Below are 57,671 nucleotides of genomic sequence, written 5' to 3'. Positions count from 1 at the left end.
CCGGTAATATCGGTGTCATAAAAACGGGTACGGGTGGCGATCGCCTCGGTGAAAATGGTATCCCGCAGGTCGGCAAAATCCAGGGTAACCCGGTCCACCAGGGAACCACTCAAGTTAGCTCCCCGTAGATTGGCATGGAGAAAAACTGCATCGGTCAAAATGGAAAAAGTGAGATCACTACCCTCAAAATTGCTTTCCCGCAAATCCGCCGCCGCAAATACGGCCTTATTTAAGTCCTGGTGAGAGAAATCTGAGCGGACTAGCTCTCCATAGGTATAGTTAACCGTATTGGCTTGGGCCAGCACTGACGGAGCCCAGAGCAACACCAAGGCGATCGCCAGGACGAGAATTTGGAGCCATCGCCGCCAGCCAGACAGAAGCAAAGAAAACATAGGGACAAATTTTGCAGAATCTTTCCCCAGCCTAGCAAAACAATCCGGTGAGGCAAAGACAATTTGGGGTGTCCAAAGTTAAGTGCAATGGATCGATCTAAACTTTGCAAGCATAGTTTTAGCCATAGCCATGTTCATGCAAAAATGCTAGGTCGATATCTTTCGTCTGACCCATTGCTTGGCCTCGGGACAAAAAGCGGGCTGCATATTTACCCAAAATATCCCCCTCCAAATTTACCCAATCCCCCGGTTGCAGTAACTGTAAATTGGTTTCGCTGTAGGTGTGGCGAATCACGGCCACGTTAAACCAATCTTCGCCACAGTCCGCCACCGTTAAACTGATGCCATTGACGGCAATACTGCCCTTGGGCACAAGGTAGGGAGCTAAATATTGTTGCCATTGCCCCTGTAAACTACCCACCGCTCCGAAGCTGAGCAGCCAAGCATTATCGGTTTGCTCATTGCTCAATAATTGCCCCACTCCGTCTACATGGCCAGAGACAAAATGCCCCCCCACTTTTCCCCCTACCCGGAGAGAAGTTTCAATGTTGACCGCTGTGCGTTTTTCCTTGGCTCGGCCTAAGGTGGTGCGTTGCAAGGTTTCTGGAGAGACGTCGGCCAAAAATCCCTGGTGGGCGATCGCCTCTACGGTGAGGCAAACCCCATCCACTGCAATGCTATCCCCCAGTTCCATATCCCCCAAAACCCTATGGGCATCGACGGGGGCAAGGGTAATTTCCAGGCGATCAGCCCGTTGGGCAGAAAGATAACCGAGGGATTGGATAATGCCAGTGAACACGATGGAAACAATGTAGGGGAACAACCACCATTGTCCCAGTTTGGAATAGATATTGTTTTGCCCTCCGACCCCAGGAAATGGTCAATGCGCCTACAATGGTTACTGTTCTTGCCCGTTGAAGAGATAATATGGCTGATAATCCGGAAAAAGACGCATTCCTCTATCCCAAGAGTAAATATTATGGGGATTTCAAGCCGGAAAAGTTGGTTTTTAATGCAAATTTGCAGGAATTCGCCCAAAAAGTCAGCGTTATCTGCAATCTGGAGACCGCAGGTAAAATTGAAACCATGGAAGCCTATGAAAGAATCAAACGACTTTGGAAAAGTCTAAAGGAAAGCAAGAAAGAGTTGGGTATTGGGGAAAATCCTTTCAAGCCTGACGAGCCGCCCAACAGTTAAGCTTTACCTTAAATCTTTTAGAACATGTTTGAAAAGCCCCCCCTGGCCCCCCAAATTTGGGGGGAAACTGAGCGAAAGTCCCCCAGTATTGGGGGATTTAGGGGGCGGAATAAAACTTTCCAAACAGGCTCTTAGATCGATCTTTGATAACCCAGCTTCATCTCTGTGTTTGATTTACCGTGTTTAATTTTTTGACCACTTCCCCTGCCTCGCCTAAGATTTCCCTCAATATTTGGGTTTTGGTCAGTTTGCTGATCGCCGCTTGGATTGCGGTGCCCGTACTTTTTGTTTTTCTGGGAATTTTTTCCTGGCAGGGAGAAATTTTTAGCCATCTTTGGGAAACCGTTTTGGCTGAATATATCCGCAATTCCCTGGCTCTGATGGTGGGGGTAGGGGCCGGGGTTTTTGTTTTAGGGGTGGGCACGGCCTGGTTAGTGACCATGTGTCGTTTTCCCGGTGGCCGCTGGTTGGAATGGGCTTTGCTATTACCATTGTCTGCCCCCGCCTATCTGTTGGCCTACGGGTATAGCAATCTCTTGGATTATTACGGCCCTGTACAGACCCTACTGCGGGCCATTTTCGGTTGGGAGTCGGCCCTTGATTATTGGTTCCCCAATATCCGTTCCCTCTGGGGGGCGATCGCCATTTTGGCCTTGGTGTCCTATCCCTATGTTTATCTTTTGGCCCGCCTCGCCTTTTTGGAGCAGGGAATTTGTACCCTAGAAGCCAGCCGTTCCTTAGGCTGTAATCCCTGGCAAAGTTTTAGTCGGGTTGCCTTACCCCTAGCTCGGCCGGCGATCGCCGCTGGTTTAGCTTTGGTGATGATGGAAACTTTGAATGATTTTGGCACAGTGCAATATTTTGGCGTTAATACCTTTACCACGGGCATTTATTCCACTTGGTTTGGCTTTGGGGAAAGGCAAGGGGCCACCCAACTGGCTGCCTTTTTAATGATTTTTGTCTTCCTGTTGGTGGTTTTGGAGCGTTGGTCCCGCCGCCAGGCTAAGTTTTATCAATCCAGCAGTCCCCAACAAAATTTACCCCGTTACCAACTCCGGGGCCTAAGGGCGATCGGAGCCTTAGCTTTCTGTCTTTTTCCCTTCCTCCTCGGTTTTTTGGTGCCCGCCAGTTATCTCCTCTACCTCACCGTTTCCTATGCCCAGGAAGTCAAGAACAATAACTTTTTCCAGTTAGCTTCCCACAGCTTAATTCTCTCCTTTCTCACCGCGGCGATCGCCTTAGTAATTGGTTTGATTCTCGTCTATGGCCAACGGTTGAGCCGTCAACCCCTGACCTCCTTTGCCGTTAAAGTTACCTCCATGGGCTACGCCATCCCTGGTTCCGTCATTGCGGTGGGGGTGCTGATTCCGGCGGGCAACTTTGACAATTGGCTAGCGGGCTGGTGGGAAAGGATTTGGGGCGTCAACATTGGTCTCCTCTTGAGTGGCACCATTGCGGTTTTAGTCTATGCCTACCTTGTGCGCTTTCTGGCGGTGGCCATAGGTTCCCTGGAAGGTAGTTTGGGCAAAATCAAACCAACTTTGGATGATGCGGCCCGCAGCTTGGGTAAAACCCCCACTCAAATTCTCTGGCAAGTGCACACCCCCCTCATGACTGGCGGTCTGCTCACCGCTGTGATGTTAGTGTTCGTGGATGTCATGAAGGAATTGCCCGCTACGTTGGTAATTCGTCCCTTTAACTTTGACACCCTTGCCATCCGAGTTTACCAATATGCTTCCGATGAAAGGCTGATTGAAGCCGCCGCTCCTGCCCTAACCATTATTCTGGCGGGGATGTTGCCAGTAATTTTCCTCAGTGTACAAATTGCCCGTTCCCGCCCCAGTGAGGGACAAAGTTGACGGATAATTTGTTCAAATTCCGTTTGATTCCAACTTTTTAACCATGAAATTGTTATTTGTTTGCTTGGGAAATATTTGCCGATCGCCAGCGGCGGAAAATATTATGAACGCCCAGATTGACCAAGCGGGCTTAGGAAGACAAATTATCTGTGACTCTGCGGGTACTTCCAGCTACCATGTGGGGGACTCTCCCGATCGCCGTATGACAGAAAGTTTGAAAAAACGGGGTTATCGAGTACAGGGAAGGGCAAGGCAGTTTTTTCCCGAAGATTTCGAGAAATTCGACCGGATCTTAGCCATGGATCGGGATAATTATCGCAATATTCTCGCCCAAGATCGCCAGGGCAAATATAAAGATAAGGTAAAAATGATCTGTGATTATGCAGAAAACTTTGCTGACCGGGAAGTTCCCGACCCCTATTATGGCGGACAAGCCGGTTTTGAGCATGTGATTGACTTACTGGAAGATGCCTGTGGCCATTTGCTCACTAGCCTGGGTAAAGAACTGGTCAATTAGCCCCCATCCCATGGATCATTCAAGTACAGGGTTTCCCTTGGCTGGTCTGTAGAAATTGGAGTCCCATTAACAATGTCCGTGGGGGTATGGCGAACTCGTTCTGGTATTGCTCCCCTGGGGGGTAAAATTAGCAAGCTTTTCCGAATTTTTCCTTAATGGCATGAGTTCTCCCTCTCCCATACACCGTGAGGTCATTGGCATTGACATTGGTGGTTCCTCCATTAAGTTTGGCCGTTTCCTGGGCAATGGAGATTGCACCGAGTCCTTGGTTTTACCCACGCCCCAACCGGCTTTGCCCAAGGCGGTTTATGCCCAATTAGCCCATGGCATTGACCTGTTGAAAAATTCAGCTTGTGTGGCGATCGGCGTCGGTATGCCGGGGCCAGCGGATGCGGCGGGGCGGGTGGCCCAGTTAGCAATTAATTTGCCCCAGTGGCACGACATTCCCTTGGCGGATTGGTTGGAAGACCATGGGCAGTTGCCGACTGTGTTGGAGAATGATGCCAATTGTGCTGGTTTGGGGGAAGCTTGGCTGGGAGCGGGTAGGGATTACCGTAATTTTATTTTGCTTACCCTGGGTACGGGGGTGGGGGGAGCGGTGTTTTTAAATGGCAAATTGTTTACGGGACCTCAAGGAGCCGGGGGAGAATTAGGACTAATTTCCATCGAAACGGAGGGCTATCCTTGCAACAGTGGTAATCGGGGCTCTTTGGAACAACATGCTTCGGCCCAAACCCTACGGCGGGAGATGAATCTAACAGGCCTAGAATTGGCCCAATTGGCCGCCCAGGGGGATGCGGAGGCGATCGCCTATTGGGAAAAGTTTGGCCAGCGGTTGGGCATGGGACTTGCTAACCTGGTCTATGTGTTGACCCCAGAGGCGGTAATTATTGGCGGCGGTCTAAGCGCCAGTTCCAGTTACTTTTTTCCTTCCATGACATCGGAAATCGAGGAAAGGGTGTTGCTGCCTTCCCGACGGGGCTTAAAAATTCTAGTGGCCCAACTGGGGAACCGAGCGGGCATGATTGGTGCGGCCCGCCTAGCTTGGCAAAAGTTGGTTTACCGGACTGACGGCCCTTGAACCTTACAGGGAATTAACGACCACGACTTTTCCCTTTCTGCTTACGGATCGCTAGCCAAGTGAAGCTCCTCAAGCCAAAGACATAGGCTGTTAAGCCCACCCCAATGCCTGCTACTAAAGATCCTACAAATAGGGCGATCGCCGCATCGCCACCATACTTGAGCAATTCCGTTGACTGCCAGTCCAATTCGTTAAAGGGAATACCTTCCTGTTGCAACAACAAAAGCCCTAGACGGTAGTTAAACCAGTAGATAGGCACATAGGTAAAAGGATTACTGATCCAAGTGGCCCCCGCTGCCACGATTTTGTTGCCCCGCAGAGGAATGGCCAACACCAAGGCGATCGCCGTTTGCAAACCAAAAAACGGAAACATGCCGGCAAAGGAACCGACGGCCAAACCCCGGGCCAAGGCATGGGGCGTACTCTGTAATCGTAATAACTTGACGTATAAATAGCGGATTTGTCGTTGCCACAGGCGCCAGTGGCCGGCTTTGCGGGGGGGAGTCAAGTTAACCAAGATGCTTGAGGGGGGGATAAGGAGTGGGGAAGATTATCAGTTATTTTAACCAAGATGTTGCGAAATTCCCCATCCTCCCACAGGGGCGGGGCAGAGATTCAATCTTAAATTTTCCGGCTAATCGACGCCGTAACGCCATTGACTAAGCTTTTCCCGCACCGATGGGTCTAATTTATGCACCCAACCCCGTTGCTTTTCCCCTAACGGTTTGCCCTTTGGCGATCGCCGTTGACTCTTTTTGCCGTAATGCTTGGCCTGTTGGCGAATTTGGGCCCGACTTTGATCCACTTCCTGGGCCAAAAGATGGGCCGACATCCATTCTGCACCGTAACCCACCACCGTTAATTGCTGGGCCCGGTCAGAAGTAGCAACAATCACCCGACCGGGATACTCATAGGTGTGACGACAATAATGGGCACAACGCTTTTCAATGAACGTGTCGGCGGTTTGGAGCCAGGCGGTGTAGTGGATGGAAAGGTGGGGGCTGGGATGCTCTTGGCTCGCGGGGCTTTGTTGGTACTGAGCGTCAAACACCACTTGGGTTTGATATCCCTGATGACTGCTGTAGCTGATCAGTTCATCAATCAGGGTTTGCCGGGCCATTTCCAGCCCAAAGCTTTCACGGGTTTGTTTGAGATGATTCCACTGGCCGATGATGTTGTAGCCATCTACCAGTAGGAGTGCGTTGTAATTGAGGGGCTTCATGGTGCAAGGAGAAGGTCATATATTAAAAGAAAAACAAAGTAATCAAAACATCAGCACCAGACTAGCCCCGCAGAGAATCCCCTGGCGATCGCCGTGGCACCGTGGTTAGAAAAGCTTGAAGAATCTAGATTTTAACAAAAATTTAAACTTTGTCCCATGCTCCACTCCCCGTATCAACAACTCTCTATTTAGGATTCAGTTACTTGACCCGGCAGTACACAGCAGTTGACATCATTCAGACAAACCTTGCCCCATTGCAGGGCCCAGCGCACCAACTCCACCCGATTTTCCGTGTTGGTCTTCGTCAGAATATTACTGACATGGTTATCCACTGTTCTTTTGCTAATCTCCAAACGCTCTGACACCTCCTGGTTGGTCAGGCCGATCGCCACCAGGTCTAAAATTTCCAATTCACGATCCGATAGGGACGCAGGGGGTTGATAGTTCCCGGCCAGCATGGGTGATTATCCTCAGGTATATTTACTCAGTCGGTAGACTATATTCTATGGTAATCCCCCCGTCAAGCCTAGCTTTAGGCAAATAAAAAAGAAGACCCCAGGGGCCTTCCCAGCTCAGAAGCTGTCAAAGTTCGATCAAAAGTTGGAATAATGGCGGGGCTAGTTACCGGATCTAAACGACCTAGTAAGCTAAGCCCATACTGCGGGTGGTTTCGGCACCCAAATAAACTCGGATACTTAAAAAGTCTGTGGGACAGGCGGTCTCACAACGTTTGCAACCAACACAATCCTCGGTTCTAGGGGAAGAGGCGATCTGAGCGGCTTTACAACCATCCCAGGGCACCATTTCTAGAACATCGAGGGGGCAAGCCCGGACGCATTGGGTACAACCAATACAGGTATCGTAAATTTTTACACTATGGGACATTGACTATCGGCTCCTTAACCGAGGGTTCTCCGTAAAGTCGAAAAAAATAATATTGTCAGGATTATGGGCTAGTTTACCCCAGACCTGAATTTCCTTCCGGAAAAAACGCCATAACTTTAAATTCTGTTACATCTCTGCCGCAAATCGGACCAAATAACCAAGCAAAAGCTCTCCAGTGGGGGTCAAACCTTAGGCAAAGCAAATCTTAACCATAGAAAAAACCCTGGGTACAAACAAAAATTTGCAGGGCGGCGATCGCCAGGGGTGGGCAAGTTGCTTACAAAAAGTTAGAAAAAATTAATCTTTTCTGCGGGCCCGGCCGGAAAAATCCCTGCTAGATTATTGTCTGTAAAGACTATCTGGGTAGTATGAGCACTTTTCCCTGGCTGACCACGATCATCCTTTTGCCGATTGTGGCGGCTTTATTCATTCCCATTATCCCCGACAAGGACGGTAAAACCGTTAGATGGTATTCCCTGACGGTGGGGCTGGTAGACTTTGCCCTCATCGTTTATGCCTTCTACAGTGGTTTTGACCTGAGCCAGCCGGGATTGCAATTGGTGGAAAGCTACACCTGGCTACCCCAGATTGATCTCAAATGGTCGGTGGGGGCCGATGGCCTGTCCATGCCCTTGATTATTCTCACCGGTTTTATTACCACCTTGGCCACCATGGCCGCTTGGCCCGTCACCCTGAAGCCCAAACTCTTTTATTTCCTCATGCTGTTGATGTATGGGGGACAAATTGCGGTGTTTGCAGTGCAGGATATTTTGCTCTTTTTCCTGGTGTGGGAATTGGAGTTGGTGCCGGTGTATCTAATTCTCTCCATTTGGGGGGGCAAAAAACGTCTCTACGCAGCCACCAAGTTTATTCTCTACACGGCGGGGGGGTCTTTATTCATCCTGTTGGCAGGACTGACCCTGGCTTTTTACGGCGATGTCAATACCTTTGATATGTCGGCGATCGCCGCTAAGGACATTCCCGTTAACCTGCAGTTATTGTTATACGCTGGCTTTTTGATTGCCTACGGCGTTAAGTTACCTATTTTTCCCCTCCATACCTGGTTGCCCGATGCCCATGGGGAGGCCACCGCTCCGGCCCACATGTTGCTGGCGGGAATTCTGCTGAAGATGGGGGGTTATGCCCTCCTGCGGATGAATGTGGGGATGTTACCCGATGCCCATGCCGTATTCGCGCCGGTGTTGGTGATTCTGGGGGTGGTGAACATTATTTATGCCGCTTTCACTTCCTTTGCCCAACGGAACCTAAAACGAAAAATTGCCTACTCCTCCATTTCCCACATGGGCTTTGTCCTGATTGGCTTAGCGTCCTTTACAGACCTGGGCATGAGTGGGGCCATGTTGCAGATGATTTCCCATGGTTTGATTGGGGCCAGTTTATTCTTCATGGTGGGGGCCACCTATGACCGGACCCATACCCTGATGTTGGATGAGATGGGGGGCATTGGGCAAAAAATGAAAAAGGGTTTTGCCATGTGGACAGCCTGTTCCCTTGCTTCCCTGGCCCTGCCCGGCATGAGTGGTTTTGTGGCGGAATTGATGGTGTTTGTGGGTTTTGCCACCAGCGATGCCTATAACTTAGTTTTTCGCACCATTGTGGTGGTTCTCATGGGAGTCGGGGTAATTTTGACTCCCATTTATCTCCTCTCCATGCTCCGGGAAATGCTTTACGGCCCCGAGAACGAGGAGTTGGTCAACCATACCAATCTGGTGGATGTGGAACCGAGGGAAGTGTTTATTATTGGTTGTCTGCTGGTGCCCATCATTGGCATTGGCTTTTACCCCAAACTAATTACCCAAATTTACGACCCCACCATTAATCAACTGGTGCAGACGGCCCGGCGATCGGTGCCGAGCTTGGTGCAGGAGGCCAGTATTTCCCCCTTGGAAGTCACCGCTTTACGGGCCCCCACCATCGGTTTTTAAATCATATTGCAGAAGGCAAACATTTAAATCATAATCTCGGGGAGATGTCCTTAATTCTCCCCCAAGTTTTTCTCACTCCCTGCTCAAAAAATTAGGCTGTTGGACTTTTTCCCCTGGTAGCTATGGGGAATTTTTTGTTGTTTTCAAATACGTTTCCAGGGTCCATGTGGAAAATCGCCATTGTTCCTAATGCTCCGCCACTTTTTTTAGCAAGTTTGTGTTACGCTTGGCTAGAATAATCGGTTAACGTTTCAAGACCTTTTCTAGTACTTCTAATACCCCCCAGGACAAACATAAATCCATGAAAAATATCCCTGCAATGATTGGTGGCAGCTTAATTGTTGGCTCCTTTGCGCTGTTCGGTGGGGCTATGCCCACTATGGCCCAAGAAGTCGAATGTGAAGCCTATGAAGAAGATGGTATGGGGGTTGCGGTTTGCGTCGATGACGAAGGTAATACCGCTGTCAGTGTTACGGATGAAGAAGGCAATCAAGTCACCATTGTGGAAGATGAGGAAGGCAACGAATATACGGAAATTATTGAGGTTGAACAGTAGAATTAGCCTCCGCCTCTTTTTTTTAGCTCACCATTGGCCAAAGGGGCGGGAAAATTGCTGTAGGGATATTAAATGAAAACGGCAGTTATTTTTAGCGGATTCCCTGGTGGTGCCGGTGTTATAACCCCAATCCGCCAGGAATAAACTGCTTTGTTCTAAGGCAGGTTGGTCAGCAACGGTTTGTAGGGTGGTTAACATATCCTCCACAAACCAGAGTTGGTCGCTGGCATAATTGTGTTTGATCAGTAGTTGTTGCAGAGTCATATATTTGGGCTGTTTAATTTCCTTGCCGATAATTTGACCAAGGGGAAAATTCACCTTTTGGTTTTGGAGTAACTGTTGCACAAAGCGGCCTTCCTTGGTGGTGACGATATAAAGCCATCGGGGGTAGGGGGATTGAAGCCAATGGTTTAATTGCTCAATTACCCCCGGATAAAAACGATGCAGTTCCAACCAGTAGGTCAAATCGTGGTTAATGTAATTGTCCCGCACCTGGTCTAGGGCTGGAGCTAGTTGGGATTTGCCAATTTGTTCTTGGTTTTGTAATGTCTGGGCAACGGTGGGCCATGCTTTCTCAATAGTTCCGGGGTCTACGCCCGTAGCCAAAGCTTGCAGTAATAGGGGCATTTCCCACCCTGTTTCGATCACCGGTCTGAGACGATAAAAGTTATCTCTTTGGCGATCGAGCTTTTCTGGCGGTAGATTTGGCCAGATTTGTCGACAAACCTGACGACTAGTTTGAAAATATTCCTGCAAACCGTCACAGATGACACCGTCAAAATCTAGGACTAGCAAATGGGGAAATTTTTCCATAGATTTATAGGGGGAGTATCTAACGGATTCACTACTGCATTATTGACGATGTTTTGCCAGTCTTAGGATTAATGCCAACATTTTCTCGGTGCTCTCCTCAGCCCTCCTAGCCTAGCCTCAGGAATGCCTACGGAATTGCTAAATAGGGCCATTCAATCAAGTTCTCCTACACAAAAGTTAACAAAGCCCCTGTAGCGTTCCGAAACGTTCTACCCTAGATGCTGATTCACTTTTTTATGATGAACCTTTAAATAAGCCTTGGCCGGGCGGCTTTTTCCCTCGTTTTAAGGCGATCGCAATTTTGTTAATGGGAGATAATGAAATCCAATGAGTGTTAAGGCAAGTGGTGGCAGCTCACTAGCGCGACCCCAACTCTACCAAACCGTTCCCGTCTCCGCTATCAGTCAAGCAGAGCAACAGGATCGCTTCCTAGAAGGGTCAGAACTAAACGAGTTAACAGCGTATTTTCAATCCGGTTCCCTGCGCCTAGAGATTGCAGAGACCCTAACCCAAAATGCCGACTTGATCGTCTCTAGGGCCGCCAATCGAATTTTCACCGGCGGTTCCCCCCTCTCCTACCTGGAAAAGCCCGTTGAGCGGCAGCCTGCATTGGTGGGTGCTTCCAGTGACAGTCGCAACGGCAGTGTTACCTACGCCGAAAGCAACGGCGGCGGAGGTCTCTTTGGGGGACTCCGTTCCGTTTTTAGCAGTACTGGCCCCATTCCCCCTGGTTTCCGTCCCATTAACATCGCCCGGTACGGTCCCAGCAATATGCAAAAATCCCTCCGGGATATGTCCTGGTTTTTGCGCTACACAACCTATGCCATTGTTGCCGGGGACCCCAACATTATTGTGGTCAATACCCGGGGATTGAAGGAAGTTATTGAGAATGCCTGTTCCATTGATGCCACCATTGTGGCTATCCAGGAAATGCGGGCTGCTTCCGCCGACTATTTCCGAGCCAATGCCCAAGCAAAAGAGATTGTCCTGCAATACTTTGACATTCTCCTGAGTGAGTTTAAAGCCCCCACCCCGGCCAACAAAGTACGCCAAGGGCCCTCCAATGACATCCAGGGTCTGGAACTGCCCCAGAGCTATTTCAACGCCTCGGCTAAGCGGCAAAAATACGCCATGAAGCCTGGTTTGTCCGCGTTGGAAAAAAACGCGGTCATCAAAGCCGCCTACCGCCAAATTTTCGAGCGGGATATTACCAAAGCCTACAGCCAATCTATTTCCTATCTGGAGTCCCAGGTACGCAATGGCGACATTTCCATGAAGGAATTTGTCCGTCGTCTGGCCAAATCTCCTCTCTATCGCAAGCAATTCTTTGAACCCTTCATCAATAGCCGGGCTTTAGAATTGGCTTTCCGTCACATCCTTGGCCGTGGTCCCAGTTCTAGGGAAGAGGTGCAAAAATATTTTGCCGTTGTTTCCAGTGGTGGTTTAGCGGCGCTGGTGGATGCCCTAGTGGATTCCCAGGAATACGCTGATTACTTTGGCGAGGAAACGGTGCCCTACCTGCGGGGCTTGGGGGTTGAGGCCCAGGAATGCCGTAACTGGGGAATGCAACAGGATCTGTTTAGTTACAGTGCTCCCTTCCGCAAAGTTCCCCAATTCATTACCACCTTTGCCCAGTACGATCGCCCGTTACCGGATCAACACGTGTATGGTTCCGGCAATGATCCCCTGGAAATTCAATTTGGGGCCATCTTCCCGAAAGAAACCCGCAATCCCAGCAAGCGTCCTGCGCCCTTCAATAAGGACACCAAGCGGATTCTGATTCACCGGGGTCCGGCGGTCAATAACCAAGTGGGCAACCCCAGTGCAGTAGGGGAATTTCCCGGCAGTCTCGGTGCGAAAGTATTCCGTCTCAACGGCGGCTTACCCGGCGCCAAAGTGGGCAAAAATACCGGCACCAGCGTCAAATTTGGGGAAAGCTCTACCCAAGCTTTGATTCGGGCGGCCTATCGTCAAGTGTTCGGTCGGGACCTCTATGAAGGGCAACGGCTCTCCGTGGCGGAAATCCAACTGGAAAATGGCGACATTAGCGTGCGGGAATTTATTAAACGCCTGGCTAAATCGGAATTGTTCCTCAAGCTTTATTGGGCTCCCCACTACGTCTGTAAGGCGATCGAATACATGCACCGCCGTCTCCTGGGCCGTCCCACCTATGGCCGCCAGGAAATGAATCAATACTTCGACATTGCTTCCAAACAGGGCTTCTACGCTGTGGTGGAGGCCATGATCGACAGTAAAGAATATAGTGATGCCTTTGGGGAAGACACCGTTCCCTATGAGCGTTACCTCACCCCCGCTGGTTTACAAATGCGTTCTGCCCGGGTTGGTTCCATTCGGGAAGACATCGGTCAACGGGTAGACAAGGAAGTGACCCCCCGTTTTGTGGAATTGGGCCAAGTTTCCACTGTGCGTACCGAGCCGGAAATCGCCTACCGCAGCAACCAAGGGGTTACCCGACAACGGCAACAAACCAAAATCTTTAAGTTGGTGTCCACCTACGATAAGGTTGCGGTTAAAAATGCCGTCCGGGCCGCCTACCGCCAGGTGTTTGAGCGGGATCTGGAACCCTACATTATCAATTCTGAGTTCACTGCCCTGGAAAGTAAGCTCAGCAACAATGAAATTAACGTTAAGGAATTCATCGAAGGTTTGGGTACTTCGGAGCTCTATATGAAGGAGTTCTATGCACCTTACCCCAACACCAAAGTGATTGAAATGGGCACCAAGCACTTCCTGGGCCGGGCTCCCCTCAATCAAAAGGAAATCCAGCAGTATAACCAAATTTTGGCCAACCAGGGTCTACGGGCCTTCATTGGTGCCATGGTGAATAGCATGGAATATCTACAAACTTTTGGTGAAGATACGGTGCCCTATCGCCGTTTCCCCACCCTGCCCGCGGCCAACTTCCCCAACACGGAACGGCTGTATAACAAGCTCACCAAGCAGGATAAGGAATTGGTGGTCCCGAGCTTTACCCCAGTGGTTAAGGTGGGAGGTTAAGGACAGATTGCTTCACCTTAGCCATCTCTGATTAGTTGATTGATTGTTCTAACCTAGCTGGTACTCTGCACTGGCTAGGTTTTTTGTTGAGGAGGATTGGGCGGCCCAGTTTTCACCATGGAGCAAAAGGCACTGAATTGACCAAGGGGACAAAATAGCCAAAGGCTGACAAAGACTTACCAAAAGTGAATTTTATGGACAGTTCTATTAGTTATGCTGTGAGGGATGGTAATGATTATTGGTCGCTTTTGACCCTCCCCTTGCTATGGCCTATCCGTTGTATGTCGCATTTATTTGGCATCAACACCAGCCTTCTTCCCAGTCCTACGGCATGGTGGGTGCGGGTCATGGCCGTTATCAGTGGCCCTGGGCGCGATTGTATGGTACGAGGGACTACGGCGGGTTAATCAAACTCTGGGGAAGATATCCAACCCTACACCAAACAGTGAGTTTAACGCCCTGTTTACTAGCTCAATTGGAGGACTATGCCCAGGGTAGGGCGATTGATCGCCATTTAGCCCTCACCCTAAGCCCGGTGGAAAAGTTAAGCCCAGAGCAAAAGGTGGAAATTCTGACCACTTTTTTTGAGGCTGATCCCCGCACACAAATTTTTCCCCAGGATCGGTATCAGCAGTTATATGAACAACGCCAGAGGCAAGGGCTGAATTGGTGCATATCCCATTGGCAACCCCAGGATTTTAGTGACCTGTTGGCCTGGCATAACTTAATTTGGTTTGATGCTCTGACCATTGCTGAGGATCGGGAAGTACGGGATTGGTATTTTCGCCAAAAATCCTTCACCCTAGGCGATCGCCAAAGAATTGTTAGTAAACAACGGCAAATTATTCAGGGTATTATTCCCCTCCACCGCCAATTACAGAATTCTGGGCAACTAGAAATTATCACTAGTCCCTACGGTCACCCGATTTTGCCCCTGTTGGCGGATACCAATATTGCCCGCACTGTCCAGGCTGCTTTGGCCCTGCCGGATCCCCGCTTTTGTTGGTCGGAGGATGGGGTCAAACAATTACAACGGGGTAAGCAATACTATCGGCGCATCTTTGGGCGGGAATCCCGGGGTTTATGGCCACCGGGGTTAGCGGTTAGCCCTGCCATGGTGCAAACGGTGGCCCAACTGCGTTTTGAGTGGTTATGTGCTGATGAGTCTGCCCTGGCCCAAAGTTTGAGCACCAGTGCGGAACGGGCAGGTTGGCTAAATTCCGTCTATCGAGTGCCCACGGAGGACGGAAAGTTGGCCATGGTATTTCGGGATCAACAATTATCAGACCTGATTAGTTTCCACTATGGCCGTTACTCTCCTTCCCAAGCGGCCCAGGATTTAATTGAGCGACTTTTGGCCCGCAGACAACCCCAGGAAACTTCCCAACCCAGACTGGTGACCATTGCTCTAGAGGGGGATGTTACCTGGAATAGCTATGACCAGAATGGCTTTACCTTCTTGCATCAGTTCTATCAGCAGTGTGAACATTTGAGCCGCCAAGGGCTACTGCAGTTGGTAACTGTGTCTGAATTTATTGATCGGTTTCCTCCCACCAGAGTATTGGCCGGACACAATGGCATTCCTAGTCCGTTGGTAGGTTCCTGGAATGGGGGCGATTTCAGTAAATGGATCGGTCAACCTAGCCAGAACCAAGCCTGGGATTACTTAATTGATGCGAGGCAAACCCTAGCAAGTCATCCTGAAGCCACAGAGGAAAATAATCCCGAAGCTTGGCAAGCCCTCTATGGGGCCGAAAGTTCCGATTGGTTTGAGGCTTTTGGCCAAGGTTATTCCCCAAAAATCCTCAATTCTGAAGCCCTATTTCGCCAACATCTGATCCGGCTTTACCATGCCCTCAATGAAACTTTGCCTGGTTATCTACAGCATCCCTTAATTGATCAAAATGGCGATCGCCCGTTGGGAGGCCATCTCTATCCCCACTGGGATAATTTAACCAATTTAATTCCTTGGCAGGTGGCTAATAGCTTGCCGGTGCAAGGGGGAACGGAGTTCGTGCAACAAATCTACTATGGCCACGATCGCCAACGGTTGATCCTCCGGTTAGACTTCCAGCGACTGTTGCCGGAGTTAGATCCCGATGAGCTCCATCTGGCCTGGTATTATCCCTATGTGCCCCATGGCCATGCTCCCCTGGCGATCGCCTCCCTGCCGGATCAAGCACCGTTAAATTACTATTTCCACCACCATTGCCGCATTAATCTCCACCATCTCCAATGTCACCATGAAATTGCGGTGGGTCCCAATCGCTGGCACCTCAACCCCCAACGGCCCCAGCTAGTACATCAAGACGAAATTTTGGTGGTGGTGATTCCCATGACAGCCTTACCCGAAACTAGGCCCGATCGCCTCCATTTGTTGCTTTTACTAGCTGAACAAGGGGAATTTATGGCTAATTTGTCGGGGGAAAATCTGTTGGAATGGACCCTATCCTAGGCCCTTTACCTAAACCACTGTGTTTCTTTTCCGTGCTTCTTTGTAGGAAGGGCCCACCCTGCGCAGTCCAGTCTTGACCAGTTGTTGTTCTAACAAGGCAAAAAATCTACGGCGATCGCCGCCCCGCACCACCGCCTGATTGTGGGCTTCCGCTAGGGCCACGGGATAGCCAAAACCCTTTTCTATCTGACTGAGCACAATGGCCAGAGATTGATGGAGCAACTCTGAATCTTCCACTAGCCAGGCGGGAAATTCCACCCGGGCCACCTCCGATCCCCCATGGACGTAACAAAAACAAACCCGCTGTGCCGGAGCATAGGCTTCCAAAATGCGGGCATTACTGCTCCAAATGGGGCCCCGTTGCCCTGGGGAGAGAATCCCTTGCCACAAACTGCTATCCCTCAGGGGATCAAAAATCTGACAGGGGGTTTTCCGTTCCTCCGCCTGACATCCTTCACAATGGCTGACACAATTGGGGCTTTCGTGGGGGCAAGCCTGGAGCCGTAAAAGGTTAATCGACTCCACACTTCTGGGGGCACTAATGTAACTCACTAGGGGAATGCGAGCTTGGCGCAACGTTTCCCAGGCGGCCAAAATGGGGTCAAGGATTTGATTTCTGGCTTCCTGGGGTAAACTTTCCAAAAACCAGTAAATTAGGGAGCCGTCCACCATGGCCAGGTTGGGATCGCTGTGGGGCCCTGGGGGACTGACCCAACGACAAGCTAGGGCCGCTAACCGTTCTGCTTCCAACACTGTGCGGCGGTGCCCCAACCATTCCTCGGTGCGAATGCCCCAACGACGGGAGGCATATAAATCCTCAGGGCGAAAATACACTTCCGGCACACTGTCCAGTAGGGGATGCAAATTTTGCCCGTAGTGGAGCATTACCCGGCCAATATTGAGTAGATAACAGTAGGCAATTTCATGGTGGGAAGGGGCAATTTGGGAGCCATCCGTGGCAAAAACACTGTGGTTTACCGGTGCCTCCCCAATCACTACCCTCGTATCCAACGGCTCCAACGGCCTGGCCACCGCAAAAAAGAGGCGATCGCCCCATTCCGTTAATGTGTTGAGTAAATGGGTCTGGTGCTGTTGGGCTTGGAAAAATAACTCCTGAGCCCTTTCCAGACGTTGATGGCCGGCGGTGGCTTCTTGGCGAAAATGTTGCCCTAGGGCCGGCATTTGACCAGCTAACTTGGTGAGGTCAAGCATGAAGGAGAGGCAAAATTAAGGGCTAGTAGAAGAAAATCGCCCCGGTGGGTTGCAGATTGATGGAACGATGGCCATAAAACCGGTTTTCTATATTGACATCTCCCTTCGTCACCGTAATCACCGCCACATTATCGTCCCCTACCATTTGGGTGCGGGCATCCACCGGCACAGTAAACTTAAGCACAAAGGATTGCTCCGGAGTGCTGGGGGTGGCATTGTCTGGATAGACCATGATGTAGGCATTATTGCCAAAATTTTCTAGCATGGCCGATTCTCCAGGGGCGACCACCGTGGGGGGAAACGATTCCAGGTTAGTGATGTCGTAGTCCAGGGCTAAATCCGTTTCGTTCACGAGCTTGACCTTAACTGGCCTTTTGGGATCGAATCTGCCAATGGGTTGCCAAAATCCTGGCTGATAGGTGGTGGCAGGGGGATCCTGCGCTTCAACTCTGGCAGTGTAAGCAATTGAAGTCAAACCAACAAAAGCCATTGCCAGTAAAGTCAGAGAGGTGGTTAGGGGACGACTGTTAAACATAGGGCAATTCCTCGAGCAAGTTTGGTGAAGTTTTTTGATCAAATCACCAAAATCATTGCAAGCACAACCATTGGGGTCACTTTTAGCCCCGGTCTAGAAAACTGGCAACAATCTTCACTGGGCCGGTTTTTGCCTAGGGAAAGAAGACAAACACGGCCTGTGCTAGTATCTAAGGCATGAATTTTCGTGAAGTTAATTATAACAGTCAGTATTTTGCGGCTGGCTAGGTGTTTAGGAGTGGCAACAGCATCATGACGAGCCATCAGCTCAACGGGCAACGGAGTTACCTTCAGCCGATCCGCATCGGGGTGATTGGGGTGGGCAATATGGGACAGCACCATACCAGAGTCCTTAGTCTGATGAAGGATGTGGAGTTTGTGGGCATTGCCGATGTCAATGTGGAGCGAGGTCTGGACACCGCCAGTAAGTATCGGGTGCATTTTTTTGAAGATTATCAGGAGATGTTGCCCCATGTGGATGCGGTTTGTGTAGCGGTTCCCACCAGGCTCCATCACGATGTGGGCATGAATTGTTTACAGAATAATGTTCATACTCTGATCGAAAAGCCCATTGCTGCTAGCATTGCCGAAGCAGAGTCCTTGGTCAATGCCGCCGCCGATGCCAATTGCATTCTCCAGGTGGGGCACATCGAACGCTTCAATCCAGCATTTTTGGAACTAACCAAAATTCTTAAAACAGAGGAGCTATTGGCGATCGAAGCCCATCGCATGAGTCCCTATTCCCAGCGGGCCAATGATGTGTCTGTGGTGTTGGATTTGATGATCCACGACATTGACCTATTGCTGGAACTGGTGGGTTCTGAAGTGGTCAAACTATCCGCTAGTGGCAGTCGGGCTTCCGGATCGGGCTATTTGGATTATGTCACCGCAACCCTAGGTTTTTCTTCGGGCATTGTGGCCACCCTCACCGCCAGCAAGGTTACCCACCGCAAAATTCGTTCGATCGCCGCCCATTGCAAAAATTCCCTTACCGAAGCGGATTTCCTCAATAACGAAATTCTTATCCATCGCCAAACCACCGCCGATTGGAGTGCAGACTATGGTCAGGTGTTGTACCGCCAGGATGGATTAATCGAAAAGGTTTACACCAGCAACATCGAACCCCTCCACGCCGAATTGGAGCATTTTATCCATTGTGTGCGGGGAGGAGATCAGCCTTCCGTGGGGGGAGAACAGGCCCTCAAAGCGTTAAAGCTCGCCAGTTTAATCGAAGAAATGGCCTTGGACAGCACCGGCTGGAATGCTTTGGAAGCGGCTTCAGAGTATCAAAACGTGACTTTGGCCCTGGGGGCTAGCATTTAATAAGTATTTTAATGAGTACTTAAATTAGATCCCTCTAGGAAGTTGGGGCTAATTTGATAGCAACAGTGATTCCAGTCAAAACTAGAATTTTTGCGAAACTATTCACGACGCCCTGATCCATGACCATCCAATACATCCCCCTGGCCGATCGCCTTGATCCCAATGTCCAGAATGTCTCCCTTAGCACTAGTATTTTTCTGAACGGCGATATTGGATCAGCCAGGGTCGAACCTGTGGGTGTTGGCTTTTGTACCCTACTCTGACCTATGGCAACGGCTATCGCAGTAGTTTTGCAGCAATCTCATCGGCGATCGCCTCCCCATCGTAAGCCTCATCGTTGGAAAGCACCACAATCGAGAGGCTAGGCGTTTTGTAGTGACGGTAGTAGGTACTGGTACCCAGCCAACTGCCACTGTGATGAACGTAGGATGAGGCAACTTGCCAGCCCATACCATAGCCTTCTCCGTCATCGTCGATCAGCCCGCCGTCGTCATAGTTTCCGGAGCTAAAGGCAATGTCAAGAGTTGCGGTTGAAACGAGGGTACCCTGACGTAGTGCGTTATCGTAGTGGGCCAGGTCGTTGAGGGTGCTGAACACGTTACCATCGCCTGCAATGACTGAGGGAAATGAGGAAGATTCAATCTGGCCGTCCTCTGTCACTGCGTATCCGGTGGCTTGATTGGGGATAAACTGGCCCAATTTTCGGTACACCAGCGTGTCGTCCATGCCTATTGGTCCAAAAATTTCCGTAGCCATAAAGTCCGCAAACGGTTGCCCTGAAACCCGCTCAACGACGAGAGCTAGTAGGGTATAGCCACTGTTGTTGTATTCAAATCTGGTGCCGGGGTCAGCAATCGTAGCTTGATCATTCAGCCAAACGAGATGGGCTTCTAAGTCCAGGTTGGCAAATTCACGATCACTGCCGTCCCAGGCGTCACCGGTGTAGTCGGCTAAGCCTGAGGTGTGATATAGCAGATGGCTTAAGGTAATGGGGTTGTTACGATTGGCATCTTGAAAATCGGGGAGGTACTGAGAAACGGGGTCGTCTAGCTCCAATGCCCCTTGCTCCATGAGTTTGAGGACGGCGATCGCAGTCATTTGTTTGGATACGGAGGCCAGGTCAAATACGGTATTTGGGGTGATGGGAGTTTGGCTGGCGATGTCACTAAGACCATAGCCCTGAGCATGGATTATTTCCCCTTCGGATAGTACTAAGATGGCGACTCCTGGCCCATTTTCGATCAGGGTTGGTTCGATCAAATCCTTAATTTCGGTGGCGATTTGGGCGTTGTCGGAGAATTTGAATACCGTTTCAGTGACGGTCGTAGTTTCTTCGGCATAGGGGAAGCGTTCGGCCACGCCGTTGCCAGTCATTAGCAAGGGCGAAAATAGTAGAGCAAGCCAGACGCAATGAGAATTGATTGTGCCCATAAGGGAAAGTAATTGGACGATAGAATTATTATGCATTTAGATCGCAATACCTAAACAATTGATTGCAGTAGCATTGGTTTCGGGCCCTCACAACGGAATGGAGAAATCTGTGACTGGGAAATTGATGGCAATGGGTTTCAGTTTTTGATATTGTGCTGAGGCTGAATTCGGAATTTAAGCGATAATTGACACCCATGCAATTGGTTAAATTTGCATTCTCATATTTGGCGAGGACATTTTGTAGATTAGGCATAAGCATCAAACAGTGTGACCCTAATGGGGAAAAGTGGACAATTTGATTCCACTCTGCTTCTCCAATTTGAACGTCAGCAGGGGGGAGATATTAGTCTGGATTGATGAAGGAGCAATTTTTCGGAGATTCACCTCCGTTGCGATTGGACCTAATCCAGGGACATTATCGAGGCAAGCCAGTATTCAGGTAAGATAGGTCGGTGTTTTCTGCGGTTGACCTACAGGGTTTGACCCTGTTCCACTGGCTGACGCCCATAGTTTTCCCTACTGCTGTGAATCACTTTGTTTGGAGGAGGGACGGCCCGCAACGTCAGCCCACCGCCATTGTTTTGCACTCCAATTGCCATGGGCATCGAACTCCGTAGTTACGTTTACCTGGATAGTCTCCAGTCTCAACATGCCGCCTACATTGGGACGGTGGCCTCCGGCTTTTTGCCCCTACCGGGGGATTGCTCCCTCTGGGTGGAAGTTTCCCCAGGCATTGAAATTAACCGCATTACCGATATTGCCCTCAAGGCGGCGGTGGTGCGGCCAGGGGTGTTATTTGTGGAACGGCTCTACGGTTTGCTGGAAATCCATGCCAGTAATCAAGGGGAAGTGCGGGCGGCAGGGCAGGCGATTTTGCAATATATTGGCGCCAAAGCCAGTGACTGCATCAAGCCCAAGGTAGTGTCTAGTCAAATTATTCGTAACATTGATGCCTACCAAACCCAGTTAATTAACCGTAATCGGCGGGGCCATATGTTATTGGCTGGGCAAACCCTCTTTGTGTTGGAAGTGCAACCGGCGGCCTATGCTTCCCTGGCGGCCAACGAAGCGGAAAAGTATGCTTCCATCAACATTTTGCAGGTTAGCTCCATTGGCAGTTTTGGTCGGCTTTACCTAGGAGGGGAAGAAAGGGATATTAAAGCGGGGGCCCGGGCAGCCATTGGGGCGATCGAGAATGCCCCCGGCAAAGTACCCACCTTAGAAGGTAAAAATGAATAATAGGGCTAGGGCAAAATATATTTCCTGATATGTTGATTTCATGTCCCTCCCCGATCGCCAGGGAAAGGTGCCGATGGGAGCCTGGAGCATTTTCCTAGTGAGATGGAAGCGTAACCACGTACAATGGGCTTCTGGGGTTGGCGATCGCCAAAGATATTGGCCGTCGGTGCCGTTGCCTATTTTATCGCCCGTTAATTCTTTTACCGAAGCATTAAGTTTATTGTTCCCATGACTGAGTCTCTACCCATTGTTTATCTTTCCGTTTTGTTGATTATTTTGGGGGGATTGGGCGTATTTGTCTTCAGTCAGGTGTTAAAAGCCCGCCGCCTAGAAAACACCTTTGGTAAACTGCAAAAAAAACTACAAAACAGTAAAGGCAGTGCCCAGGAATATTATCAATTGGGCAGCATTTATTTAGATAAAAAATTATATTCCCAATCCATAAACTTATTTCAAAAAGCCCTCAAAATGGGGGAGGAAGTGGAGCCAGAAAACCAAGCACTGATTTACAATGCCATGGGCTACGCCTGTTTTGCCCAGGAGCAATTTGATCTGGCCATTCGTCATTACAAAGATGCTTTGAAACTATTCCCAGATTACGTCATTGCTTTGAATAATTTAGCCAATGTTTATGAAAAAAAACAAATGGTTAACAAAGCCCTAGAAACCTACGAACAAACCTTGGCAATAGAACCCAATAATAAAGTAGCTCAACGGCGGGCCAATTCCTTGAAAAAACGCCTTGTCGAGACTTAAAATAGATTGGATGCAAGCAAGAAAAGTTAGGTCAAAGTCCCACATTTAACATAGTTTTATGAGCAGAACGGTTGGGGAAGTGATGACCCCGAATCCCATCACAGTCAGACCCGATACCCCCCTACAGGATGCCATTCGTCTGTTGGCGGAGAACCGCATCAGCGGCATGCCGGTGCTGGACGACCAAGAGAAATTGGTGGGGGTCATTTCCGACACCGATTTGATGTGGCAGGAGTCTGGGGTGGATACACCTCCCTATGTGATGTTGCTAGACAGTATTATTTACCTGCAAAATCCCGCCCGCCACGAACGGGAATTGCACAAGGCCCTGGGACAAACGGTGGGGGAAGTGATGAACGATGTCCCCATTAGCATTTTACCCACCCAAACTCTGCGGGAAGCGGCCCATTTAATGAATGAGAAAAAAATTCGCCGTCTGCCGGTGTTGAATGTGGAGAGTCGGCAACTGATTGGTATTTTGACCCAAGGGGACATTATCCGCGCCATGGCCAGGGGAGAAGCCTAGGTCGCTGGGTTTTCCTTTTCCCCAAAGACGAAAGTAAGGCAAAAATTCCACCCCTGGGGTTGGCGGTCTAATTGGATGCTACGGATAAACTCCCGGAAGTAGAAGCGGCGCTCCGTTTCCGACAGGTCTCGCCAAAATTGAGGCAGGGAAACGGCGGGGATAATCCGTTGCAATTCGTCCGGGGGCAATTGGGCCAACTGTTGTTGTAATTGGGCCAGGTCTTGTTTCAGTTGGTACCGACGCAGTTGATGGGTGTGACTGTCTAGTATGCCCTGCTCTTCCCAGGTGGGTAGTTGCTCCAGCAAACTTTGCTTTTCCACGATCGCCTCTTGTAAATTTTGGTAATGTGCTCCAAGGGAAGAGGGGGATAGTTTACCCACGGCTAAGGGCAGTTCCCGACAAATTTGCTCAATAACTTGCTCTAAAAATTGCCCATAGGCGATCGCCTGGCATTTAGGTTTTTCAGGACAATGGCGGGGTCGGAGATAGAGATAGGCTTTGCTTTGGTGGCGGGAAGTCACATGGGCTACCACCCAGGGAGTCTGGCAACGGTCACAATTAACTAAGCCGGCCAGGGAACGGGGGGCACTAGCGGTGCGGCGGGGTAAAGGGGCATTACGGCGCAAGAGACGGTCAATCTGGGCCGCTTCGGTGCGGCTTAACAAAGGAGCGTGGGTGTCGGCAATGACAGTCTGATTTTGGTAGAGCAGATCGCCTCGGTACACGGGATGGGTTAACCAACGTCGTCCAGTGGCCACCGCAATTTTTTTGCCATAGGTCTGTTCCAAATAGCGGACAGAACTCCGTAGGCAACCGGAGAGGAGAAATTTTTCAAAAAATGCCTTCACCACTGGGGCGGTGGCTCGATCCACCACATAGTGGCCAGCACTACGGCGATAACCATAGGGGGCTTTACCGGGAGGAGGAGCCAGGGCTAGACGATTACGGGCGTGGCCCCGCCGGAGATGATCCCTACGTTGTTCCTTGTCCAGAGTGGCCCACAGTTCCGACCATTGTTGTCTGGCGATCGCCATGTCGGCCTTGCCATTGTTTTGGTAATCCTGCTCCAGGGCAATGACAGTGATACCGAAACTTTCCAATTTTGCCAAAGTTTGGCTGACCCCAAGGGCGGACTGGCCCAATTCCTTGAGATTTTTGACCAGACAATAATCGGTGCTCTGACTTTGGCAATCCTCCATCAATTCACCCAGGGCCCGCCGTTCCCCCAGATCCACATAAACCCGGTCCACCTCCACTCCCCAAATCTGAGGATCTATAGGGGCATCCAACAGGCGATCGGAGTAAACGTAGGCAACAATACGCATGGCAACGGCTTATAAAAACCGGTCTAGGGCCTGTTTCAGTTCCGCCAACTCCTGCTCAATATTGCCCTCTGCCGCCGCCCTGGTGATGCACTCATTCATGTGGTCATCCAAAATTAATCTAGCCACCCGGTCCAACGCTCCCCGGATCGCCGCCACCTGAATTAAAACCTCCGGGCAAGGACGATTTTCCTGCACCATGGTTTTTACTCCCCGGATGTGGCCTTCAATGCGGGAGAGGCGATTAACCAATTTTTGTAAGGATTCCTGGCTGTGGACGTGGGGGTGGGCGTGGCTATGGCGGGCAGAAGGATGGGGGACGGGTTGGGAAGTCATACGTTCAATATTTGTCGATAAAACCATTGCCGGATTAGACAATTTTTCTTGATGTTAGCGGGGTGGGGAATTTTGCGCCGCTGATGGCTTAGCTTTGGGAGGATACCGTTAGCCCAATAGCTTATCGTAATCTTCGTGTGTACCAATCCAAAACCAAACATAGCCGTCATCGGTTTCTACCGACAATGCTCGATAATGCAAGGTGACTCGAACAGACCATAGTTCTCCCACTTTTTTGAAATGAAGTGAGGGATGGCGAGGATTTTGACTTAGTAATTGATAAGCCTTATCTGCCCGTCTCTGAATTTCTTCTGGCAGATGCCGATAACAAAACCAGAAATCAGAGTTCGTGTGATGGTTCAAAGCACTTTTGTCCGACCAGCACTATGGTCTGCCAATGCCCTTTCCGCTAAAGCTTTTAGCTTACCAGACTTAGAGTCTTGCTCAATTTGACAATCCCAGGCCTGCCAATCATATTCATGGAACCATTCCCGAAATTTGGCGAAATCCGAGGGATTTAGCTGTTTAACTTGCGTTTCAATTTGTTCTAAGTTACTCATTAACTTTATCAATACCCTAGCTAGGTTTGGTGTTAAAAAATTATTCTGCTTAGATGTCAACTTTAGCAAAAAAATCCAAGGCGATCGCCTCTGCTACTTTAATACCGTCAATGCCAGCGGATAAAATCCCCCCAGCGTAACCGGCCCCTTCCCCGGCGGGATAAAGACCAAGCGTATTGATGCTTTGGAAGTCATCCCCCCGTTTAATGCGAATGGGAGAAGAAGTGCGGGTTTCCACCGCAGTTAACACAGCATCTTCCATGGCAAAGCCCCGGATTTTTTTATCAAAGGCTGGAATGGCTTCTCGCAAAGCGGCGATCGCATAATCGGGCAGACTTTCCCCCAGGTTGACCAGTTTTACCCCCGGTTTATAGGAAGGTAGAACGGAACCAAATTTGATAGAAGGTTGATTGGCCAGAAAATCCCCCACCAATTGCCCCGGAGCTTGGTAATTTGCTCCCCCTAACTGGAAAGCCTGTTCTTCCCAATGTCGTTGTAAAGCAATGCCCGCTAACGGGTGTTCTGGATAATCTTCCTCCGGATTAATGCCCACCACAATGGCGCTATTGGCGTTAGCTTCATCCCGGGCGTATTCGCTCATGCCATTGGTGACTAATCTGCCCGGTTCGGAGGCGGCGGCCACGACTTTTCCCCCTGGGCACATACAAAAGCTGTAAACCGATCGCCCATTTTGGCAATGGTGAACTAATTTATAATCGGCGGAACCAAGGCGGGTATGGCCAGCTTGGGGGCCGTAGCGACATTGGTCAATGAGGGCTTGGGGATGCTCAATGCGAAAACCGAGGGAAAAGGGCTTGGCTTCAATATAAACTCCCCGTTCAAATAACATTTGAAAAGTGTCTCTGGCGCTGTGCCCCACCGCTAGCACCACATGGTTAGTGGCAATATATTGACCATTTTCCAGGGTTATCCCCTGCACCTGATTCTGTCGGATATTGATGTCGGTAACATGGCTTTGAAAATGAATTTCTCCCCCCAATTCCTCTATGGTGGAACGTAAATTTTGGACAATTTTCACGAGGCGATAGGTGCCAATGTGGGGTCGGTTGATGTAAAGAATTTCGGGATCGGCTCCAGCATTAACAAATTCCTCCAACACCTTGCGGCCGTAATGGTTTGGATCCCGTACTTGGCTATAGAGTTTGCCGTCGGAAAAAGTCCCTGCTCCCCCTTCTCCAAACTGGACGTTGGATTCAGCATTGAGTTTTCCCTTCACCCAAAAGCGGAAGGTGTCCACACTACGGTCCCGCACTGATTTACCCCGCTCCAAAATAATCGGCTTCAGACCCATCTGGGCCAGTAGTAAACCCGCAAACATGCCACAGGGCCCTGTCCCAATCACAACGGGCCGTTTCCCTTCGACTACTTGAGCTGGTTTAGCCTGGGCAACAAACTCATAAGTCATGGCTGGGGTGGGCGCAATCTGGCGATCGCCAGCAAATTTGGCCAGTAACTTTTCCGCTTGGGGCGTTGCTACGTCAACGATATAGACCAGCAGAATATGGCCTCGTTTGCGGGCATCATAACTACGTTTGAAAATGGTGTAACTGGTTAATTGTTCTTTACTAATGCCCAACTTTTTGAGAATGGCCTGTGCCAGGGCTGTGTCGTCATGGTCTAGGGGGAGTTTGATTTCGCTAATGCGTAACATTTATCTTGTATCTTGGGTTTCAATTCTGACAATTTTTAAGGTAATTTCCCATGGCGATCGGCAAGCTAGTCAGTTGCAAAACCGCTAACTAACGGGGTTTGTGAGCAGAACGATAAAAGGGTTTTTTCACTACTTTTATCCCATAGGTTTTACCCCGAATTTCTACCTCCAATTCCTGACCTACTTTTGCAAGTTCCGGGGGAACATAACCCAAGGCGATCGCCTTTTCCAGGGTAGGGGAAAGGGTGCCACTGGTAACAATGCCAATATTTTTGCCCTTGTGCATGAGGGGATAGTCATGGCGGGCAATTTGTTTTCCCAACATTTCCAAGCCCACTAGGCGTTTTTCAATTCCGTTGGTTTTTTGTTGCTCCAACACAGAACGACCAATAAAATCACCTTTGCTATCGAGGTGAACTAACCAACCTAAACCCGCTTCCAGGGGCGTAGTGTGGTCATTCATGTCCTGGCCGTACAAATCCATGGCCGCTTCTAAGCGCAGGGTGTCCCTAGCCCCTAAACCGCAGGGAGCAACATCTTTTCGCAGAAAAGTTTGCCAGAGTTGTTGTCCCACTTCAGGGGAAACCATAATTTCAAAGCCGTCTTCCCCGGTGTACCCCGTCCGGGCAATAAAAGCCTTTGCCCCCAGCAATTCCGTTTCCAAATGACCAAAGGCGGGTAAACCGTCTAAATCCCCATCAACTAAGGGTTGCAAAACGCTGACTGATTCTGGGCCCTGGAGGGCAATTAAGACCTGTTCCCTAGATAAATCTTGCAAATCAATTACTTGAGATAAATGTCCCAGTAACCATTGCTTATCCTTCTCCGTAGTGGCGGCATTGACAATCAGAGTGACCTGCTCCTCTCCATTGGCAGTTTTTCCCTGGTCATAAACAATAATGTCGTCAATAATGCCCCCTTGTTCATTCAACAGCACTGTATATTGGGCTTTGCCAGGGGTGAGGCGAGCTAGATCTGAGGGTACTAAACTTTGCAACGCCGTCAAAACGTCCGCCCCAGTCAGGACGAATTTACCCATGTGGGAAATGTCAAACATCCCCACCTTTTCCCGCACCGCCTGATGTTCCTGTTTTAACCCCGTAAACTGTACTGGCATTTCCCAGCCAGCAAAGGCCGTTAGTTTAGAGGTTTGTTGACCAATAAGGTCGTAAAGGGGAGTGCGTAGGGCGGGAGCAGAATTGGCCACAGTGGTTTGGATTCCAGAAAAAGTCCTGCCTAAATCATAGTTTTTTCCCACGGAAATCACAAAAAATCCCCCCAGTAAGGGAGGATCTTGGCATGTGATTACCCCAAAATTGGGGGCTAGGGAGTTTTCAACACAGGTTTTCAAACAACAAAGCTGAAAAACCAGAATTATTTTTCGGGCTCAGAGAATTCCGCATCGATGACATCATCGCCACCACCACTGCTAGTGCCTGCTTCAGGGCCAGCACCGGGGGCACCTACCCCAGCCTCTGCTCCAGCCTGTTGGTACATATTGGAACCAATGCTGTAGAGGACCTGTTGTAGTTCCGGCATCACCGTTTGGATTTTGGCGTCATCTTCCTGGGCCACGGCCTCTTTCAGATCTTTGATCAAACCTTCAGCCTTGGTTTTGTCGGCAGCGGGCACTTTATCACCCAACTCAGTGATTTGTTTTTCCGCTTGGTACACCAGGGAGTCCGCTTGGTTTTTGCGGTCAATTTTCTCCCGACGTTCCTTGTCGGTGGCGGCATTGGACTCAGCTTCCTTCACCATCCGGTCTACTTCCGTATCGGGCAGGGTGGAAGCCCCGGTGATGCTGATGGATTGTTCCTTACCCGTACCCCGGTCTTTGGCAGTGACGTTCAGAATACCGTTGGCGTCGATGTCAAAGGTAACTTCAATTTGGGGCACACCCCGGGGAGCGGGGGGAATACCGTCTAACCGGAAGGTCCCCAAACTCTTATTGTCGTTGGCCATTTCCCGTTCTCCTTGGAGCACATGAATTTCCACGTTGCTTTGACCGTCCACGGCGGTGGAGAAGGTTTCGGATTTCTTGGTGGGGATGGTGGTGTTGCGGGGAATGATTTTGGTCATGACGCCCCCTAGGGTTTCTACGCCCAAGGAGAGGGGAGAAACGTCCAGGAGCAGAATATCTTTGACTTCACCGGAGAGTACACCTCCCTGAATAGCAGCACCAACGGCTACCACTTCATCGGGGTTAACCCCTTGATTGGGCTCTTTACCGAGGATTTTTTTCACCACTTCCTTCACAGCGGGGATCCGGGTAGAACCACCCACCAGCACAATTTCATCCAGGGCGGATTTATCGATTTTGGCATCCCGAATGGCGTTTTCCACGGGTACACCACAGCGGTCAATCAGATCGGAACAAATTTCTTCAAACTTGGCCCGGGATAGGGTGGTGTCTAAATGCTTTGGTCCATCCTGGGTAGCAGTGATGAAGGGCAGGTTAATTTCCGTTTGGCTCACGCCAGACAGTTCAATTTTGGCTTTTTCCGCTGCTTCGGTTAATCGTTGCAGGGCTTGCTTATCCTTGCGAAGATCGATGCCTTCGGCTTTCTGGAATTCACCGGCCAGGAAATCCACAATTTTTTTGTCGAAGTCGTCCCCTCCCAAGTGAGTATCTCCAGAGGTAGCTAATACTTCAAATACCCCTTCCCCTACCTCGAGGATAGAGACGTCAAAGGTACCGCCCCCTAGGTCAAACACCAGAATCGTTTCGTTGTCTTTTTTGTCTAGACCGTAGGCCAGGGAAGCGGCGGTGGGTTCGTTGATAATTCTGAGTACTTCGATACCGGCAATTTTACCCGCATCTTTGGTGGCTTGCCGTTGGGAATCGTTGAAATAGGCAGGAACGGTGATGACAGCCTGGGTAACGGTTTCCCCTAGGTATTTGCTGGCATCGTCCACCAATTTCCGCAACACCTGGGCAGAAATTTCTTCCGGGGCAAACTGTTTTCCCTGGGCGGGGCAGTCTAGCTTGACGTTGCCGTTACCGTCTTTAACTACGCTGTAGGCAACTTCGGTGGCTTCATTGGTAATTTCATCAAATTTACGACCAATGAAACGTTTAACTGAATAAAATGTATTGCCTGGGTTCATCACTGCTTGACGCTTGGCAATTTGCCCCACTAGGCGATCGCCATTTTTGGCATAACCAACCACCGAGGGGGTAGTGCGAAAACCTTCTGCATTGGCGATAACAGTGGGTTTCCCCCCTTCCATTACGGCCACGCAGGAATTGGTAGTACCGAGGTCAATCCCAACAACTTTTCCCATAATTTTAATTAACTCCCGTTAACAAGTAAGAATATCAGACACAAAGACCGACCAAGGAGCCATGGCTCTAGCCACTGCCCAGGACCGATGCGTTCACACTCTTATAGTGACGGTAGGGGCTTGGTTCTCGGAAGTGCAGGTTTCCGTACCTATGGGGGGATTAAGCCGTATGCCATCGTCGATGGGGCATCAATGGCCAGCACTAACGGGGGCTATTTACCACTTGGATTTGGGCAATTTTCCATACCCCTTGGTGACGTACTAGTTGGTAGCGTACAGTCAGGTCGTCTTTGGTGGCGGCTCCTTTCTGCTTTTGGTTAGCTAAAGTAAAGGGCTGGCTAATTTCTTCTACCCGGGCGGTAACTGTGGCTCGGTTGGGGTCTTGGGGACTAACTTGATAGTCGAGAATTTGTAACTTATGTTCGTACTGGTGATAGATTTTTTGGGATTGATCCCGTTGGGCCCGGCCCCGTTGTTGGGCAAGGAGATTGGGGGCCAACACATTTTGCAACGCCCCGACATCATAGTTCTGGCCAAAGGCTAACTTTTTACTATCAAGCCAGTTTTGCACCACCATCTGACCCACCTGTTGATTGAAGTTGGGTTGACTAAGAATTAAATTCCGGCTGGTGGCTTCATCGGGGATCAATTCTGAGGGCTGATCCAGGGACACATCCAAGGGATCTTCCAATAAACTGCCCAGGGGATCGCCAGTACGATTAATAATTAAGGCAGTGGCGCCCCCCACAATACCTGCGAGGCACAGCAAAAAAATGCCAAAGCGCACCGGTTTAATGGTCACCCGTTTTTTTCGCCGCCGGGGAGGTTTATGGTCGCTGATGGGTTCTAGGGGGGGGGTGCCAGAGAAACCATTGCTGGCACCATCTCCACCAATGCCATTAGTGCCTGAAGAATCAGTGTCGTAGGCGATCGCCGGGGAGAGGGTAGTGACGGCCAAACCACTAACATTGTCGGCGCTGGGGAAAACATCGTCTCGGGAACGTCTTGGACTGCGTCCCCGTCGAGGGGGAACGGTGGGGGTCAAAGGGCGATCGGGAAGGGCGGCGGAACTATGTACCATGGGAGTTTCCGATTCCGTTGCGGTGCTAAGGAGGGCAGGGGAAGCAAAAGAATTGTCAGTGGTGAGGGAATCCGGCTCTAGTTGTTCTAGATACTGCTGAACGGAGGGATTGTTGAAATAGGCATTGGGGGAAAGGGTCTCCGGAGAAAGGTCCCTAAAGTAAGGGACAATCTCTTCCTCTAGCCACTGCTCAGTGAAAGTATAAAAAGCAGTCAGAGGATCTTCCCCTGCCGCCAACTTAGATTCGAGGCCAGCTACTATTTTGGGATCTCCCTGGTCGATCGCCGCCAGAACAATTTCCGTTTGACCCAATAATAATTCACAAATTGCCTTTTCTAGGGCCAAATCTTGACAATTTTCCAACTGTGTAACTAAAGACTTGGCTTCGACAATGGCCATGGGCTCCTGTTCCTTCACCCCCTCGGCCATCAGACTATGGACTGCCAAGTAGCTAGCCACTAAAGACGGCCGTTGACTTTCAGGTAAAAATAGGGCGTTTTGCTCGGCCACCGTGAGATGACAGCGCAGTTGGTGGATAAATTTTAAAAAGTCATCATTTCCCAACCCAGAATAATCTTCCCCCTTACCTTCAATGCCGCCCCGGTCCTGCACCATGGCCTGTAACAGAGCTAGACCCTGCTGACGTTGCTCCTCCCCTTGCCCTTCTTTGGCTAAAAGTTCGAGGATACGGTAGGGCCGCAGACGGTATAGTTCCTGGCGGATTTCTGCTTCCAAAGCAGGGAAATCATTATCTTGTTGCAACCGAGCTATGGCTTTAAGGCTGGCGGTAGCGGCAAATTCATACTGCTGTTGTTGCCACCGTTCCCGGCTCAGTTCCCAGTGGGCCAAAATGACCGAGAGTAAATAGTCCTGGGGCATGCCCCCCGCCGGAGGGTTTGGGTCATGGAGGACTGGCTCACCATACTTGAGCACCAGTTCGTATTCCCCCAAATCCAACAAGATTAACAATGCTCCAATCTTTTGCTCTGGGCTACATTCCAACTCCGGAGTAGTTAGGGGCAACGCCTCCCCCAGAGCTTCGTCCATGGCCCCCCACCACTCTTGGTCGTAGGCCTGGCGTTTTTCCTGATCCCGCAGGGTTTCATAGGCGATCGCCAGTAGTTGATTGCGGGTAGCAACTGCGGCGTCACTAAATTCCCGCCGGGGTAATTGCAGAAGGCGATCTTGGTAGGCCTGCTCAATGGTTTCCCCACCACTCTGGGGAGGAATGCCTAAAATACGATAAAAGTCGAGGGGGATAAACACCGGAAAAAGCCTTGGCAGGACAGGTTCAGTTTAAAAGCTTATAGGGAACTAGCACGGAATAGCGCTAACGGTTTCTAGGCAGTCAGAAGACATGTTAAAGGCTAATACCATACTATACGACAGCTTTTTTGTGACCAATAATTCGAAAAAAAGCGAAAAACCTGCTCTGTTAGCCCCGATTTCGCCTGCAAAACTACTCTACGTCCCCACTGCCCCCAGGAGCCTGCCAGGTGGCCACTGACCTCAAGCTAGGGGGAATAATCTCATCATAGGGAAATTCCAGTAGGGTTTCCGACGTCATCAGATAGCCAGAATTGAGAAAAAATAGTAACAGTCTCCCCAGGGCTACCCACACCGCCTCGTCGAATTCCCAATCCTTACCCCGCCCACTATGGCAGGCGATCGCCTGGAGGGCCCAAAAGTAATTATTACGAACAATGGAACCGCCCTTTTTATAAGCTGGTAAATCCTCAGCGGCAATGATCAGTAAATCCGCCGCCGCCAACCAACATTTCATTGACACCTCAACTAAGCCAACAGAGTCACCACAGGGGATTAAAAAAATTAAAGGAAAGCCTGGGAGATAAGTTCACAGGTTCTTGACAGCAACCTGGGGAGACTAGAGATCCACCACCGCTTCCACCTGCATTTGACCATCAATGGTGGCCTGGCAAAGCACCTGACTCTGCACAACACTGCAAGTGCCTGCGGCCTCTGACAAGGTTTCGTCAACAATGCCATCTTCCGCGGTCCAGAGGAAAGTACCAATGACATTGTATTGATTGTTATTCAGCTTCCCAGCAGCCAGCAAAGGTTTGTCATTGTATTCCAATACAAAGGAAAAGCCCATCTCGTCGGCATTGTCGTAGTGGAAATTGATCGTGCCATCCCCCTCCGTTACGGACAGTTGATTGCAGTCCATGGCAATTTCTTCGGTGGGATCTTTTAACCGTACTGCACATTGCTGGGCGGCGAAAGTGGTTTGGGTTTGGACACTTTCCTTGAAAATGGTTTCCTGACTGCGAACGGCAGGGGCAAACATTATTCCCCCCAGGGCAGTGATGGCCGCCATCAGAGGTATGGGAGCGGCAGGGTTAAGAATTTTGGTGAACATAATCAATAATGGCCCTGGTTAGGCCTTCTAGGGTATATTCCGTTGCTTCAATGTCCACCTGTCCCAATTCCTGTAAACAGCGCTCGGAAGTTTGGGGGCCAATGGAAGCAATCTGGCAATGGTTAATTAAACATCGCCAATCTTGGTAACCGTCAGCTTGACTATTTTTGGCTAACAGTTGCCGGAAGTGGGTGACGGTTTTGGAGCTGGCAAAGGTAATCACATCCACATTGCGGTTAAGGATACTTTGCCACACTTCTTCGGGCATATGGGCGGGGCAAGCGGATTGATAAGCGGGCACTTCCGTCACCAATGCTTGTTTTGCTCTCAATTCCTGGACTAATTGGGCCCGGCCGCCACTTTCCACCCGGGGAAAAAGTATTTTTAATCCTGCTGGGGGCTGGGGAAAATGTTCCACCAGGGCATCAGCAATGAAATCCGGTGGAATGAAGTCCGGTTTGATGCCAAATTTCTCTAGGCTTTGGGCGGTTTTTTTGCCCACTACGGCTAACTTTAACCCCGCCAGAGCCCTACTGTCCCAACCATGGTGTTGCAATCTTTGAAAGAAAAACTCTACCCCATTGGCCGAAGTTAGAATTAGCCAGTCAAAATCCCCCAACTTGGCGATCGCCTGGTCGACGGGTCGCCAGTCAGTGGGGGGAACAATTTCCAGGGCGGCCATAGCTAATACATTGGCACCTTGCTGTTGCAAAAGTTCGGTAAACTGGCTCGCTTGGTCGGCGGCCCGGGTAACCAGAATAGTTTTTTGGGCCAGGGGCAGGGGGGTCAAGGCAGGGACAATCCTTTGATCAACAACATCCCCAACGACAATTACCCCTGGGGCCAGGGACTGTCCTTGGGTTTTTTCCACCATATCAGCTAGGGTTCCCCCCCAGGTTTGTTGTTCCGGTCTGCCGGCGTTTTTAATTACTGCCATGGGGGTGCCAGGGGATTTACCCGCCCGGAGTAACTTATCCACTACCACCGGCAAATTTTTAGTCCCCATCAGAATCACTAAAGTGGGCAACTGGGCCAGAGCAGGCCAAGGCCAACCATGGGGATCATGGCCGTCCATGACAAAAAAACCCGTGCCGGTGTCTTTCGCTGTGAGGGGAATACCTACTAGTCCTGCACTGGCGATCGCCGAGGAAACCCCCGGTATCACTTCATGGGCACAATGGTGGGCCACCAGGGTTGCCAGTTCCGGTAGAAGGCGACCAAAAATCCAGGGGTCACCGCTTTTCAGCCGCACCACCCGTTTACCCAGGCGGTAATGGTCTAGCAATAGTTGATTGATTTTTGCCTGGGGAGTGCTGGGTTTCCCTGCTCGTTTGCCAACAAAAATCCGTTCACAATCCGGTGGCAGCAGATCGAATAGCTCCTGGGACACCAACGCGTCATAAATTACCACCTCTGCCCTACCCAACACGGCGATCGCCCTTTGGGTGAGATAGGCCACGGGCCCCAGACCAGCCCCCACCAGATAGACTTTAGCTGCGGCAAACGATGGTGGTGGCACAGTAATCATGGCTATTGGCAATAAACTAAAAAATCATACTCCCCTGGCAAAAATTTGTTCAAGGGGCAGGGTTTTGCCATCATCTGAACTAAGAATAGGGAGAGCCAGGGTCCAATGCGGAGTTTCTACTCAGCGGCGCAAAAATTAGGTTGCCTTGGAGCCGGGGCGATCAACTGGGGACACCAACGCATTATGGGTGAGGTAGTTTTTCAGCCATTGTCGACCCTGGTCCAAAAGCTGGGGTAACGTTTTCACAGGCCAAAGCTTGGCAGTACCGTCGGCCGAAGAAGTTAAAACCCAGTGGCCATCAGGGCTAAATTCCGCTGACCGCACCCAATTACCATGGCCTTCCAGGGTGACCAATTCCCTTCCAGAACGGTCCCAAAGCCTAGCGGTGCCATCGTTGGAAGCGGTGACAAGCATTTGTCCGTCGGGGCTCCAATCCACAGTGCCCACTAAACCCTGATGGCCATATAGCACCGCTACTGTTTTGCCGCTACGGTCCCAAAGCCTAGCGGTGTGGTCGGCAGATACGGTGGCAATCAAGTCCCCCTCGGGGCTAAATTGGGCCTGGTAAACAATGCTTTGATGGCCAGCTAAGGTCAACAAGGGACGACCGAGGAAATCCCAAATCCGGGCGGTGTTATCCACGGAGGCTGTCAGTATATAACGGCTGTCAGTGCTAAATTGGGCAAAATACACTGGCCCTTCATGGCCCCGGCATACGCCCACCTCCCGGCCAACAATTTCCCAGATGCCGGCTGTATTATCATCCGAGGCTGTGACGATAAATTGGCCATCGGCACTAAACTCCGCCGCAAAAATAGTCTTTTCGTAGTGTCTCAGTACCGCCAATTCCCGGCCAGTATTATTCCAAACCCGAGCGGTGCCGTCTTTGCTAGCAGTGACAATATACTGGCTATCGGAGCTGAAGCGCACATTCAAGACCGCATCCTGGTGCCCCCGCAAGGTGGTCAATTTTTTGCCCAACACATTCCAAATTTGAGCAGTTTTGTCCGCCGACCCCGTTACAATCCATTGACCGTCCGGGCTAAATTGCCCTTCTCGCACCCAGCCTTGGTGATCCGCTAACACGGCAATGCATTTTCCTTCCATGGTCCAGAGGCGAGCCGTTTTATCCCTAGAAACAGTCAACAGGCGATCGCCTTTGGGGTTGAAATGGGCATTGCGTACCCAGTGGCTGTGGCCGGTGAGAGTGATGGTATTTTTCGGGGAAATGTCCCATTGACGGGCCGTTTGGTCAGCGGAGACAGTGAAAATAAAACGACCATCGGCGCTAAAATCAGCGTCGTAAATTTCCTTCTGATGGGCCTGTAAAACGGTGAGCAAATTGCCTTCCTTCGTCCAAAGTCGGGCGCTGCCATCGGTGGAACAGGTGACAATTCTTTGGCCGTCCGGACTAAAACGGGCCGCGTGGATATTGTGGTCTTGACCCCGGAGCGTGCCCAAACATTTACCATGGCGACTCCAAAGCCTAGCAGTACCGTCATTGGAAGACGTGATGATGTACTGGCCATCGGGACTCCAGAGGGCATTGTTGACCCAGTTTTGGTGCCCCTTTAAAACAGCAAAGCATTGACTGCTCAGATCCCATAGCCGGGCAGTGCCATCGGCGGAACAGGTGACAATCCATTGGCCATCAGGGCTAAATTGGGCGTTGCGTACCCAACTGGTATGCCCCTGGCAAAGGCCAATTTCCCGACCTTCTAGATCCCATAACCGGGCAGTGCCGTCCCGCGAGGCAGACAGTAAAATTTGTCCATGGCAGTTGAATTCAGCATTGCGGACCCAGTCGGTGTGGCCCTGGCAGAGGGTGAGTTGTTCCCCGGCAAAATTCCAAATGCGTACGGTATTATCCTGGCCACTGGTCATTACAAACTGATGATGGGGACTAAAATGCACACTCCTTACCCAGTCTTCGTGACCCTGGAGGGTGGCGACTTCTTCCCCATGGCGTTGCCAGAGTTTAACGGTGTGATCGGCGGAGGCGGTGGCAAAATATTGACCATCGGCACTCCAGTCCACTGCCGTGATGGCCCCTTGGTGTCCCCGCAAAATGTTAATCAGTTCACCGTGGAAAGACCAAAGATACGCAATACCGTTGCTGGTGGCTGTGAGCAATAGGGGGGGAGTGTTGTCCATGGGAGGACTGATCCGCAGACCGGTGACTGGCCCATCGTGTTGGCAACGGTTACATTCATTGATTTGAGCCAAAATGCTGTGGAGAGAAAGCCAGGGGGCCAGGCTAGGATATTGCACCAGAGGAGTTTCCGCTGTGACTAGTTTTTGTAGTTCCTGCCCGGTTTTAACTGCCGCCAGCAAGGCCTCCAGGGGATAGGAGACAAATTGTTTGAGAATGAACTGGCATTGCTTTTCCAGATTGATACCAGCCAGTAATTTTTGGTATTGCAATTGAGCCGCTTTCAATTTCTGGGCCGCGGCCTGTTCCTCCACACTGGAGCCTGCTTCCAACTCGGCAATTAAATCTTCGTTTCCCTGTTGGCGATCGCCAGAGGATGGGGCCATTAAATTGGGATTGGCTTTACTCCCCCGGCGGCCAGCGCTAATGACGGCGGGAGTGGAGATAGCGGCACTTTTCCCTTGGAGGGCATGGGCTAAATGGGGCGTACTGAGACGGTAATAGGGCACCGTGGCTTGGTAAATCACGATAATTAATCTGCCCCGGAGCAATAGAGCCAGCAATAAATGCAATTGCTGAATGTCTTCTTGGGCAAACTCCGGTGGATTATCCCCCTCTGATTCAGGGACAGAATAGAGCGCAGTTAGTAACTCATATTCGGTTTTGAGGCAAAGACCTTGCTGTCCATCGGCCAGGCTTTTGAGTAATTGCAGGGCTTTTTTGAGTAGATGGGGGGGCAGAAAAGCCAAATAGGTTTGGACGGCAAAGGTCAACCATTCATCTAACTTTTTACCCTGGTAATTCGCTGACTTAGTAACTTGTTGTTGTTCCAAGACAGTTCCCAACAGTTGCAAATCAATGGGATGGAGCCAGGGCCCCTCTTCCCAACCGCCCTCCATCGCTAAATCCCCCAAAAACTGGGACTGCAAACTAGGGGGCCAAGGGTGGCGACATTGGGCCATGGCCTGGGCCAACCAACTTTCCGCTTGCCCTAGGGTGAGGGGGGAGATGGCCTGGTATTGCAGTGGGGGCAGGGACTGTTCTTCCTCCAATTGCCCCTTCAGCTCCCCATAAAAGTCGGCGATCGCCGTGGGGGGTAAAGAGATTAACAGACGGACACCTTGGGACGGGCCAGTGGTTAACAACCATTGCCACAGTACCAGAGCCAATTCCTGTTGGCGCAAGGAAGGACTTTGTTGCCAGGGTAGGGAGCCGTTTTCCCCGTCTAATATCAACAGCAAGTCCAATATTGGTAGGGCTTCTAGGGCAGAGGCTAACTCCGGGGCTGTAGCTTGCCCCAAGGAAGGCAGACTAAAGCGTTCCCCCAGGTGAACCCATAACTTTTCCGCCCAGCGCGGAGTAAACTCTACTAAAAACACTCGGTCTGGGGACATTTGTTGCAACACTTCCCCCGCTAACCAAGAAGTTTTGCCTCCCCCGGGCTCCCCTGTTAGGACCAACACTGGCATCGGCTTTTGTTCCCAAACCCTTTGCAGGTCATGCCAGGCGAGGGAAACTGTCTTTGGGGATTGCACGGCAGACAAACCCTCCGTACTGCCCCCCAGAATTTTTTCCGGTGCTAGGGGATGGCGATAAATACGTTGTTCTGGCCAACAGGGAAGGGGCCTGGGACCAATGAAGGCTCGCTGACCTAAACGGTATTCCCTGGTTTGATATTCCTGGTCAATGGCCAAGGCTGCCAGCCAATCTTCCAACTGTAAATAGCATTCCCGTAATTCCACCAGAATGGCTAGGTATAGACGGGGATTATCGTCAAAGGACACCAGGGTTTGGGCCTGGCGCAGGGTCATCAAAGCTTCTTTAATCTGGTCATTGGCCAATTGCACTCGACCGGCAAGGTAATGCAAATTTGCCAAGCAGGGACGATAATCCCGATCTTCAACTTCCTTAGAACGGGTTTCAAAGGCTCTTTTGAGAGCTTCCTTAGCTTCGTCAAATTTCCATTGCTCCACCAGGGCTTCACAAAGGTAACCATGGGCCAGGGAAATTAACCCCTGTAATTCCAATTCTGTCCAAGGCTTTTCCTGATTGCGCTCCGGGGTGGTGTCCGTGGCAGCAAAGGGGGAAAGTTGATAGAAAAAAATCAGGCTGTTTTCGGCGGCTTGTCGCAGTTGCTCCCAGTCTTCTAGCCCCCGTAGAAGTTCCCCCACCAAGTTGAGGGTTTCTCCATGAACAAAATGCCATTGCTGATTTTCCAGGGCGGCGATCGCCGTTTGGGCATAATTACGGGTTTGTTGCCAAAGTTGATGGGCACGGCTTTTTTCTCCGTAGGCTTGGAGTAGGGAGAGATAGCCCAACCGTAGACTCAGCCAAATAATTGGCTCCGTATCCCCCAGCAGTTCCCAGACATCCAAACTTTCCCGATAGTGGCACTGGGCCTGTTTTCTGCCCATTTCGCCTTGGCTTTCCCGGGCCAAACCCTGTAACAGGGATAATTTAGCTTGGAGGAGGCTAATCGGCTCTAGTTCGAGGTTATGCTTTTGGTCAACGATCTCCCCCAACCAATGGGGCAAATTAACTAACATTTCCCGGCGTTTCTCCAGGGTCAATGGTGCGGGTTCTGACCAAACACACTGCCAGAGTTCATCGGTGCATTGCTCCAGATCCCCTGCCCCCAGCCGTAGATCAAACCAATGGCTTTTGCCGTCCAAGAAAGTCTGTAGGCCACGGAAGGCTTCTTCTATGGTGGGGGGAACCAGCACAACCCAATGGAAATGTCTCTCTCCACAGCGTTGTTGCTTTCCTTGGGCCAATTGGGCCAGAAAAGTTTGGGGATCGGGTTCTTCAGTCAGGCCAGTGATGATAATAACGTCGCCTGTAAACTGTTCCCATTGCTGTAAAACTCTGGCCAGTTGCTCCTTTTCCGCCGCATCCAAAATCAGAACGTCGCCGGCGATCGCCGTGTCGTACCAATCTTCCACCCAGGTGAATTGACCGGCTAAACAGAAATAAAGGTCATCCTGGGCCGCCGGTTGTCCAACCCTATCAGCGAGGGATTGTAAAAGTTCTTGTTGCTGGGTAAGGCAGGATAACATAACAGCCATCGGTGTGAAGTTAGTACAATTACTGGCAAGGAAAAAATTATTTGACCTGTGAAGTTTTGCTTAATCTACGGTGGACACCGCCGCAAGACTGAGCAAATTTAATCAAAAATAGCGGGGAAAGCTCCAGGCCTCAGCTTCAATTTTAGTGACAAGATGCCAGCGTTGACACGGCCAGGGACGGGAGCAATTAAGCCATGACCAACGGATATCCATTGGGGCATGATTCATTGACTTGGATTCGGAATCAAAGCAGTCAGCAAAGTTTTTGCTCAACAAATCCTTGATGTTGCCCCAATATTTCATCTCCAGCAAAACTGGCTACACCGTATATTTTCATCTCTAACTATCTCTAACTGCCAATATTTTGACTATTGGCTAACTTAATTAGCCTAGTCACATCTGCCCTGGCCAGTTCCAGAGACACAGAAGCTATCTAGTGGAGTTGCGTCTCAGGCGCTCCAATTCCGTTTCCAATTCCCACTTTTTGAATTCCGCCTCCAAGGGATCCAACTCCCGATGATAGGTTTCCCCGGTATTGCCTTGATTCCAGCCCATGGTGTCCGTAGCCCGCCTTTGGGCCTCAGATGCTTTTTGCTCAGCCGCCATTTGTTTGGCTTTTTGCTGTACTTCCTTTTGTCGTTGCTGAATTTCCTCTATCAAACTTTGAGCTTGGCTGATCCGTTTTTCTGTCCCCGCCCGTTGCCCCCACACTTGATTGCCCTGACGCAGTAAGGTGGCTTCCCTTTCCTGGGCTCCTTGGGCCAAATCTTCTCGCCCAGCGGCCTTAGCCTGTTGAATGCGGCTATGCCAAGCTTGAATATCCTGGGCTAGGTTGAGAATTTGGGTTTCCTGGTCCTGTTTTTTGCGCTGTAGGTCTGTCAGTAAACGGCGGGCGTCGGCTTCCTGTTCCCTCAACTGTTCTAACAGAGCTTCCAACTCCAGATGGGGGTTGTTTTGCAAAAACTCTTCCAGACGGTCTTCTAAAAAACGGCCGACATCGTCAAACAAGCCCATCGCTACAATCTTCCCAAAAATCTACTAGGTGCCGTAAAAGCTTTTTCCTACTCCAAGATACCTTGTTTTTTTCTCCCATCACTGGAGATCGATCAAGACCCTGACTCTTTCTCGGCGATCGCCAAAGGTCCAAATAAATTAGGGCAAACTAAAAGCTTTGTCCTACCTCTAGATATCTTGTTTTTCCTTGCCGGGACAGAATTGCTTGCTGACTATTTACCGCTGCCAATTGCCAACCGCTACTACCGATCGCCTCACCGATTTGAATGCGCTGGGTCATGCCATTCCAGCGGAATAGGGCCGAGGAGCGATCGCCGGATTCCAGGACTCCCACTAGGTCATGTTTAGTCTTACTGGGCACCATGGGGGTGGAAGGGGGAGCCGCCGCCACGGGTTGGGGGGGAGTGGCCATGGCTGGGGCCGCTTGGCCATTGGGGTAAACGGGGTAATAATACCTTTCCACCACAGTGGTACTGCCGGGGGCAACCGTGGGCAGATTGCCGCCATTATTTTGGGGCACAGCACCGGGGGGCGGTGGGGGGAGGGGAATGCCCTGGTTGGCTGGGGCGATCGCCACCGTGGTTTGGTTGGGGGTTGCTGGAGGGTTAACACCAGCGGGAACGGGGGAAGCCGGCAATGTTTGGGGCTGTTTAAGGGTTTCTAGGGACTGTTGCAGATAGACGATAAACTCCTCATCTGCCTGATCCACGGTGACCGTTTCCGTTGACGATGCCGTGGTGGGAGTGGGCTGCCGGGACTGGAACACCAACCAAAAACTGACTAGGAGCAGATAGACAACGCCACCACCCAGAAAAATTTTGTCGAGGTGCTTCAACCACCAGGGCTTAGCATTAGCAGAACTGCCTAACTCTTCATATTTGTCCATTGTCCCCACCCATGGAAAAAAGATGTTGCCCATTCTAGCCCAAAAATTCCCCCCCTCTAACCTCTAACCAAGATGAGCAACCCTGGTAGTTAAATATTCCCCCTCGTTGAGATCCACCAGGCGATCGCCAAAGCCGTCTTTACCCCAGAGCTGGAACTGGTTGCCCTGGAGGGAATGGAGTCGTTGTTGATTGCTATAGAAATCGCAGGTGGAGGACTCGGGCGTCTGGGCAGTGGAATTTGTCCCCACCATGGTCAATAAACGATCTGCTTTGCTGGTAAATTGCACCACCGTTGTCCCCAAATCACCAAAATTACCGAGGCGCACGGCAGTTAAATCCAAACGTTTGCCGTAACCTCCCTGGGTCAACAGCAGAACTGCCTCAAGGGGGGAGGCCATCAATACCCCCACTAACTTTTCCGTCTGGCGGAGTCGCATTGCTTCTTGGCCCTGGGCGCTGGGGCTAGAACAAGTGAGACCAACTTGGGCCACATCAAACCTTAGTAAGCGACCATTGCTGGTGGCAATAACCAAATTTTGGTCAGGGGCATTATCCATGGGCGTAACCCATTGGGCAAACTGGAGGCGATCGCCATTTTTTAGCTTGATCAAACTCAAACCTCGTTGGCCCAGCTCCTGCAATTCCTGACCAGCGATCAGTTTGACCCGACCCTGTTGACTAACTAGGAGTAAATCCTGGGGCCGTTCCGGAGACGGTAAAAACCCCTGGAAAGTAACGGCGGTGGCATCCCGCTGGGCTGACTTGGGCAGCATACGGAGCAGGGGAATGCGGGTAACGACCAGGGGCGGCAAATCTGCAATCGCCACGGGGAAAGCTTTACCGTGGTCACCAATCACAACCAAAGTTTCCCTTCCTTGAATAGGGCGTTGCTGAGTTAAGGGTTCAAAACAGTTGCTTGAGGTTAACGCCTCCGGATGCCAGCCAATTTCCCCCTGGAGATTGATGCTGAGAAAAGCATTAGGTGGAGGTGTTTGGGGCGTAAATAGGGTGAGGGGATTCTTCTTGGCAACTAGAGCTTGTTTACTGTTTTCCCCGATCGCCTCTGGACTTGGTTGGCCTGGTTCCGGAATATTGGTCGGTGAGTTTTTGAGGGCTAGGGCTGAATTTCCCCGCCTCTCAGCCGGGGCGGAGTCGGTGGATTGGGCGGGGACATTGTCTAACAACAATTGTTCTGGTTCTGATGGCTCTGCTTTCTCCTCCATGGCCAGTCCATCTTCCTGTTCCGTCTGCAACTGGGTTTCAACCAGGGTGGTTTTTGGTGCAGGTGATTCCTTTTCTGCCACTGGCAAAGGGGTAATTTTAGCCGGCATTCCCTGTAATATTTTGGTCCGTCGCTCGTCGGCAAACTTTTTCTTCAAACCCCGCAACTCTTTTTTGAGGGCTTTTAACCGTTCCTGGCGATCGCCGATGAGGGTTTCTAGTTGCTGGATGCGTTGGGCTAAATCAGTGTGTTCCCGCACCAACTTTTCCCGTTCCAGTCCGGTAATGCGTCGCAGGGGCATCCCCAAAATGGCGTCTCCTTGGGGCTCGGAAAGACCCAACCTTTGCTGGAGCTGAATTTTGGCTGTGGTGCCATCGGAGGCAAAGCGGAGAATTTCAATTAGGGTGTCGAGGTTTTCCAAGCCAATTAGTAAACCCGCCAACAATTCCCAACGACGACGGCTTTCCCCCAACTCATTTTCATACTGCCGCAGGAGGGTGTCTTCCCGGAATTGCAAAAATTCTTGGAGAATTTGTCGCAGCGACATTTGTATGGGCTGATTGTTGACCAGCGCCAGGAAAATTACCCCAAAATTGCTCTGCAAAGGGGTCATGCGATAAAGCTTTTTGAGAATGGTGTCGGCATTGGCATCCCGCTTCAACTCGATCACCACCCGCATCCCCGTGCGATCACTTTCATCCCGCAGGTCGGAAATACCGTCTAACTTGCCGTCATTGACCAAATTGGCAATTTTCTCAATCCAAGCGGCTTTGTTGACCTGAAATGGTAATTCTGTGATCACGATCGCCGTGCGATTATGACTGCGTTTTTTCTCCCCCCGGACGGTTTCAATGTGGCTCACCCCCCGCACCGGAATTAAACCCCGTCCAGTTTGATAAGCCTGGATGATGCCTTCACTGTCAAGAATATGGCCCCCGGTGGGAAAGTCTGGGCCGGGAATTAACTTGAATAATTCTTGGTCTGACAAATCGGGCTTGTTAATCAAACCAATCAAACCATCCACCACTTCCCCCAAATTATGGGGCGGGATATTGGTGGCCATACCCACGGCAATGCCGGAGCAACCGTTCAACAGCAACAGGGGCAACTGGGCCGGCACCACGGTGGGTTCTTCCTGGGAATTGTCGAAGTTGCCGGTAAAATCAACGATCGCCTCGCTGATGCCTTCCAACATGGCCCCCATGGCAATGGGCGCTAAACGGGTTTCGGTGTAACGCATAGCGGCGGGGGGATCATTGTCCACCGAACCGAAATTGCCGTGGCCAGCCAAGAGGGGATAACGGCTGGAAAAGTCCTGCACCATCCGCACCAAGGCGTCATACACGGACTGGTCTCCGTGGGGATGGTATTTACCCAACACGTCCCCCACCACCCGGGCACATTTCCTAAACGGGCGATCGGGGGTCAACCCCAACTCATACATGGCGTAGAGAATGCGGCGATGCACCGGTTTCAAGCCGTCCCGCACATCGGGCAATGCCCGGCCCACAATCACACTCATGGCATATTCCAGATAGGAACGTTCCATTTCTTCGTGGAGATCGGTGGGGATAATTTGACCGCTGGGGAAAGATTTTCTGGCCATGCCGCTGGGAACCTGTGCGCTCGTCAATTCGCGGCCAATGTTAGCATTGGAAAGGCTGATTCTCTTCCCCACTTTGCTGAGTAAAAGCTTATGACCACGGTTCTCATCGTTGAAGATGACCCCATGAATTTCCGCGTTTTTTCTAAAATTCTCACCAAGCGGGGGGGATTCACTGTCAAAGGCAGTGAGAATGTGGCAGAGGTGTTGGACCTAGCCCGGAGCAAGGCGGTGGACGTGATTCTCATGGATGTTTCCCTCTCCCGCAGCCATTACCAAGGCAAAGCCTACAACGGTATTCAAATTACCCAATTGCTCAAACAGGACCCCAGCACGGCCGGTTTACCAGTAATTTTGGTTACTGCCCACGCCATGGCCGGCGATCGAGAATCCTTACTAGCGGAAAGTGGGGCTGAGGGTTACATTGCCAAACCAGTGGTGGACCACCAAGCTTTTGTCCAACAGATTCAAGCCATGGCCGGTGGCATTGAAAACCCCAGCCTAGAGATTTAGCTTTAGCCTTTTTTCCATGTTGCCCACTGCCATTGTCCTCACCATTCTTTTGGGCATCATTGCCTACATTTGGGGTTATCCCCATTGGTTAGATTGGCGGGAAAAACAGCTTTTCCAGCGTCCCCTGCCCCCCCATTGGCAAGCCATCCTTGGCGATCGCCTGCCTTTTTATCGACAGCTTTCCCTTCAAAAAAGACAAAAGTTAGCAGCAAAAATCCAGTTATTTCTGCAACAAAAACAGTTCATTGGCTGTAATGATTTTGTCTTGACCGATGAAGTCCGGTTGGTGATCGCCGCCCAGGCTTGTTATCTAGCTTTAGAGTTGGGCAGTAATCCCTACCCCAGGCTGGACACAATTCTTGTTTACCCCGACGCCTTTCAGGTTAGACAGGTCAGTTCCCCCGACGGTTATGTGGTGGAAGAAGAAGAAACTATCCGGGCCGGAGAGTCCTGGGACAGGGCCGGGCAATTAATTCTTGCCTGGGGTACCATTGCCTGGGACTTGGAGCGGTGGCAAGATGGCCATAACGTTATTTTCCATGAATTTACCCACCAATTGGACATGGGGGACGGAGCCATGAATGGGGTGCCCAAATTGGCCCGTCGCAACGACTATCAACGGTGGCAGTCAACTTTTGCGGCGGAATATCAACAACTACTCAGCCAACTGGAGCATAATCTCCCCACTGTGATCGATCCCTATGGAGCCACTAACCCCTGTGAATTTTTTGCGGTGGTGACGGAAACTTTCTTTGAAAAAGGGCAAGAGTTACAACGCCACCACGGGCAACTCTATCAAGTCCTACAAAAATACTATTGTCTTGAGCCGTTGATCAACTGCTAGGGCACGGGCTGTAACCTGGTTACTTCCAGGGAGAATAATCCTCCCCCAGTGGCGGCGTAGGTTCTGACCCGGACAATGTAGTCCCCGGACTCGGTAATACGGGCAAAGGCGAGGGAATTGGTGCCCCCCTCGGTGCTGTCGTCGTTGGCCACAATGGTGGTGCCGTCATCGCCAATGAGCATGACCATGGTGTCGAATTCATCGGAGCGCAGGTCAATGGCCACTTGGTCCCCAGCCCGGAGATTAATGCGATAATCCCTGGCAAATCCCCCCTCCCCCGTGGGCATATCCTGCACAGTCAGGCGATCGTTAACCGTCGTATTGGCGGTAATGGGGATGGGATTATAAAAACTGTTTTGATTATTTTGGCCGTAACTTAGGGTTGGGTAGAACACTACCAGGGCAGAGGGCAAACCCATCCAGAGAGGGGCTAATTTGTTTAATTTCCCTGTAGTGAAGGATCTAAACATTTTCGCTGTCCTGACTGAGTACCGACTGGAGCCGACTGAGAAAATTCGATTCCTGGGTGATCGGGATGAACTGTTCAATGGAAGGGGCTGACCCTGGGGATCTGTGCACTGGGCCTTCTTCGGATACTCTGGGAGCCTTGGAGTTTTCTGGAGCGTGATGCTGGAGATTTTTTGGGCCACGGTGATGCCAAGGGAGGGGTTCCAATTCCCCTGGGTCAGACGGCGAAACTTGCCGGTGTGGTGATTGCGATATTTGGTTTTGCCCTCGGTTGGGAACCTTTAACTGCCATGATTGGTCGGCTATCTTAGTCAACTCCTCCATCGATTTGTCCGTGGCGATCGCCAGGGATCTGGGCAGATTTTGGGAAACTAGACGCTCAAACTCAGCGGAAAAGTGAAAATTAGGTTGTCCCTTCTTGTGCCAAAATTCCAGCAAATGCTCCACCGAAACCGCCTTATAGCGGCCGAGGTAGAGGGCTTCGATCACCGCCAGACGAATCCACAGGGCTGAAAAATCCTTGAGCCAACCATTGATGACCTGTTTGGGCGCCATTCCCCGGAGGTCAAAACAATAGGCAGTCAAAAGCGAAACTGTCTGCAAAATGCCTGGATCCTTTTGAGCCTGGGATATTGTCATATTTGCTAGGGAGCTATTCTTGGTAGTTCCTAGAATATTAGCTCAAGTCCAGTCTGGGAGAAAGGAGGGTAGGCTATGTTTAAGCAATTGGGAGTTCTGACCACATTTATTGCCTTTGCGTTGGCCCTGGCGGTGTCGGGTAATATTCCCAGTGAAGTCACCAGCTTACCCCAGCAGTCCCTCACCATCGCTCAACAATCCAAGCACCAAGCCCGGCTCCGCTTGCAACGATCCCTACAGCAATTATTTCTGCGGCCCCATCGTTTTTCCGGCTCCAGTAATGGGGTAGTCAGTCCCAAGGTGGAATATTTTTAGTGGCTACCAAATGCGAGTCAAATCGAGTACAAAACCGGGCATCACTTCGTCGCAATCTATTTTTTGGGGCGATGTTAGAACTTCCGTTTCCTGGGCGGGACGATAAATCTCAACCTGTTGATTTTGAGGACTAATCAATAGCCCTAATTGCACCCCCAGCCGTCGATACTCCCGCATTTTTTCCTGTAATGGTTTCGGGTTATCCGTTGCAGACCGGAGTTCAATGACAAAATCCGGTACCACAGGAATAAAGCCTACTATTTCGATTCCCGCCAGCTTAGACCGCTCAATCCAGGACACATCCGGCGATAGTTTTCCCCCGCCTAATGCGGTGAAGTCATAGCCACAGGAAGAATCAAACGCCTGACCTAGGCTGGTTTGGCGATTCCAAAGACCAACATCAATGGCCAGATCAAGATTTTTGCGACTAGTCTCTCCCCCGGCTGGTGCCATAACAATCAAATTCCCATCTTTGGTCAACTCAAGCCTTAAATCCGGGTTATCAAGACAAAGCTGATCGAAATGCTCCGGTGAGATTTTTAAAGTGACATGACTGACATCTAGTAACAATGGGTCTTGATCAATTGATCTAACTGGTTGTGGTTGGGTTAGGGTTGCCATGACTGCTCCTGGGTTCACTAAACACTGTGGTGGTTAACCATCTTGACAGCAAATTCCAAATCAACTCGACATACACAACAGTTGTAATGCTTACTTCTGCAAGGTTTTTGTTGTGCCACTCAGATGCCGTAATCGCTAATATTTTGGCTGACCTAAATTCTAACCATTTCCCTTAGCGCAAAGTTGACAAAGTCCGAAGAACTCCAGGGTGTGGTAATAAATCCGAAAGGAATAATTAGCTTGCAAATTTTCCTCTAAGGATTGCACCGGACAACCTTGGATGGGGAAGGATTCGCCACACTGTAAACAGGTCAGGCAATGTTGATCCTGTTCAAGGGTTTGGTAGAGGAGTTCCCCGGTCATGGTGGCTTGATGTTGGATAAATCCGGCTAACTTGAGGGCGTCTAAAGCTCGATATACCGTGGCCAAGCCAATTTTTTTCGTTTCTCGCAGCTTGGTGAACAGGGCTTGGGCCGACAGGGGCTCCGTTTCCCTTTGCAAAGCTTGGAGCACCAGTCTCTGGTTGACGGTTAGGGACTCTAGGCGAACGGCAAGGGAAGGAGTGGGAAGACTCATGACAATGGTGAGGAACTATGCAATGATAATGATTATCGTTTATTGTTAACTCTCAGGAAAGTTAAATTTTCTGTCAGTTTGATCTTCACTGTATTGCACATTGGCTAATGTTCACATTCTCTGCCGCCCCCCATTTCATTCAGTCCATTGGTCTTGCTCTAGTGGTGGGCCTAGGTGTCATGGGCTGTCAGCCCGCTGGGGAGCAGGATGGTTCGCTTAGCCAGGAGCCCATGGTGGAGGCCATGGATATTACGGTGAGTATTCCGCCGCAACAGTATTTTTTGGAAAAAATTGGTGGCGATCTGGTGCGAGTGAGTGTGTTAGTGCCTGGCAATAATGATCCCCACACCTATGAACCCAAACCCCAACAGTTGGCGGCCCTTAGTGAGGCAGAAGCCTACGTTTTAATTGGCTTTGGTTTTGAGCAACCTTGGTTGGAGAAGTTAAAAGCAGCCAATGCCAATATGAAGTTAATTGATTCGGCCCAAGGCATTACCCCCCTGGAAATGGAGGAGCATGACCATAGTCACGGGGAAGAAGAAGGACATGATCACCATAATCACAGCCACGATGGCCACGACCATGGGCCAGAATCGGAAAAGGAGCAAGCCATGGGAGCAGTGATGGTGGCAGATCCCCACATTTGGTTATCTCCTACGTTGGTGAAACAACAGGCCTCCACGATCGCCAAAGGTTTAGCCGAGTTAGATCCGGAGAATCGGGAACAGTATGAAGCTAACTTGGCCGCATTTTTAGCGGAATTGGAGCAGTTAGACCAAGAGTTACGACAGGTGCTGGAACCTTTACCCCAAAAGAAATTTATTGTTTTCCATCCTTCCTGGGCCTACTTTGCTCGGGACTATAACTTGGAGCAAATTCCCATTGAAGTGGAGGGACAAGAACCCAGTGCCCAGGAATTGAAACAACTAATTGATACGGCCAAGGAAAATAATCTCACCGTGGTCTTTGGGGAAACCCAGTTCAGCACCAAAAGTTCCGAGGCGATCGCCGCTGAAATTGGCGCAAAGGTAGAATTACTTGATCCCCTGGCCGCCGATTGGTCTAGCAATCTCAAACTCGTTGCCCAAAAAATTGCCAATGCCCATAGTGTCCAGCCCCAATAACAATGTCTCCATGGCCGATCGCCCCAGCCCCACGGCTGTGATTACCGTCGAAAATTTATTTGCTGGTTATGGTGCTTCCCCGGTGCTGGAAAATATTAATCTGCGGGTGGAGGAAAGGGATTTTCTGGGCTTAATTGGTCCCAATGGGGGGGGCAAGACTACCTTGCTCAAGGTTCTGTTGGGCCTCATTAAACCATCCCAGGGTACGGTGCAAATTCTGGGGCGATCGGTGGAGCAGGGGCGGCGTTACGTGGGCTATGTGCCCCAGTGGTTGGAATTTGACCGGGCCTTTCCGGTGCGGGTGTTGGACGTGGTGAGGATGGGACGTTTGGGGCGGGGCAAACTATTTCGCCGGTACCATCGCCAGGATGAAGCCATTGTCCACCGTTGTTTGGAGCAGGTAGGCATGGGTAATCTAGGCGATCGCCCGTTGGGGGCATTGTCGGGGGGGCAACGACAACGGGTGTACATTGCTAGGGCCTTGGCTTCCCAACCGCAAATTTTACTGCTGGACGAACCCACCGCCAACGTGGACAGCAAAGTGCAGAGAAGCATTTACGAGTTGTTGGGGGAACTGAATCAAACCATGACCATTGTGATGATTTCCCACGACCTGGGGGCCATTTCCCGCTACGTTAAAACCGTTGGTTGTCTCAACCGTAGTTTGCACTACCACCAAGAGAAATTTATTACGCCTCAGATGATTGAAGCCACCTATCAATGTCCGGTGGATTTGATTGCCCATGGGGTGCCCCACCGGGTTTTTCCCAGCCATGACCAGGGTTCCCCCGTCCTTGACAGTAGTAATGGCCAAGGCCACGGCGCAGAGTGTCACCATGATTGAGGCCCTAACCCAGGCTTGGCAATACGAATTCATGCAGAATGCCGTCCTAGCTAGCTTGTTGGTGAGCTTAGCCTGTGGATTAATCGGTTCTTTTATTGTCATCAACCGCATGGTTTTTATCAGCGGTGGTGTGGCCCATGCGGCCTATGGGGGCATTGGTTTAGGTTACTATTTTGCCTTTAATCCCCTCTGGGGGGCATTTGGTTTTTCCTTGGTTATGGCGCTGGCTATGGGGTGGGTGGCCAGGAAATATCAACAGCGCAGTGACACTTTAATTGGGGTGATGTGGGCCCTGGGCATGGCGATCGGTATCATGCTGATTGATTTAACCAAGGGTTATAAGGCTGATGTGGCAAGTTATCTGTTCGGCAGTATTTTGACGGTGCCCCGGCAGGAACTCTGGCTCATGGCCGGTTTGGATCTTTTGATTGTGATCCTCTTGTTTTTGCTGTACAAGGAATTTTTGGCCATTTCCTTTGACCCAATTTATGCCACTACCCGCAATTTACCGGTGGATGTCCTCTACCTCACTCTAGTGGCGGCCATTGCTTTAACGGTGGTGATGGTGATGCAATTAGTAGGGTTAATTATGGTCATTGCCCTGTTAAGTATTCCTGCGGCGATCGCCGGTCAATATGTGCGGGATGTCCCCCAAATGATGGCAGTGGCCAGCGGTCTGGGGATGGTCTTTTGTCTGGTGGGATTAGCCCTTTCCTACAGCTTTAATCTTTCTTCCGGGGCAACTATTATTTTGGTGGCTAGTATTGCTTACCTGATTAGTTTGGCCTTTAAACGGTAAATCGGTGCCTTCTTTTTTCGTACTAAATCTGCGGACGGGCAAGGGAAACTTTTGCCCACACCTGTTACTGACAGGAAGATACGCAAAAACCCCACGGATCCAACCACGTTGTCCTCGTAACATTATTTCGCATATTATACAATGTGGGTTCTACCTATATCTTCAGGGTGGAAATCGGAGCTCTTACATTGTTTTCAACTGATCATCATATTCTCTCGATTCCGTGGACATTTCACTTCATCTCAACGCCGTTCATCACAACTTAGTCCAATTTGCTCATTCCCCCGACTTTTGGCGCAAACTAGCAATTATCTTCGGTGCTGAATTTGACCGAGCTAAGGCAGAACAACTCCGACGACAATGGCAAGCAGAAGATTTTAGTCAATTACCGACGATACGAATTTTAGACCAGGGCATGGCCAGCTTGTTGGGAGCCTACGCCCAGAGTACGGATACCATCTATCTCAGTCAGGATTTTTTAGAGACAGCTTCCCCAGAGCAGATTCAAGCGGTTCTACTGGAAGAGATTGGCCATGCCGTTGATGCTCGGTTGAATTTGGCCGATAGTCCTGGGGATGAAGGGGAAATTTTTGCCAATGTGGTCAGTGGTGTTCCCTTGGATAAATTGGGTTTGCAATCCCTCCGTTCCCAAGCAGATCATTTCACCATTTTTGTTGATGGCCATGCTGTACCAGTGGAAGCGGCCACGTTTACTGTTACCACGACAAGTGACAGTGGCCCCGGTAGCCTTCGTCAGGCAATTATCGATGCCAATGCCTCATCTGGAGCAGACGTTATTGAAATAACTGCAAATCTTGGCACTATCCGACTAACGTATTTTCTGCCCCTAATTACCAGTGACATTGAATTTATCGGCAATGGCAACACAATCAGTGGGGATGCTAACGGCAACGATCAAAATGATGACGGAGATGTGTCCATTTTCTTTGTCCAACAGGGTACTGTTAGCATTAGCAATTTGACCCTCTCCGGTGGGCGGGCCCAGGGTGGCAAAGGAGGATCTGGTGTTTCTGGCGGTGGTGGCGGCATGGGGGCCGGGGGAGCTCTATTCATTGACTCTGGCAATGTCACCGTAACCAATGTGACTTTTTCCGATAATCAGGCGATCGGTGGTAGTGGCGGAGCTGGTACTAATAGTACCGCTGGCGGTGGGGGCGGTGGTCTAAGAGACGATGCCAGTGGAAGTATTGGCGGAACTGATGGCGGTGGTGACGGTGGGGATATCCTTGATGATGGTGATAATGGTGGCTTTGGCGGCGGCGGTGGGGGGAGTCCTGGTGGCACGGCCGGAAATGGCGGTTTTGGTGGTGGTGGCGGCGGCGGTGCTAGTTTTAATCCTTTTGCCGGTGATGGAGGGTTTGGTGCTGGCAGAGGTCGTACCGGTGCTGAAGGAGGAGGAGGAGGAGGAGCTGGACTAGGAGGAGCGATCTTCATTCGTTCTGGAACTCTCATCCTCGACAATACAACTTTCAACAATAACAGTGCTGTTAAAGGAGACGCTGGAATAGGAAGTGGCTCCGGAAATGGAGAAGACGGCAAGGGATTAGGCGGTGCAATTTTCGCCGTTACCGATGACTTAAAGGACGAAGCAGGAGTTGCAACGGCTCCCACGGTGCTTAGTTTGGGAGGATTGCCCACCTTCACTAACAACACTGCGGCCGACAATGGTGGCGATAGCACCGGCATTACTTATAACGACGGCAATATCTTTGGCACGCTAGAAATTGTTGATTTTTCATCAGTAGATGATTTTACTGAGCTTGTCAATGCTATTAATTTTGCTAATAGTTTACCCGGATCGGATGTTATTGAAATAACGGGGAATATTCAACTAACAGACTTTCTGCCCCTAATCACCAGTGACATTGAATTTATCGGCAATGGCCACACCATCAGCGGTGATGCCAATAACAACGGCATTAATGACGAAGGAGACGTCTCTATTTTCTTTGTCAAAGAAGGCACTGTTAGCATTAGCAATTTGACCCTCTCCGGTGGGCGGGCCCAGGGTGGTAAAGGAGGAACCGGAATTCCCGGCGGTGGTGGCGGCATGGGGGCCGGGGGAGCTTTGCTGATCAACTCCGGTGATGTCACCCTGACCAATGTGACTTTTATCGATAACCAGGCGATCGGTGGTGCTGGTGCTCCTGCCACTACTGTTTTTCTTGCTGCCAATGGTGGTGGTGGTGGTGGTGGACTTTCCGGTAATGGTGGCAATGGTGGTCAAGCTTCCGCCTCGCCTAATAATTATGCTGGCGGCGGCGGTGGCCTACGGGGAGATGGTGCTGAGGGTAGTGGTAGTTCCCCCAACCGAGTGGGGGGCGGCGGTGGAGGAACATTTGAAACATTTGAAACAATTGGAGCAATTATTAAAAGAATTGGCGATGCGAATGATGGAAGTGGCGGTAAAGCCAATGGCGGCAATGGCGGTGTAGAGGGATCTACTGGTGGAACTGCAGCAACTGCAGGTGGTTTTGGTGGTGGTGGTGGCGGTGCTGGTGGCCTTAATGGCCCCAGTATTAGTGGTGCCAATGGCGGTGACTTTGGTGGCGGCGGCGGTAGCACCTCGGGGTCTGCTGGCAATGGCGGATTTGGCGGCGGTGGCGGTGGCAACGGAAATCTTAGTCAGGGGGGCGGTGGCAACGGGGGATTTGGAGGTGGCGGTGGCGGTGAAGGTGGCAAGGGGGGATTCGGCGGTGGTGCTGGTGGCACCAGTGTTTTTAGTGAAGGTGTAATTAGTGGTGGTGGCGCTGGCGCTGGACTGGGAGGGGCAATCTTTATCCGTTCCGGCTCCCTCACCCTGGACAACACAAAATTTGAAGACAACAGGGCCACTGGTGGAGTTGGCGCCAATAATGGCAAAGGATTAGGTGGTGCTATTTTTGCCGTTACCGATGACTTAAAGAATGAAGCCGGGGTTATTACTGCTCCCACAGTGCTTAGCTTGGGAATATTACCCACCTTCACTGGCAACACTGCCCCTGATAATGGTGGCGATAGCGAAGGTAGTACTTACGACGACAATAATATCTTTGGCACGATAGAAATTGTTCCATCCCTTTCCATTAATGACGTACAGGTTAATGAAGATGCTGGCACAGCCACTTTTACTGTCAGCCTTTCCTCCCCTGCTCTGGCTGGAGGCGTGACCTTCGACATTGCCACTGCCAATAACACAGCAACGGCGGGAGAAGACTACACAGTAACGAACTTGACTGGCCAAACCATTGCTGAAGGGAAATCCACTTACACTTTTGAAGTTGACATTGAAGGCGGCAATCTAGCGGCATCGGAAGAAACCTTTTTTGTCAATATCACCAATATTACTGGGGCGATCATTGATGATGTACAAGGTATTGGAACTATTATCAACGTTAATGAAGCACCAACGGATGTAATTCTTGACAATAATCAAATTGAAGAAAATATTGATGTTGGTTCTGGTCTGCCGATTGGAGCTTTGGATATTACTGACCCCGATGCCACGGGCAACAATAATGTTTTAACCATTGAAGGAACGGATGCTGAAGATTTTGAAATCCGTAACGGCAATCAATTATTCTTTGTCGGTGCCACTCCAGATTTTGAAACTAAACCAGGCTATGAAATTACCGTCAAAAGCACCGATGATAATGGTGGCTTTCCTTTAGTTTTTACTAAAGATTTAACTATTAATGTAGTTGATGTCAATGAAGTGCCCACAAATATCGCTATTTCTAATAATAAAATAGATGAAAATATCAATACATCAGGTGGGATAAAAATAGCGACTGTTACCATTACTGATCCTGATATTAGTGGCAACAATAATGTTTTAAACGTTGAAGGATCAGATGCCGGAGAGTTTGAAATTCGTAATGGCAATGAATTATTTTTCATTGGTCCTAGCCCAGACTTCGAAACTAAACCAAGTTATGAAATTACCATCAAGAGTACAGATGACAATGGTGGCTCTCTTTTGGTTTTTACTGAGAATTTCACCATTACAGTTAACAATCTAGATGAAATAGCCCCTACCATCACATCAGGAGGTATTGCAACGCCTATTGATGAAAACAGCGGAGCCGGTCAAGTAGTTTATACTGTCACGTCCACTGACATAGGGGATATTACCACAGGTTCAACCAGCTATAGCCTCAAGGAAGTTGATGACTTTACTGCCTTCACCATTGACAGCACATCGGGAGCAGTAAAGTTAACTGATAATCCGAATTTTGAAGCGCAATCCAATTATAAATTCACTATAGTTGCGACAGATGCGGCTAACAATACTTCAGAACAAGTAGTTAACTTAGCTATCAACAACCTCGATGAAGTAGCTCCTACCATCACATCGAGCGATACCGCAACACCCATTGATGAAAACAGTGGAGCTGGTCAGGTAATTTATCAAGTAACAGCGGATGATAGTGCGGATATCAGTGGGGGTGTAACCTTTGGTTTGAAGCCAGGGGATGATGCCACATCTTTCAGCATTGATTCCACAACTGGGGAAGTTACTTTAACCGAAGACCCCGATTTTGAAACGCAATCTAGCTATAAATTCACCGTCACTGCCAGCGACGGCGTTAATTCTGTCACTGAACAAGTAGTTAACTTAGCTATCAACAACCTCGATGAAGTAGCTCCTATTATTACATCGGGAAATACGGCAAAGGCAATTAACGAAAACAGTGGAGCTGGTCAGGTAATTTATCAAGTAACAGCGGATGATAGTGCGGATATCAGTGGGGGGGTAACCTTCGGTTTGAAACCAGGGGATGATGCCACATCTTTCAGCATTGACTCCACAACAGGGAAAGTTAAGTTAATTGGTAATCCTGACTTTGAAACGCAATCTAGCTATAAATTCACCGTCACTGCTAGTGATGGCGTTAATCCTGCTACGGAGCAATTGGTTAACTTGGCTATCAACAACCTCGATGAAGTAGCTCCTATTATTACTTCTGGAAACATTGCAAAGGCAATTAACGAAAACAGTGGAGCCGGGCAAATAATTTACCAAGTAACAGCAGACGACAGTGCAGATATAAGTACAGGAGTAACTTTTGGCTTGAAACCAGGTGATGATGCTTCATCATTTGCTATTAACCCAACAACTGGGGAAGTTACTTTAACCGAAGACCCCGATTTTGAAACGCAATCTAGCTATAAATTCACCGTCACTGCCAGCGACGGCGTTAATTCTGTCACTGAACAAGTAGTTAACTTAACTATCAACAACCTCGATGAAGTAGCTCCTATTATTACTTCTGGGAACATTGCAACACCCATTGATGAAAACAGTGGAGCTGGTCAAGTAATTTACCAAGCAACAGCAGATGATAGTGCGGATATCAGTGGGGGGGTAACCTTCGGTTTGAAACCAGGGGATGATGCCACATCTTTCAGCATTGACTCCACAACAGGGAAAGTTAAGTTAATTGGTAATCCTGACTTTGAAACGCAATCTAGCTATAAATTCACCGTCACTGCCAGCGACGGCGTTAATTCTGTCACTGAACAAGTCGTTAACTTGGCTATCAACAATCTAGATGAAATAGCTCCAACTATTACATCGGGCGATACCGCAACACCCATTGATGAAAACAGTGGAGCTGGTCAAGTAATTTACCAAGCAACAGCAGATGATAGTGCGGATATCAGTGGGGGGGTAACCTTCGGTTTGAAACCAGGGGACGATGCCACATCTTTCAGCATTGACTCCACAACAGGGAAAGTTACCTTAATTGGTAATCCTGACTTTGAAACGCAATCTAGCTATAAATTCACCGTCACTGCTAGTGATGGCGTTAATCCTGTCACTGAACAAGTCGTTAACTTAACTATCAACAACCT

50 protein-coding genes (1 of these 50 running past the window's edge) are annotated in these 57,671 nt (G+C 50.2%); 21 read left to right on the top strand and 29 right to left on the bottom strand.

Going from position 1 to position 57,671, the window contains the following annotated elements; all coding sequences use genetic code 11:
- Both H6G45_RS04075 and ribE read right to left on the bottom strand, forming a co-directional pair.
- Window positions 1-392: the 5' portion of a pentapeptide repeat-containing protein gene (locus tag H6G45_RS04075; RefSeq protein WP_190596871.1), read on the bottom strand. 118 nt of this gene lie to the left of the window's left edge; 392 of the gene's 510 nt are visible here — the first part of the coding sequence; its start codon is at window positions 390-392; its stop codon lies beyond the left edge, outside the window.
- 118 nt (window positions 393-510) lie between these two features.
- Window positions 511-1,191, bottom strand: a complete 681-nt coding sequence (ribE, locus tag H6G45_RS04070; protein ID WP_190597029.1) for a riboflavin synthase — start codon at window positions 1,189-1,191, stop codon at window positions 511-513.
- 128 nt (window positions 1,192-1,319) lie between these two features.
- On the opposite strand from ribE, the gene H6G45_RS04065 reads away from it, so the two are divergent.
- From H6G45_RS04065 to H6G45_RS04050, 4 genes are all read left to right on the top strand, one after another.
- Window positions 1,320-1,589 carry a hypothetical protein gene (locus H6G45_RS04065; protein WP_190596869.1) on the top strand — a complete coding sequence of 90 codons (270 nt, stop codon included), beginning with the start codon at window positions 1,320-1,322 and terminating at the stop codon, window positions 1,587-1,589.
- 179 nt (window positions 1,590-1,768) lie between these two features.
- On the top strand, window positions 1,769-3,448 hold the full coding sequence (locus H6G45_RS04060; RefSeq protein WP_190596867.1) for an ABC transporter permease subunit: 1,680 nt from the start codon (window positions 1,769-1,771) through the stop codon (window positions 3,446-3,448).
- Window positions 3,449-3,491: 43 nt separating this feature from the next.
- Window positions 3,492-3,965: a low molecular weight protein-tyrosine-phosphatase gene (locus H6G45_RS04055; protein ID WP_190596865.1), complete on the top strand. Its 474-nt coding sequence runs from the start codon at window positions 3,492-3,494 to the stop codon at window positions 3,963-3,965.
- Between the two features lie 160 nt (window positions 3,966-4,125).
- On the top strand, window positions 4,126-5,046 hold the full coding sequence (locus H6G45_RS04050; RefSeq protein ID WP_242018038.1) for an ROK family protein: 921 nt from the start codon (window positions 4,126-4,128) through the stop codon (window positions 5,044-5,046).
- 13 nt (window positions 5,047-5,059) lie between these two features.
- Here the strand turns inward: H6G45_RS04050 and H6G45_RS04045 are convergent, their stop codons facing one another.
- The 4 genes from H6G45_RS04045 to psaC form a co-directional block, all read right to left on the bottom strand.
- Entirely contained in the window at window positions 5,060-5,563 is a 504-nt protein-coding gene (locus H6G45_RS04045) for a DUF2062 domain-containing protein (RefSeq protein ID WP_242018037.1), read from the bottom strand.
- 117 nt (window positions 5,564-5,680) lie between these two features.
- A complete protein-coding gene (locus tag H6G45_RS04040; protein ID WP_190596863.1) occupies window positions 5,681-6,268 on the bottom strand; it encodes an NYN domain-containing protein in 588 nt (195 codons plus the stop codon).
- A 188-nt stretch (window positions 6,269-6,456) separates the two neighbouring features.
- The gene (locus H6G45_RS04035; RefSeq protein WP_190596861.1) at window positions 6,457-6,726 is read right to left on the bottom strand and encodes a helix-turn-helix transcriptional regulator; all 270 of its coding nucleotides are present in this window, start codon (window positions 6,724-6,726) and stop codon (window positions 6,457-6,459) included.
- A gap of 181 nt (window positions 6,727-6,907) precedes the next feature.
- A complete protein-coding gene (psaC, locus tag H6G45_RS04030) occupies window positions 6,908-7,153 on the bottom strand; it encodes a photosystem I iron-sulfur center protein PsaC (protein ID WP_002764973.1) in 246 nt (81 codons plus the stop codon).
- 368 nt (window positions 7,154-7,521) lie between these two features.
- Between psaC and H6G45_RS04025 the strand changes: the two genes are divergently transcribed.
- Window positions 7,522-9,099, top strand: a complete 1,578-nt coding sequence (locus tag H6G45_RS04025; protein ID WP_190596859.1) for an NAD(P)H-quinone oxidoreductase subunit 4 — start codon at window positions 7,522-7,524, stop codon at window positions 9,097-9,099.
- Between the two features lie 301 nt (window positions 9,100-9,400).
- Window positions 9,401-9,655, top strand: coding sequence for a hypothetical protein (locus H6G45_RS04020; RefSeq protein ID WP_190596857.1), 255 nt, complete (start codon window positions 9,401-9,403; stop codon window positions 9,653-9,655).
- Window positions 9,656-9,682: 27 nt separating this feature from the next.
- Here H6G45_RS04020 and H6G45_RS04015 read toward each other — a convergent pair whose 3' ends face one another.
- The gene (locus H6G45_RS04015; RefSeq protein WP_190596855.1) at window positions 9,683-10,468 is read right to left on the bottom strand and encodes an HAD family hydrolase; all 786 of its coding nucleotides are present in this window, start codon (window positions 10,466-10,468) and stop codon (window positions 9,683-9,685) included.
- Between the two features lie 327 nt (window positions 10,469-10,795).
- Here H6G45_RS04015 and H6G45_RS04010 point away from each other — a divergent pair, with 327 nt between their 5' ends.
- Together H6G45_RS04010 and H6G45_RS04005 are read left to right on the top strand one after the other, a co-directional pair.
- Window positions 10,796-13,486: a phycobilisome rod-core linker polypeptide gene (locus tag H6G45_RS04010; protein ID WP_190596852.1), complete on the top strand. Its 2,691-nt coding sequence runs from the start codon at window positions 10,796-10,798 to the stop codon at window positions 13,484-13,486.
- Between the two features lie 265 nt (window positions 13,487-13,751).
- On the top strand, window positions 13,752-15,941 hold the full coding sequence (locus H6G45_RS04005; protein ID WP_190596850.1) for a hypothetical protein: 2,190 nt from the start codon (window positions 13,752-13,754) through the stop codon (window positions 15,939-15,941).
- A gap of 9 nt (window positions 15,942-15,950) precedes the next feature.
- Here the strand turns inward: H6G45_RS04005 and H6G45_RS04000 are convergent, their stop codons facing one another.
- Window positions 15,951-17,153, bottom strand: a complete 1,203-nt coding sequence (locus H6G45_RS04000; RefSeq protein ID WP_190596848.1) for a DNA double-strand break repair nuclease NurA — start codon at window positions 17,151-17,153, stop codon at window positions 15,951-15,953.
- A gap of 22 nt (window positions 17,154-17,175) precedes the next feature.
- Entirely contained in the window at window positions 17,176-17,688 is a 513-nt protein-coding gene (locus H6G45_RS03995) for a hypothetical protein (RefSeq protein ID WP_190596846.1), read from the bottom strand.
- Between the two features lie 251 nt (window positions 17,689-17,939).
- On the opposite strand from H6G45_RS03995, the gene H6G45_RS03990 reads away from it, so the two are divergent.
- Together H6G45_RS03990 and H6G45_RS03985 are read left to right on the top strand one after the other, a co-directional pair.
- Window positions 17,940-19,010, top strand: a complete 1,071-nt coding sequence (locus tag H6G45_RS03990) for a Gfo/Idh/MocA family oxidoreductase (RefSeq protein ID WP_190596844.1) — start codon at window positions 17,940-17,942, stop codon at window positions 19,008-19,010.
- A 119-nt stretch (window positions 19,011-19,129) separates the two neighbouring features.
- Entirely contained in the window at window positions 19,130-19,273 is a 144-nt protein-coding gene (locus H6G45_RS03985; RefSeq protein ID WP_190596841.1) for a hypothetical protein, read from the top strand.
- A gap of 13 nt (window positions 19,274-19,286) precedes the next feature.
- On the opposite strand, the gene H6G45_RS03980 is transcribed toward H6G45_RS03985, so the two are convergent.
- Together H6G45_RS03980 and H6G45_RS19780 are read right to left on the bottom strand one after the other, a co-directional pair.
- Window positions 19,287-20,384: a serine hydrolase domain-containing protein gene (locus tag H6G45_RS03980; protein ID WP_190596840.1), complete on the bottom strand. Its 1,098-nt coding sequence runs from the start codon at window positions 20,382-20,384 to the stop codon at window positions 19,287-19,289.
- A gap of 527 nt (window positions 20,385-20,911) precedes the next feature.
- Entirely contained in the window at window positions 20,912-21,040 is a 129-nt protein-coding gene (locus H6G45_RS19780; protein WP_255512805.1) for a hypothetical protein, read from the bottom strand.
- On the opposite strand from H6G45_RS19780, the gene H6G45_RS03975 reads away from it, so the two are divergent.
- From H6G45_RS03975 to H6G45_RS03960, 4 genes are read left to right on the top strand one after another with little or no spacing between them, the layout of a single operon-like run.
- Window positions 21,039-21,680 carry a hypothetical protein gene (locus H6G45_RS03975; RefSeq protein WP_190596837.1) on the top strand — a complete coding sequence of 214 codons (642 nt, stop codon included), beginning with the start codon at window positions 21,039-21,041 and terminating at the stop codon, window positions 21,678-21,680. The genes H6G45_RS19780 and H6G45_RS03975 overlap by 2 nt on opposite strands.
- 40 nt (window positions 21,681-21,720) lie before the next feature.
- The gene (locus H6G45_RS03970) at window positions 21,721-21,912 is read left to right on the top strand and encodes a hypothetical protein (RefSeq protein ID WP_190596835.1); all 192 of its coding nucleotides are present in this window, start codon (window positions 21,721-21,723) and stop codon (window positions 21,910-21,912) included.
- Window positions 21,909-22,436 carry a tetratricopeptide repeat protein gene (locus tag H6G45_RS03965; protein ID WP_190596833.1) on the top strand — a complete coding sequence of 176 codons (528 nt, stop codon included), beginning with the start codon at window positions 21,909-21,911 and terminating at the stop codon, window positions 22,434-22,436. The genes H6G45_RS03970 and H6G45_RS03965 overlap by 4 nt, the downstream gene beginning before the upstream one ends.
- A gap of 58 nt (window positions 22,437-22,494) precedes the next feature.
- Entirely contained in the window at window positions 22,495-22,962 is a 468-nt protein-coding gene (locus tag H6G45_RS03960) for a CBS domain-containing protein (RefSeq protein ID WP_190596831.1), read from the top strand.
- Here the strand turns inward: H6G45_RS03960 and H6G45_RS03955 are convergent.
- The 14 genes from H6G45_RS03955 to H6G45_RS03890 form a co-directional block, all read right to left on the bottom strand.
- Complete coding sequence (locus H6G45_RS03955; protein ID WP_190596829.1) at window positions 22,959-24,287, bottom strand: recombinase family protein; 1,329 nt, start codon at window positions 24,285-24,287, stop codon at window positions 22,959-22,961. The genes H6G45_RS03960 and H6G45_RS03955 overlap by 4 nt on opposite strands.
- 9 nt (window positions 24,288-24,296) lie before the next feature.
- The gene (locus H6G45_RS03950) at window positions 24,297-24,620 is read right to left on the bottom strand and encodes a metal-sensitive transcriptional regulator (protein WP_190596826.1); all 324 of its coding nucleotides are present in this window, start codon (window positions 24,618-24,620) and stop codon (window positions 24,297-24,299) included.
- Between the two features lie 359 nt (window positions 24,621-24,979).
- Complete coding sequence (locus tag H6G45_RS03945; RefSeq protein WP_190596824.1) at window positions 24,980-25,180, bottom strand: hypothetical protein; 201 nt, start codon at window positions 25,178-25,180, stop codon at window positions 24,980-24,982.
- Window positions 25,181-25,229: 49 nt separating this feature from the next.
- A complete protein-coding gene (locus H6G45_RS03940) occupies window positions 25,230-26,852 on the bottom strand; it encodes an NAD(P)/FAD-dependent oxidoreductase (protein ID WP_190596821.1) in 1,623 nt (540 codons plus the stop codon).
- 88 nt (window positions 26,853-26,940) lie between these two features.
- Window positions 26,941-28,059 carry a glycine cleavage system aminomethyltransferase GcvT gene (gcvT, locus tag H6G45_RS03935; protein ID WP_190596819.1) on the bottom strand — a complete coding sequence of 373 codons (1,119 nt, stop codon included), beginning with the start codon at window positions 28,057-28,059 and terminating at the stop codon, window positions 26,941-26,943.
- Window positions 28,060-28,226: 167 nt separating this feature from the next.
- Entirely contained in the window at window positions 28,227-30,137 is a 1,911-nt protein-coding gene (gene dnaK, locus H6G45_RS03930) for a molecular chaperone DnaK (protein WP_190596817.1), read from the bottom strand.
- Between the two features lie 202 nt (window positions 30,138-30,339).
- Window positions 30,340-32,484, bottom strand: coding sequence for an IMS domain-containing protein (locus H6G45_RS03925; protein WP_190596816.1), 2,145 nt, complete (start codon window positions 32,482-32,484; stop codon window positions 30,340-30,342).
- A 193-nt stretch (window positions 32,485-32,677) separates the two neighbouring features.
- On the bottom strand, window positions 32,678-33,007 hold the full coding sequence (locus H6G45_RS03920) for a hypothetical protein (RefSeq protein ID WP_347338244.1): 330 nt from the start codon (window positions 33,005-33,007) through the stop codon (window positions 32,678-32,680).
- 96 nt (window positions 33,008-33,103) lie between these two features.
- On the bottom strand, window positions 33,104-33,598 hold the full coding sequence (locus tag H6G45_RS03915; protein ID WP_190596812.1) for a hypothetical protein: 495 nt from the start codon (window positions 33,596-33,598) through the stop codon (window positions 33,104-33,106).
- Complete coding sequence (gene cobA, locus H6G45_RS03910) at window positions 33,579-35,126, bottom strand: uroporphyrinogen-III C-methyltransferase (protein ID WP_190596810.1); 1,548 nt, start codon at window positions 35,124-35,126, stop codon at window positions 33,579-33,581. The genes H6G45_RS03915 and cobA overlap by 20 nt, the downstream gene beginning before the upstream one ends.
- A 135-nt stretch (window positions 35,127-35,261) precedes the next feature.
- Window positions 35,262-40,343: a PD40 domain-containing protein gene (locus H6G45_RS03905; protein ID WP_190596808.1), complete on the bottom strand. Its 5,082-nt coding sequence runs from the start codon at window positions 40,341-40,343 to the stop codon at window positions 35,262-35,264.
- Between the two features lie 429 nt (window positions 40,344-40,772).
- Window positions 40,773-41,357 carry a TIGR04376 family protein gene (locus tag H6G45_RS03900; RefSeq protein ID WP_190596806.1) on the bottom strand — a complete coding sequence of 195 codons (585 nt, stop codon included), beginning with the start codon at window positions 41,355-41,357 and terminating at the stop codon, window positions 40,773-40,775.
- Window positions 41,358-41,505: 148 nt separating this feature from the next.
- Window positions 41,506-42,243: a hypothetical protein gene (locus H6G45_RS03895; RefSeq protein ID WP_242018035.1), complete on the bottom strand. Its 738-nt coding sequence runs from the start codon at window positions 42,241-42,243 to the stop codon at window positions 41,506-41,508.
- Window positions 42,244-42,306: 63 nt separating this feature from the next.
- Window positions 42,307-45,072 carry a DNA topoisomerase (ATP-hydrolyzing) subunit A gene (locus H6G45_RS03890; protein WP_190596803.1) on the bottom strand — a complete coding sequence of 922 codons (2,766 nt, stop codon included), beginning with the start codon at window positions 45,070-45,072 and terminating at the stop codon, window positions 42,307-42,309.
- A 90-nt stretch (window positions 45,073-45,162) separates the two neighbouring features.
- On the opposite strand from H6G45_RS03890, the gene H6G45_RS03885 reads away from it, so the two are divergent.
- Window positions 45,163-45,582, top strand: coding sequence for a response regulator (locus H6G45_RS03885; RefSeq protein WP_190596801.1), 420 nt, complete (start codon window positions 45,163-45,165; stop codon window positions 45,580-45,582).
- A 16-nt stretch (window positions 45,583-45,598) separates the two neighbouring features.
- The gene (locus tag H6G45_RS03880; RefSeq protein ID WP_190596800.1) at window positions 45,599-46,426 is read left to right on the top strand and encodes a zinc-dependent peptidase; all 828 of its coding nucleotides are present in this window, start codon (window positions 45,599-45,601) and stop codon (window positions 46,424-46,426) included.
- Here H6G45_RS03880 and H6G45_RS03875 read toward each other — a convergent pair.
- Entirely contained in the window at window positions 46,423-46,896 is a 474-nt protein-coding gene (locus tag H6G45_RS03875) for a PPC domain-containing protein (protein ID WP_190596797.1), read from the bottom strand. The genes H6G45_RS03880 and H6G45_RS03875 overlap by 4 nt on opposite strands.
- A complete protein-coding gene (locus H6G45_RS03870) occupies window positions 46,889-47,449 on the bottom strand; it encodes a hypothetical protein (protein ID WP_242018034.1) in 561 nt (186 codons plus the stop codon). The genes H6G45_RS03875 and H6G45_RS03870 overlap by 8 nt, the downstream gene beginning before the upstream one ends.
- 159 nt (window positions 47,450-47,608) lie before the next feature.
- Here H6G45_RS03870 and H6G45_RS03865 point away from each other — a divergent pair, with 159 nt between their 5' ends.
- Entirely contained in the window at window positions 47,609-47,848 is a 240-nt protein-coding gene (locus tag H6G45_RS03865; RefSeq protein ID WP_190596795.1) for a hypothetical protein, read from the top strand.
- Between the two features lie 3 nt (window positions 47,849-47,851).
- Here the strand turns inward: H6G45_RS03865 and H6G45_RS03860 are convergent, their stop codons facing one another.
- Together H6G45_RS03860 and H6G45_RS03855 are read right to left on the bottom strand one after the other, a co-directional pair.
- Window positions 47,852-48,469, bottom strand: coding sequence for a Uma2 family endonuclease (locus H6G45_RS03860; RefSeq protein ID WP_190596793.1), 618 nt, complete (start codon window positions 48,467-48,469; stop codon window positions 47,852-47,854).
- A 159-nt stretch (window positions 48,470-48,628) separates the two neighbouring features.
- Window positions 48,629-49,045 carry a Fur family transcriptional regulator gene (locus H6G45_RS03855; protein ID WP_190596791.1) on the bottom strand — a complete coding sequence of 139 codons (417 nt, stop codon included), beginning with the start codon at window positions 49,043-49,045 and terminating at the stop codon, window positions 48,629-48,631.
- A gap of 107 nt (window positions 49,046-49,152) precedes the next feature.
- On the opposite strand from H6G45_RS03855, the gene H6G45_RS03850 reads away from it, so the two are divergent.
- The 4 genes from H6G45_RS03850 to H6G45_RS03835 all read left to right on the top strand — a co-directional run.
- On the top strand, window positions 49,153-50,169 hold the full coding sequence (locus H6G45_RS03850; protein ID WP_190596790.1) for a zinc ABC transporter substrate-binding protein: 1,017 nt from the start codon (window positions 49,153-49,155) through the stop codon (window positions 50,167-50,169).
- A gap of 10 nt (window positions 50,170-50,179) precedes the next feature.
- Window positions 50,180-51,013 (top strand): metal ABC transporter ATP-binding protein, encoded by an 834-nt coding sequence (locus tag H6G45_RS03845; protein ID WP_190597025.1) that lies wholly within the window; start codon window positions 50,180-50,182, stop codon window positions 51,011-51,013.
- Window positions 50,976-51,812, top strand: coding sequence for a metal ABC transporter permease (locus H6G45_RS03840; RefSeq protein ID WP_190596787.1), 837 nt, complete (start codon window positions 50,976-50,978; stop codon window positions 51,810-51,812). The genes H6G45_RS03845 and H6G45_RS03840 overlap by 38 nt, the downstream gene beginning before the upstream one ends.
- Window positions 51,813-52,035: 223 nt before the next feature.
- Window positions 52,036-57,671, top strand: a 5,636-nt coding sequence (locus H6G45_RS03835) for a cadherin domain-containing protein (RefSeq protein WP_347338243.1), incomplete at its 3' end; no start/stop codon positions are given.

This window comes from Synechocystis sp. FACHB-383, from assembly GCF_014698605.1.
Lineage (GTDB): Bacteria > Cyanobacteriota > Cyanobacteriia > Cyanobacteriales > Microcystaceae > Synechocystis > Synechocystis salina.
The sequence above is the reverse complement of the archived record's forward strand: the minus strand, read 5'-3'. Positions and strand labels throughout refer to the sequence as shown.

What these genes read in the sequence shown, in the direction of transcription:
- H6G45_RS04065 (WP_190596869.1), top strand. Translation starts at nt 1,320, where the DNA reads ATGGCTGATAATCCGGAAAAAGACGCATTCCTCTATCCCAAGAGTAAA.
- H6G45_RS04055 (WP_190596865.1), top strand. Translation starts at nt 3,492, where the DNA reads ATGAAATTGTTATTTGTTTGCTTGGGAAATATTTGCCGATCGCCAGCG.
- H6G45_RS04050 (WP_242018038.1), top strand. Translation starts at nt 4,126, where the DNA reads ATGAGTTCTCCCTCTCCCATACACCGTGAGGTCATTGGCATTGACATT.
- H6G45_RS04040 (WP_190596863.1), bottom strand. Translation starts at nt 6,268, where the DNA reads ATGAAGCCCCTCAATTACAACGCACTCCTACTGGTAGATGGCTACAAC.
- H6G45_RS04035 (WP_190596861.1), bottom strand. Translation starts at nt 6,726, where the DNA reads ATGCTGGCCGGGAACTATCAACCCCCTGCGTCCCTATCGGATCGTGAA.
- psaC (WP_002764973.1), bottom strand. Translation starts at nt 7,153, where the DNA reads ATGTCCCATAGTGTAAAAATTTACGATACCTGTATTGGTTGTACCCAA.
- H6G45_RS04025 (WP_190596859.1), top strand. Translation starts at nt 7,522, where the DNA reads ATGAGCACTTTTCCCTGGCTGACCACGATCATCCTTTTGCCGATTGTG.
- H6G45_RS04020 (WP_190596857.1), top strand. Translation starts at nt 9,401, where the DNA reads ATGAAAAATATCCCTGCAATGATTGGTGGCAGCTTAATTGTTGGCTCC.
- H6G45_RS04015 (WP_190596855.1), bottom strand. Translation starts at nt 10,468, where the DNA reads ATGGAAAAATTTCCCCATTTGCTAGTCCTAGATTTTGACGGTGTCATC.
- H6G45_RS04010 (WP_190596852.1), top strand. Translation starts at nt 10,796, where the DNA reads ATGAGTGTTAAGGCAAGTGGTGGCAGCTCACTAGCGCGACCCCAACTC.
- H6G45_RS04005 (WP_190596850.1), top strand. Translation starts at nt 13,752, where the DNA reads ATGGCCTATCCGTTGTATGTCGCATTTATTTGGCATCAACACCAGCCT.
- H6G45_RS04000 (WP_190596848.1), bottom strand. Translation starts at nt 17,153, where the DNA reads ATGCTTGACCTCACCAAGTTAGCTGGTCAAATGCCGGCCCTAGGGCAA.
- H6G45_RS03995 (WP_190596846.1), bottom strand. Translation starts at nt 17,688, where the DNA reads ATGTTTAACAGTCGTCCCCTAACCACCTCTCTGACTTTACTGGCAATG.
- H6G45_RS03990 (WP_190596844.1), top strand. Translation starts at nt 17,940, where the DNA reads ATGACGAGCCATCAGCTCAACGGGCAACGGAGTTACCTTCAGCCGATC.
- H6G45_RS03985 (WP_190596841.1), top strand. Translation starts at nt 19,130, where the DNA reads ATGACCATCCAATACATCCCCCTGGCCGATCGCCTTGATCCCAATGTC.
- H6G45_RS03980 (WP_190596840.1), bottom strand. Translation starts at nt 20,384, where the DNA reads ATGACTGGCAACGGCGTGGCCGAACGCTTCCCCTATGCCGAAGAAACT.
- H6G45_RS03975 (WP_190596837.1), top strand. Translation starts at nt 21,039, where the DNA reads ATGGGCATCGAACTCCGTAGTTACGTTTACCTGGATAGTCTCCAGTCT.
- H6G45_RS19780 (WP_255512805.1), bottom strand. Translation starts at nt 21,040, where the DNA reads ATGGCAATTGGAGTGCAAAACAATGGCGGTGGGCTGACGTTGCGGGCC.
- H6G45_RS03970 (WP_190596835.1), top strand. Translation starts at nt 21,721, where the DNA reads ATGTCCCTCCCCGATCGCCAGGGAAAGGTGCCGATGGGAGCCTGGAGC.
- H6G45_RS03965 (WP_190596833.1), top strand. Translation starts at nt 21,909, where the DNA reads ATGACTGAGTCTCTACCCATTGTTTATCTTTCCGTTTTGTTGATTATT.
- H6G45_RS03960 (WP_190596831.1), top strand. Translation starts at nt 22,495, where the DNA reads ATGAGCAGAACGGTTGGGGAAGTGATGACCCCGAATCCCATCACAGTC.
- H6G45_RS03955 (WP_190596829.1), bottom strand. Translation starts at nt 24,287, where the DNA reads ATGCGTATTGTTGCCTACGTTTACTCCGATCGCCTGTTGGATGCCCCT.
- H6G45_RS03950 (WP_190596826.1), bottom strand. Translation starts at nt 24,620, where the DNA reads ATGACTTCCCAACCCGTCCCCCATCCTTCTGCCCGCCATAGCCACGCC.
- H6G45_RS03945 (WP_190596824.1), bottom strand. Translation starts at nt 25,180, where the DNA reads ATGAGTAACTTAGAACAAATTGAAACGCAAGTTAAACAGCTAAATCCC.
- H6G45_RS03940 (WP_190596821.1), bottom strand. Translation starts at nt 26,852, where the DNA reads ATGTTACGCATTAGCGAAATCAAACTCCCCCTAGACCATGACGACACA.
- dnaK (WP_190596817.1), bottom strand. Translation starts at nt 30,137, where the DNA reads ATGGGAAAAGTTGTTGGGATTGACCTCGGTACTACCAATTCCTGCGTG.
- H6G45_RS03915 (WP_190596812.1), bottom strand. Translation starts at nt 33,598, where the DNA reads ATGTTCACCAAAATTCTTAACCCTGCCGCTCCCATACCTCTGATGGCG.
- cobA (WP_190596810.1), bottom strand. Translation starts at nt 35,126, where the DNA reads ATGATTACTGTGCCACCACCATCGTTTGCCGCAGCTAAAGTCTATCTG.
- H6G45_RS03905 (WP_190596808.1), bottom strand. Translation starts at nt 40,343, where the DNA reads ATGGCTGTTATGTTATCCTGCCTTACCCAGCAACAAGAACTTTTACAA.
- H6G45_RS03900 (WP_190596806.1), bottom strand. Translation starts at nt 41,357, where the DNA reads ATGGGCTTGTTTGACGATGTCGGCCGTTTTTTAGAAGACCGTCTGGAA.
- H6G45_RS03895 (WP_242018035.1), bottom strand. Translation starts at nt 42,243, where the DNA reads ATGGACAAATATGAAGAGTTAGGCAGTTCTGCTAATGCTAAGCCCTGG.
- H6G45_RS03890 (WP_190596803.1), bottom strand. Translation starts at nt 45,072, where the DNA reads ATGGCCAGAAAATCTTTCCCCAGCGGTCAAATTATCCCCACCGATCTC.
- H6G45_RS03885 (WP_190596801.1), top strand. Translation starts at nt 45,163, where the DNA reads ATGACCACGGTTCTCATCGTTGAAGATGACCCCATGAATTTCCGCGTT.
- H6G45_RS03880 (WP_190596800.1), top strand. Translation starts at nt 45,599, where the DNA reads ATGTTGCCCACTGCCATTGTCCTCACCATTCTTTTGGGCATCATTGCC.
- H6G45_RS03875 (WP_190596797.1), bottom strand. Translation starts at nt 46,896, where the DNA reads ATGTTTAGATCCTTCACTACAGGGAAATTAAACAAATTAGCCCCTCTC.
- H6G45_RS03870 (WP_242018034.1), bottom strand. Translation starts at nt 47,449, where the DNA reads ATGGCGCCCAAACAGGTCATCAATGGTTGGCTCAAGGATTTTTCAGCC.
- H6G45_RS03865 (WP_190596795.1), top strand. Translation starts at nt 47,609, where the DNA reads ATGTTTAAGCAATTGGGAGTTCTGACCACATTTATTGCCTTTGCGTTG.
- H6G45_RS03860 (WP_190596793.1), bottom strand. Translation starts at nt 48,469, where the DNA reads ATGGCAACCCTAACCCAACCACAACCAGTTAGATCAATTGATCAAGAC.
- H6G45_RS03855 (WP_190596791.1), bottom strand. Translation starts at nt 49,045, where the DNA reads ATGAGTCTTCCCACTCCTTCCCTTGCCGTTCGCCTAGAGTCCCTAACC.
- H6G45_RS03850 (WP_190596790.1), top strand. Translation starts at nt 49,153, where the DNA reads ATGTTCACATTCTCTGCCGCCCCCCATTTCATTCAGTCCATTGGTCTT.
- H6G45_RS03845 (WP_190597025.1), top strand. Translation starts at nt 50,180, where the DNA reads ATGGCCGATCGCCCCAGCCCCACGGCTGTGATTACCGTCGAAAATTTA.
- H6G45_RS03840 (WP_190596787.1), top strand. Translation starts at nt 50,976, where the DNA reads ATGGCCAAGGCCACGGCGCAGAGTGTCACCATGATTGAGGCCCTAACC.